General features: G+C 66.6%; 49 protein-coding genes and 1 pseudogene (1 of these 50 cut by a window edge). 19 read left to right on the forward strand and 31 right to left on the reverse strand.

All coding sequences use genetic code 11. The features are described from left to right. The 12 genes from OCW50_RS07360 to OCW50_RS07415 all read right to left on the reverse strand — a co-directional run. Nucleotides 1–328 carry the 5' portion of a branched-chain amino acid ABC transporter permease gene (locus tag OCW50_RS07360; protein WP_262296975.1) on the reverse strand. The gene continues 527 nt to the left of window position 1, outside the view, so the window shows 328 of its 855 coding nt (coding positions 1–328); its start codon is at nt 326–328; its stop codon lies beyond the left edge, outside the window. 58 nt (nt 329–386) lie between these two features. Further along, nucleotides 387–1,550, reverse strand: a complete 1,164-nt coding sequence (locus OCW50_RS07365; RefSeq protein WP_262296976.1) for an ABC transporter substrate-binding protein — start codon at nt 1,548–1,550, stop codon at nt 387–389. Nucleotides 1,551–1,581: 31 nt separating this feature from the next. Continuing rightward, complete coding sequence (locus OCW50_RS07370; protein ID WP_262296977.1) at nt 1,582–2,337, reverse strand: GntR family transcriptional regulator; 756 nt, start codon at nt 2,335–2,337, stop codon at nt 1,582–1,584. After that, nucleotides 2,337–3,311 carry a PDR/VanB family oxidoreductase gene (locus OCW50_RS07375; protein WP_262296978.1) on the reverse strand — a complete coding sequence of 325 codons (975 nt, stop codon included), beginning with the start codon at nt 3,309–3,311 and terminating at the stop codon, nt 2,337–2,339. Before OCW50_RS07375 ends, OCW50_RS07370 begins: the two co-directional genes overlap by 1 nt. Before the next feature lie 8 nt (nt 3,312–3,319). Further along, a complete protein-coding gene (locus OCW50_RS07380) occupies nt 3,320–4,402 on the reverse strand; it encodes an aromatic ring-hydroxylating dioxygenase subunit alpha (protein WP_262296979.1) in 1,083 nt (360 codons plus the stop codon). A 158-nt stretch (nt 4,403–4,560) separates the two neighbouring features. Continuing rightward, nucleotides 4,561–5,736: an ABC transporter substrate-binding protein gene (locus OCW50_RS07385; RefSeq protein WP_262296980.1), complete on the reverse strand. Its 1,176-nt coding sequence runs from the start codon at nt 5,734–5,736 to the stop codon at nt 4,561–4,563. A 97-nt stretch (nt 5,737–5,833) separates the two neighbouring features. After that, the gene (locus tag OCW50_RS07390; RefSeq protein WP_262296981.1) at nt 5,834–6,850 is read right to left on the reverse strand and encodes a Bug family tripartite tricarboxylate transporter substrate binding protein; all 1,017 of its coding nucleotides are present in this window, start codon (nt 6,848–6,850) and stop codon (nt 5,834–5,836) included. A 190-nt stretch (nt 6,851–7,040) separates the two neighbouring features. After that, the gene (locus OCW50_RS07395) at nt 7,041–7,385 is read right to left on the reverse strand and encodes a YciI family protein (RefSeq protein ID WP_262296982.1); all 345 of its coding nucleotides are present in this window, start codon (nt 7,383–7,385) and stop codon (nt 7,041–7,043) included. After that, complete coding sequence (locus OCW50_RS07400) at nt 7,360–8,226, reverse strand: class III extradiol dioxygenase family protein (protein WP_262296983.1); 867 nt, start codon at nt 8,224–8,226, stop codon at nt 7,360–7,362. The genes OCW50_RS07395 and OCW50_RS07400 overlap by 26 nt, the downstream gene beginning before the upstream one ends. A 2-nt stretch (nt 8,227–8,228) precedes the next feature. Further along, nucleotides 8,229–9,329, reverse strand: coding sequence for an alpha/beta fold hydrolase (locus OCW50_RS07405; protein ID WP_262296984.1), 1,101 nt, complete (start codon nt 9,327–9,329; stop codon nt 8,229–8,231). Nucleotides 9,330–9,432: 103 nt separating this feature from the next. After that, a complete protein-coding gene (locus tag OCW50_RS07410) occupies nt 9,433–10,410 on the reverse strand; it encodes a Bug family tripartite tricarboxylate transporter substrate binding protein (protein ID WP_262296985.1) in 978 nt (325 codons plus the stop codon). Between the two features lie 66 nt (nt 10,411–10,476). Beyond that, complete coding sequence (locus OCW50_RS07415; RefSeq protein WP_262296986.1) at nt 10,477–11,355, reverse strand: amidohydrolase family protein; 879 nt, start codon at nt 11,353–11,355, stop codon at nt 10,477–10,479. 152 nt (nt 11,356–11,507) lie between these two features. On the opposite strand from OCW50_RS07415, the gene OCW50_RS07420 reads away from it, so the two are divergent. The 5 genes from OCW50_RS07420 to OCW50_RS07440 all read left to right on the forward strand — a co-directional run bounded on the left by OCW50_RS07420 (nt 11,508) and on the right by OCW50_RS07440 (nt 15,944). Beyond that, complete coding sequence (locus OCW50_RS07420; protein ID WP_262273258.1) at nt 11,508–12,461, forward strand: LysR family transcriptional regulator; 954 nt, start codon at nt 11,508–11,510, stop codon at nt 12,459–12,461. A 106-nt stretch (nt 12,462–12,567) separates the two neighbouring features. Continuing rightward, the gene (locus tag OCW50_RS07425) at nt 12,568–13,656 is read left to right on the forward strand and encodes a 4-oxalomesaconate tautomerase (protein WP_373371323.1); all 1,089 of its coding nucleotides are present in this window, start codon (nt 12,568–12,570) and stop codon (nt 13,654–13,656) included. A gap of 25 nt (nt 13,657–13,681) precedes the next feature. Beyond that, nucleotides 13,682–14,404: a PIG-L deacetylase family protein gene (locus OCW50_RS07430; RefSeq protein ID WP_262296987.1), complete on the forward strand. Its 723-nt coding sequence runs from the start codon at nt 13,682–13,684 to the stop codon at nt 14,402–14,404. Further along, nucleotides 14,401–15,093, forward strand: coding sequence for a 4-carboxy-4-hydroxy-2-oxoadipate aldolase/oxaloacetate decarboxylase (locus OCW50_RS07435; protein WP_262296988.1), 693 nt, complete (start codon nt 14,401–14,403; stop codon nt 15,091–15,093). Before OCW50_RS07430 ends, OCW50_RS07435 begins: the two co-directional genes overlap by 4 nt. Before the next feature lie 32 nt (nt 15,094–15,125). After that, entirely contained in the window at nt 15,126–15,944 is an 819-nt protein-coding gene (locus tag OCW50_RS07440; protein WP_262296989.1) for a DUF1932 domain-containing protein, read from the forward strand. Nucleotides 15,945–16,200: 256 nt separating this feature from the next. Here the strand turns inward: OCW50_RS07440 and pobA are convergent, their stop codons facing one another. Further along, the gene (gene pobA / locus OCW50_RS07445; RefSeq protein WP_262296990.1) at nt 16,201–17,370 is read right to left on the reverse strand and encodes a 4-hydroxybenzoate 3-monooxygenase; all 1,170 of its coding nucleotides are present in this window, start codon (nt 17,368–17,370) and stop codon (nt 16,201–16,203) included. A gap of 145 nt (nt 17,371–17,515) precedes the next feature. On the opposite strand from pobA, the gene OCW50_RS07450 reads away from it, so the two are divergent. Then, nucleotides 17,516–18,409: a helix-turn-helix domain-containing protein gene (locus OCW50_RS07450; RefSeq protein WP_262296991.1), complete on the forward strand. Its 894-nt coding sequence runs from the start codon at nt 17,516–17,518 to the stop codon at nt 18,407–18,409. Between the two features lie 55 nt (nt 18,410–18,464). Then, the gene (locus OCW50_RS07455) at nt 18,465–18,632 is read left to right on the forward strand and encodes a hypothetical protein (RefSeq protein ID WP_262273252.1); all 168 of its coding nucleotides are present in this window, start codon (nt 18,465–18,467) and stop codon (nt 18,630–18,632) included. A gap of 123 nt (nt 18,633–18,755) precedes the next feature. Here the strand turns inward: OCW50_RS07455 and OCW50_RS07460 are convergent, their stop codons facing one another. The 13 genes from OCW50_RS07460 to OCW50_RS07520 all read right to left on the reverse strand — a co-directional run bounded on the left by OCW50_RS07460 (nt 18,756) and on the right by OCW50_RS07520 (nt 29,869). Further along, the gene (locus tag OCW50_RS07460) at nt 18,756–19,814 is read right to left on the reverse strand and encodes a 3-carboxy-cis,cis-muconate cycloisomerase (RefSeq protein ID WP_262296992.1); all 1,059 of its coding nucleotides are present in this window, start codon (nt 19,812–19,814) and stop codon (nt 18,756–18,758) included. Between the two features lie 16 nt (nt 19,815–19,830). Beyond that, the gene (gene pcaF, locus OCW50_RS07465; protein ID WP_262296993.1) at nt 19,831–21,036 is read right to left on the reverse strand and encodes a 3-oxoadipyl-CoA thiolase; all 1,206 of its coding nucleotides are present in this window, start codon (nt 21,034–21,036) and stop codon (nt 19,831–19,833) included. Between the two features lies 1 nt (nt 21,037). Beyond that, nucleotides 21,038–21,826 carry a CoA-transferase subunit beta gene (locus OCW50_RS07470; RefSeq protein WP_262296994.1) on the reverse strand — a complete coding sequence of 263 codons (789 nt, stop codon included), beginning with the start codon at nt 21,824–21,826 and terminating at the stop codon, nt 21,038–21,040. After that, complete coding sequence (locus OCW50_RS07475) at nt 21,823–22,674, reverse strand: CoA transferase subunit A (RefSeq protein ID WP_262296995.1); 852 nt, start codon at nt 22,672–22,674, stop codon at nt 21,823–21,825. The genes OCW50_RS07470 and OCW50_RS07475 overlap by 4 nt, the downstream gene beginning before the upstream one ends. A gap of 21 nt (nt 22,675–22,695) precedes the next feature. Beyond that, nucleotides 22,696–23,322 (reverse strand): protocatechuate 3,4-dioxygenase subunit alpha, encoded by a 627-nt coding sequence (pcaG, locus tag OCW50_RS07480; protein WP_262296996.1) that lies wholly within the window; start codon nt 23,320–23,322, stop codon nt 22,696–22,698. Then, a complete protein-coding gene (gene pcaH, locus OCW50_RS07485; RefSeq protein WP_262296997.1) occupies nt 23,322–24,047 on the reverse strand; it encodes a protocatechuate 3,4-dioxygenase subunit beta in 726 nt (241 codons plus the stop codon). The genes pcaG and pcaH overlap by 1 nt, the downstream gene beginning before the upstream one ends. Further along, the gene (gene pcaC, locus OCW50_RS07490) at nt 24,040–24,438 is read right to left on the reverse strand and encodes a 4-carboxymuconolactone decarboxylase (protein WP_262272492.1); all 399 of its coding nucleotides are present in this window, start codon (nt 24,436–24,438) and stop codon (nt 24,040–24,042) included. Before pcaC ends, pcaH begins: the two co-directional genes overlap by 8 nt. A 31-nt stretch (nt 24,439–24,469) precedes the next feature. Continuing rightward, entirely contained in the window at nt 24,470–25,264 is a 795-nt protein-coding gene (gene pcaD, locus OCW50_RS07495; RefSeq protein ID WP_262296998.1) for a 3-oxoadipate enol-lactonase, read from the reverse strand. 8 nt (nt 25,265–25,272) lie between these two features. After that, entirely contained in the window at nt 25,273–25,989 is a 717-nt protein-coding gene (locus OCW50_RS07500) for an ABC transporter ATP-binding protein (RefSeq protein WP_262272484.1), read from the reverse strand. After that, entirely contained in the window at nt 25,970–26,734 is a 765-nt protein-coding gene (locus OCW50_RS07505) for an ABC transporter ATP-binding protein (protein ID WP_262296999.1), read from the reverse strand. Before OCW50_RS07505 ends, OCW50_RS07500 begins: the two co-directional genes overlap by 20 nt. Beyond that, nucleotides 26,731–27,744 (reverse strand): branched-chain amino acid ABC transporter permease, encoded by a 1,014-nt coding sequence (locus OCW50_RS07510; protein WP_373371324.1) that lies wholly within the window; start codon nt 27,742–27,744, stop codon nt 26,731–26,733. Before OCW50_RS07510 ends, OCW50_RS07505 begins: the two co-directional genes overlap by 4 nt. A gap of 1 nt (nt 27,745) precedes the next feature. Further along, the gene (locus tag OCW50_RS07515) at nt 27,746–28,609 is read right to left on the reverse strand and encodes a branched-chain amino acid ABC transporter permease (protein ID WP_262297000.1); all 864 of its coding nucleotides are present in this window, start codon (nt 28,607–28,609) and stop codon (nt 27,746–27,748) included. Between the two features lie 84 nt (nt 28,610–28,693). Then, nucleotides 28,694–29,869, reverse strand: coding sequence for an ABC transporter substrate-binding protein (locus tag OCW50_RS07520; RefSeq protein WP_262297001.1), 1,176 nt, complete (start codon nt 29,867–29,869; stop codon nt 28,694–28,696). Between the two features lie 175 nt (nt 29,870–30,044). Between OCW50_RS07520 and OCW50_RS07525 the strand changes: the two genes are divergently transcribed. After that, entirely contained in the window at nt 30,045–30,824 is a 780-nt protein-coding gene (locus tag OCW50_RS07525; protein WP_262297002.1) for an IclR family transcriptional regulator, read from the forward strand. Here OCW50_RS07525 and OCW50_RS07530 read toward each other — a convergent pair. After that, nucleotides 30,821–31,660: a 3-oxoadipate:acetyl-CoA acetyltransferase gene (locus tag OCW50_RS07530; protein WP_262297003.1), complete on the reverse strand. Its 840-nt coding sequence runs from the start codon at nt 31,658–31,660 to the stop codon at nt 30,821–30,823. The genes OCW50_RS07525 and OCW50_RS07530 overlap by 4 nt on opposite strands. Nucleotides 31,661–31,782: 122 nt before the next feature. Then, a pseudogene (locus OCW50_RS07535) lies at nt 31,783–31,929 on the reverse strand (aldehyde dehydrogenase family protein); the annotation flags it as partial. 253 nt (nt 31,930–32,182) lie between these two features. Between OCW50_RS07535 and hemN the strand changes: the two are divergent. From hemN to OCW50_RS07590, 11 genes are all read left to right on the forward strand, one after another. Continuing rightward, complete coding sequence (gene hemN, locus OCW50_RS07540) at nt 32,183–33,532, forward strand: oxygen-independent coproporphyrinogen III oxidase (protein WP_262297029.1); 1,350 nt, start codon at nt 32,183–32,185, stop codon at nt 33,530–33,532. A 114-nt stretch (nt 33,533–33,646) separates the two neighbouring features. Further along, on the forward strand, nt 33,647–35,311 hold the full coding sequence (gene ccoN, locus OCW50_RS07545) for a cytochrome-c oxidase, cbb3-type subunit I (protein ID WP_262297004.1): 1,665 nt from the start codon (nt 33,647–33,649) through the stop codon (nt 35,309–35,311). A gap of 11 nt (nt 35,312–35,322) precedes the next feature. Next, nucleotides 35,323–36,057, forward strand: coding sequence for a cytochrome-c oxidase, cbb3-type subunit II (ccoO, locus tag OCW50_RS07550; protein ID WP_262272477.1), 735 nt, complete (start codon nt 35,323–35,325; stop codon nt 36,055–36,057). An 11-nt stretch (nt 36,058–36,068) separates the two neighbouring features. Continuing rightward, nucleotides 36,069–36,224 (forward strand): cbb3-type cytochrome c oxidase subunit 3, encoded by a 156-nt coding sequence (locus tag OCW50_RS07555; protein WP_262272476.1) that lies wholly within the window; start codon nt 36,069–36,071, stop codon nt 36,222–36,224. A gap of 4 nt (nt 36,225–36,228) precedes the next feature. Beyond that, nucleotides 36,229–37,113 carry a cytochrome-c oxidase, cbb3-type subunit III gene (gene ccoP, locus OCW50_RS07560; protein ID WP_262297005.1) on the forward strand — a complete coding sequence of 295 codons (885 nt, stop codon included), beginning with the start codon at nt 36,229–36,231 and terminating at the stop codon, nt 37,111–37,113. A 239-nt stretch (nt 37,114–37,352) separates the two neighbouring features. Continuing rightward, on the forward strand, nt 37,353–38,810 hold the full coding sequence (gene ccoG / locus OCW50_RS07565) for a cytochrome c oxidase accessory protein CcoG (protein WP_262297006.1): 1,458 nt from the start codon (nt 37,353–37,355) through the stop codon (nt 38,808–38,810). Between the two features lie 11 nt (nt 38,811–38,821). Continuing rightward, nucleotides 38,822–39,322: a FixH family protein gene (locus tag OCW50_RS07570; RefSeq protein WP_262297007.1), complete on the forward strand. Its 501-nt coding sequence runs from the start codon at nt 38,822–38,824 to the stop codon at nt 39,320–39,322. 12 nt (nt 39,323–39,334) lie between these two features. Next, nucleotides 39,335–41,572 carry a heavy metal translocating P-type ATPase gene (locus OCW50_RS07575; RefSeq protein ID WP_262297008.1) on the forward strand — a complete coding sequence of 746 codons (2,238 nt, stop codon included), beginning with the start codon at nt 39,335–39,337 and terminating at the stop codon, nt 41,570–41,572. A gap of 3 nt (nt 41,573–41,575) precedes the next feature. Then, nucleotides 41,576–41,725, forward strand: coding sequence for a cbb3-type cytochrome oxidase assembly protein CcoS (gene ccoS / locus OCW50_RS07580; protein ID WP_262272471.1), 150 nt, complete (start codon nt 41,576–41,578; stop codon nt 41,723–41,725). Beyond that, nucleotides 41,722–42,837 (forward strand): hypothetical protein, encoded by a 1,116-nt coding sequence (locus OCW50_RS07585; RefSeq protein WP_262297009.1) that lies wholly within the window; start codon nt 41,722–41,724, stop codon nt 42,835–42,837. Before ccoS ends, OCW50_RS07585 begins: the two co-directional genes overlap by 4 nt. 145 nt (nt 42,838–42,982) lie before the next feature. After that, on the forward strand, nt 42,983–43,669 hold the full coding sequence (locus tag OCW50_RS07590; RefSeq protein ID WP_262297010.1) for a helix-turn-helix domain-containing protein: 687 nt from the start codon (nt 42,983–42,985) through the stop codon (nt 43,667–43,669). Nucleotides 43,670–44,007: 338 nt separating this feature from the next. On the opposite strand, the gene OCW50_RS07595 is transcribed toward OCW50_RS07590, so the two are convergent. From OCW50_RS07595 to OCW50_RS07605, 3 genes are all read right to left on the reverse strand, one after another. Next, complete coding sequence (locus OCW50_RS07595) at nt 44,008–44,376, reverse strand: response regulator (RefSeq protein WP_262272468.1); 369 nt, start codon at nt 44,374–44,376, stop codon at nt 44,008–44,010. Between the two features lie 111 nt (nt 44,377–44,487). After that, nucleotides 44,488–45,099, reverse strand: a complete 612-nt coding sequence (gene fixJ / locus OCW50_RS07600; RefSeq protein WP_262297011.1) for a response regulator FixJ — start codon at nt 45,097–45,099, stop codon at nt 44,488–44,490. Beyond that, complete coding sequence (locus OCW50_RS07605) at nt 45,089–46,627, reverse strand: PAS domain-containing sensor histidine kinase (RefSeq protein ID WP_373371325.1); 1,539 nt, start codon at nt 46,625–46,627, stop codon at nt 45,089–45,091. Before OCW50_RS07605 ends, fixJ begins: the two co-directional genes overlap by 11 nt. Between the last annotated feature and the right edge of the window lie 406 nt (nt 46,628–47,033).

Genomic DNA, 47,033 nt, shown 5'->3' on the forward strand with positions numbered 1-47,033 from the left:
CGTAATCGACCGCGGCCACCGCCATGAAGACGAGGCCGATGGAGAACAGGACCTGATCGAGATGGCTGCGCGTGTAGAGCTGCTTGTAGAGGGTCCGCTCGAGCACGAGGCCCGCGAGAGCCGGCACGAGGAAGGCCAGCGGCAGCGTCAGGAGGAACGGCACCCCGTAGCGGTTCATCAGGACGGCCGTGACGTAGCCGCCCGCCATGGCGAACGCCCCGTGCGCCAGGTTGACGAAGTTCATCAGCCCGAGGGTCACGGCGAGCCCGCAGGCCAGCACGAACAGCAGCATGCCGTAGGCGATACCGTCAAAGAGGATGGTCAGCACCGGTCTCTCCAGGGAACGTGAGGCAGGCGCCGCCGCGAGGAGGCGCCTGCCACGATGATCAGTTGGACTTGGCGGCCTTCACCGGGTCCTTGACGTTCGGGATCGTGGCGAACTCCACGTTGTAGAGCTCGCCATCCCGGCGCTCGACCTTGCGCACATAGATGTTCTGGACGATGTCGCGGGTCTGCGGGTCGATGGAGACCGGACCGCGCGGGCTCGTCCAGCTCATGCCCTTCATGGCGTCGATCAGTGCCTGGCCGCCCTGCCCGTTGGTCTTCTTCAGGCCCTCGTAGATCAGGTGCATGCCGTCATAGCCGCCCACCGCCATGAAGTTCGGCCGCATGCCGTTGTTGGCCTTCTTGAAAGCCTCGACGAAGGCCTTGTTCTCCGGGCTGTCGTGGGCGGCGGAATAATGCTGGGTCGTGATCGCGCCGAGCGCCACGTCGCCCATGTTGTTCAGCAGATCGTCGTCCGTCACGTCGCCGGGGCCGATCAGCTTGATGCCGCTCTTGTCGAGGCCGCGCTCGACGAACTGCTTCATGAACTGCGCGCCGATGCCGGAGGGCACGAACACGAAGAGCGCATCGGGTTTCGCGTCCGCCACCTTCTGCAGGAAGGGCGAGAAGTCCGGGTTGGCGAGCGGAACCCGCAGGTTCTCCACCTGTCCGCCCTTGGCCGTGAACGCCGAGGTGAAGGCCTTCTCGGCGTCGATGCCCGGCCCGTAGTCCGACACCAGGGTCGCGACCTTCTTGATGCCGTTCTGGGCGGCCCACTCGGCCATGGGCACCGTGGCCTGCGGCAGGGTGAAGCTCGTGCGCACGATATAGGGCGAGGCCTCGGTGATGGTCGCCGTGGCCGCCGCCATCACGACGGCCGGCACCTTCGCCTGGGTGGCGAGCGGCGCCGGCGCGAGGGCGAGCGGGGTCAGGCCGAAGCCCGCCATGACGGCGATCTTGTCGTTGACGATGAGCTCCTGCGCGAGCCGCTTGGTGACGTCGGCCGTGCCGGTGTCATCCTTGACGATGAGCTGGATCTTCTTGCCCGCCACCGTGTCGCCGTTCTGCTGCATGTAGAGCTTCGCGGCCGCCTCGATCTGCCGCCCCGTCGACGCGAAGGGCCCGGTCATCGGCAGGATCAGGCCGATCTTCAAGGGCTCCTGAGCCGATGCCGCCCCGGTCAGGGCCAGCATGGCGGCGGCCCCCAGGAATGTGCGTCTCAACATGTTTCCTCACTCCCTCTTCGGCTTTTTGCCGTTAGGCGCGGATGCGCCGTTTGATGAGCGCAGAACCCGGCACAAGGTCCATGTCCCTCTGGTTTGTCAGCGCTCGTTCCAGATTTCGGTGCGCGATGCGGGCGTGCTCGCGCATGATCGCCTCGGCCCGGCTGCCCTCGCGCCGCTCGATGGCCGTCAGGACGCAGCGATGCTGGTCCTGGGCGACGGTCAGGATGTGATGCAGCTCCGGCGATCGCGATTGAACGGGCACCAGGGCGCTCGCCGAGGCGAACGGCAGGGCGCTCGCCCGCTCGATCTGCCGCGCCAAGGGCGGAGAATCGGCCATGTCGATCAGGATCCGGTGAAACCGGGCGTTCAGTTCGACATATTGCGACAGGTCGATCTCGAGCATCTCGCGGCGGACGACCTCGTCGATCTCATCGAGGCATGCCGCGGCCTCCAGGAGTTCCGAGCGGCCGACGCCGCGCTCGGCGGCAAGCCGCGCCGCCAGACCTTCCAGCGTTCCGCGGATCTCGATGGAGATGAAGACCTCCTTCTCGGAGAAGGCCTTCACGGCGAAACCGCCGGACGGAATGGCTTCCAGCAGCCCCTCCTCCTCCAGGCGCACGAGGGCCATCCGGACCGGGGTGCGCGAGACGCCGAGCCGTTCGACCATTTGCAGCTCGGAGACCCGCTCGCCCGGGTTCAAAGCGCCGCGAAGAACCAGCTCGCGCAGGGCAAGCTGCGCCTTCACGGTCTGCGAGAGCGCGCGGTCGCTGGTCTTCTCGATGCTCATCAGGCCGCCCTGTCCGCCGTGTCGATGGTGATGGTGCCGCCTGCGACCCGCGACACGCAGGTGCAGAGCTTGGCGTTCGCGGCCTTCTCCTCGTCGCTGAAGAACACGTCGCGGTGATCGACGATGCCGTCCACCTCCAGGATGGAGAGCGCGCAGAGCCCGCATTCGCCGCGCCGGCAATCGGAAATCATGGCGACCCCGGCCGTCTCGAGCGCATCCAGCATGGTCTTGTTCTGCGGGACGTCGACCACGAGGTTCAGGCGCGGGATGTTGACCTTGAAGGGCTGCGAGGCGAAGCGCCCGCTGTTGCCGAAGGTCTCGAAGCGCAGCTGATCGACGGGACGTCCGCTCAGCTGCCAGGCGCGCTTGGCCGCCTCCAGCAGGCCGATGGGCCCGCAGACATAAAGCTCGCCGCCGGGTGCGAGCCGGGCAATCTCGGAATCGAGATCCACCCTGCCCCCGTCCGTATCGACGAACAGGTGCAGCCGGTCGCCGATCCGCGCGCGCAGCTCGTCGGCAAGCGCCGCGTCCTCCCGGCGCCGGCAGGCGTAGAGCACCCGGAAATTCGCATCGATGTCCGCGAGCGCCATCGCCATGGTGAAGATCGGCGTGATGCCGATGCCCCCGGCGAGAAGGAGGTATTCCGGCCGGCCCCGGCCGAGATCGAAGTGATTGCCCGGAGTCGAAATGGTGAGCCGGGCGCCAGGCTCGAGGCTCCACATATAGGCCGAGCCGCCCCGGCTGTCGCCGAGGAGTTTGACCGCGATCCGGTAGAGGCCGTCCGCGCACGGTCCTACGATCGAATAGGACCGCACGTCCGGACGCTCGCCGATCTGCACCGTCACGTTGATGTGGCTGCCGGGCGTCGGGGCGACGAAGTCTCCCGAGGGCTCGATCTCGAAGAGTCGGATGTCGGGGGAGAGATCCCGCGTCCGGAGCAGCTTCGCGGCGCGCCATTCGATTTGCTCGGCCATCGTCGGACCTACTCGGCCGCCTGGCTCGGCACATGCGGCTGCGGGCCGTATTCGTCGTCCAGCATCGCGTCGATGAGCTTGCGCGCCCACAGGGCACCCGCATCGATGTTGAGGTTGTAGAACGGCATCCTGGGGTTCCGGTCGATGGCGACCTGCTGCGCCTCGAGGACTACGTGGTCCTGGTCGTAGACGCCCTTGCCCTCGTTGACATGCGCCTTGTTGATGTCCCGGGTCAGCTGCTCGTCGTCCGTCCGGAAGGTTCGCACGAAATTCCAGAAATAGTGGCACGACTTGTCCGACTCGGGCGTGATCGCCGCCAGGAACGCGCCGTTGACGCCCTGCGAGCGATCCCCTTGCGGAGCGCCCGTTCCGGTGACGGCGACGCCCACGTCGCCGACCACGATGGACGGCGCCTGGAAATAGATGATCTGCCACCGGTCCACATGCTCGCCCGGCCGGCCGAGCTGCCGGGCCCAGAAGGGCGGCGGCTCGATGCCGATCATCCAGCGCGTCACCGTGGCGGTGCGGTCGGTATGGGTCACGTCGAACGGCGCGCTGGTGATCGCCTCGTCGCCGATGCTGCCCGCGTGCACATAGGTCTCGTGCGTCAGGTCCATCAGGTTGTCGATCACGAGGCGGTAGTCGCATTTCAGGCTGTAGAAGGTGCCGCCCTCGCCGACCCAGTCGGCGCCGTCGTTCCAGTGGAAGTCCGGGATCTTCGCAGGGTCCGCCAGCGCGGGATCGCCAGGCCAGATCCATACGAGGCGATGGCGCTCGGCCACGGGATAGGAGCGCACGCAGGCCGACGGGTTGATGGTCTTCTGCGCCGGCATGTAGGTGCACCGGCCGGCGGAGTTGAAGACGAGGCCGTGATAGCCGCAGATCACCTGATCGCCTTCGAGGCGCCCCATCGAAAGCGGCAGCAGGCGATGCCAGCATGCGTCCTCGAGGGCGACGACCTGGCCGTCCGTGCGGCGGTAGAGAACCACGTCCCTGTCGCAGATCGTCCGGGCCGCGAGTTCGTGCCTGATCTCGTGGCCCCAGGCTGCGGCGTACCACGCGTTGAGGGGATAAGCCTTGGCGTGCGTCATCCGTTTTCTCCCTGAGCAGACTGTATACAGTTAACGCGCTACAGCAACTATACTTGCGGCTAATACCGGCGGTTATGGCTGAAAACCGGCCGAGATGATCTGGACCTGTATACAGAAAAAAGCGCCATCTTGCGATGGCGCTTTCGGCCGGCGTGGTCTCAGTTGGACTTGGCGGCCTTCACCGGGTCCTTGACGTTCGGGATCGTGGCGAACTCCACGTTGTAGAGCTCGCCGTCCTTCCGCTCGACCTTGCGGATATAGACGTTCTGGACGATGTCGCGGGTCTGCGGGTCGATGGAGACCGGGCCGCGCGGGCTCGTCCAGCTCATCCCCTTCATGGCGTCGATCAGAGCCTGGCCGCCCTGCCCGTTGGTCTTCTTCAGGCCCTCGTAGATCAGGTGCATGCCGTCATAGCCGCCCACCGCCATGAAGTTCGGCCGCATGCCGTTGTTGGCCTTCTTGAAAGCCTCCACGAAGGCCTTGTTCTCCGGGCTGTCGTGGGCGGCGGAGTAGTGGTGCGCGGTGACGGCACCCAGGGCGACGTCGCCGATGTTGTTGAGAAGATCGTCGTCCGTGACGCTGCCTTCCGCCAGGAAACGGATCCCGCTCTTGTCGAGGCCGCGCTCCACGAACTGCTTCATGAACTGCGCGCCGACGCCGGAGGGCACGAAGGCCAGGAGGGCATCGGGCTTCGCGTCCGCCACCTTCTGCAGGAAGGGCGAGAAGTCCGGGTTGGCGAGCGGAACCCGCAGGTTCTCCACCTGCCCGCCGGCCTTGGTGAAGGTTTCCGTGAAGGCCTTTTCCACATCGATGCCGGGGCCGTAATCCGACACGATGGTGACCACCCGCTTGAGGCCCTCCTTCGCGGCCCATTCGGCGAGCGGCACGGTCACCTGCGCGGCCGTGAAGCTCGAGCGCACGATATAGGGCGACTGCTCGGGAATGATCGACGTGGCGGCGGCCATCACCACCTCGGGCACCTTCGCCTGGGTGGCGAGCGGCGCGGTCGCAAGCGCCAGCGGCGTCAGGCCGAACCCCGCGAGCACTGCCGCCTTGTCCTGCACGATGAGCTCCTGGGCGAGACGCTTGGTGACGTCGGCCGTGCCGGTGTCGTCCTTGACGATGAGCTGGATCTTCTTGCCCGCCACCGTGTCGCCGTTCTGCTGCATGTAGAGCTTGGCGGCCGCCTCGATCTGCCGCCCCGTCGACGCGAAGGGCCCGGTCATCGGCAGGATCAGGCCGATCTTCAGGGGCTCCTGGGCCGATGCCGCCCCGGTCAGGGCCAGCATGGCGGCCGCGATCCCTGCGGCGCTGATGAAAGTCCGTCGTAGCATGTGTCCTTCCTCCCGTTCGACCTTCCCTGGCTCGTCCGTCTGGCGCTTGGCGGCCTTTTTGGAACCGGAGAAGGTGATCTCTTCGATCGTTGAGCCTCTATTCGGGCTTGATCCCCGCACGCTTCACGAGGTCGCCCCACCGGGTCATCTCGGTGACGATATGGCGGCGGAACTCGTCCGGCGTCGTGGTCCAGACCTCGGCGCCTTCGAGCGACAGCCGCTCGGCGATCTCCGGCGCCCCCATGGCGGCCCTGATCTCGGCGTTGAGGCGGTCGACGACGGCCTTCGGCGTGCCGGCCGGAACCAGGATGCCGTACCACTGCGACGCTTCGAAGCCGGGAAAGCCCAGTTCCGCAACGGTCGGAACCGCCGGAGCGGCCTTGAGGCGCGACAGGCCCGAGACCGCGAGCGCCCGCATCGTGCCGCCCTCCACGTGCTGGACCAGGTTCGGCGCTCCGGTGAACATGACCTGCACCCGTCCGCCGAGCAGGTCCGTCACCGCCGGGGCCGTGCCGCGATAGGGCACGTGCGTCATCGAGATGCCGGTGCGGTCGCAGAGGGCGACGGTCGCGATGTGCGCGGCGCTGCCGATGCCGCCGGACGCGTAGTTGAGCTTGCCGGGGTTCTGCCTGGCGTAGGCGATCAGCTCCTGCAAGGTCTTGGCCGGCACGTCCGGGTGGACGACGAGCATGTTGTGCACGTTGGCGATGCCGCTCACCGGCTCGAAGCTCTTCATCGGGTCGTAGGGCAGCTTGGGATAGAGCGCCGGGTTCACCGCGAAGGTGCCGATATGGCCCATCACGATGGTATGTCCGTCCGCGGCCGCGCGGGCCACGGATCCGACGCCGACGGAGCCGCCGGCTCCCGGACGGGATTCGACGATCACCGGGTTCTTCAGCGCGGCCTCGAGCCGCTGGCCGAGCAGCCGCGCCAGGATGTCGGTCGATCCTCCCGGCGTGAAGGGGACGACCAGCAGGATGTTCTGGCTCGGCCAGGTCTGGGCCGCGGCCCGCGCCGAAGAGCCCGCGGAGAGCCCCAGGGCGGCCGCTCCCATCAGGATCTGGCGGCGGCTGACGGCGTGTCGCGAGCCGCTCACAGGTGGATCATCCTGCATCGATTGGTTCCTCCGGCTTGTTCTTGTGGCGTCGACTGTCACGGGTCTTATCGTCTAAAGCATCGGACCCAAAAGTGGACTTGCACTTTTGGGATCCATCCGATGCTTTCTTCTTGAATGAGAGCATCGGTCAGAACGGACCCGGCGGGCCGCGCCAGCGAAAACCGGATCCACTTTTCCGTCCGATGCTCTAGGGAGTCATCGGGTCGATCCGGTGCGCCTGGAAGCGCGACGCCAGGGCGGTGATCTCGATCGACTCGACGATGCCGGCGAGAGCGTAGGGATCGCTCTCGGCGAAGGCCCGGGCGGCCTCGCGCGAGGGCGCTTCCAGGACGCCGAAATTTCCGTGCGGCGTCTCGCCGTCGTCCTCGGTCAGGGCGGAGCCGATCAGCACACGGGCGAGCCCGCCTCCGCCCGTGGCGACATGCTGGCGGTGCGCCTCCCGGTGCTGCTCGCGCAAGGCCGCCGCATCGCCCCGATGGCGGCAGATCATGAGCCAGTACATGGCGTCACGCGGCCGCGGCGCGGGCGGCATCCGCCCGGTTCTCGAGGACGATCATGCCCGCCCCGGTCATGGAGGCCGGCACGAAGTAGTGCCTGTGCCGGACCACCACGTCCGGGTCCATGGCGCCGCGCATGACCAGCCACATCATGAGCTCGGCGCCCTCGCTGCCGAACATCTCCACATATTGCTCGCGCGACATGGCCGCGAGCCTATCGGGATCGGCCGCGATATCGTTCAGGAAGGCCTGGTCGGCCTGCGGATTGACGAAGCCCGCGCGGGCGCCCTGGAGCTGGTGGGACAGGCCGCCGGTTCCGACCACGACGAAGCGCTCGTCGCTGTCGTAGCTCTCGATCGCCCGGCGCAGGACGCGACCCATCTCGTAGCAGCGGCTCGGCAGCGGGATCGGGTACTGGATCACGTTGACGAAGATCGGCACGACCTTCACGGGCCATGCGTCCGGCTTGCCCCAGAACAGCTCCATCGGCACCTGGAGCCCGTGATCGACCTCGATCTCCTGGCAGATCATCGGGTCGAACCGGTTCTCGACCAGGGTGTCGATGAAATGCCACGAGAAGTCGACCGCCCCCTTGAACGGCGCGATCGCGCGCGGCCCCCAGCCTTCGTCGACCGGCCGGTATTCCTCCGCGCAGCCGACCGCGAAGGTCGGCACCTTGTCGAGGAAGAACGTGTTGCCGTGATCGTTGAAGATCACCACGGCCACGTCGGGCTTGTTCTCCCTCACCCAGTCCTGGCCAGGGATGTATCCGTCGAAGAACGGCTTCCAGTCCGGCGTATCCCGCAGACCCTTGTCGAGGGCCGCGCTGATCGAGGGAACATGGGACGTTCCGAGACCTCCGATGAGTTTTGCCATTCCTACTTCTTCCCCAAACGATCCCGCAGGAAATCCGCGTGCTCCATTCCCGCCTGATGGGCGCCGATCTCCGTGATGCGGACCGGATCGACGGCCGAAATCTTGAGAATGAAGAAGAGGTTGCCGCCCAGGCGCACCATCTCGCGCCAGTTGCGGGTCATCACCGCCTCTTTCTCCTCGGGCGTGAGACCGAAACGGTCGAGATAGGCGCTCTCGTTCTCCCGGAACGCCTCCCGGTTGGCCGGATTGCCGAGCCCCATGGCCATCTTGTTAATGCGGTAGCCCTGGAGCGACCGCTTGCGGTCGAACAGGGGCGTGTCCGGAATACGATCCGGCACGGCGTCATCGCCCATCGGCTTCACCTCCCCGAGCGCGGCGCGATCCGCGCCTGAATGGTCTTTTTCAAATCCCAGGAACCGCAGCAGGGCCCGGGACACCTGCTCGGGCTGCTCCAGCAGGGACATGTGTCCGCTGTCCTCGATCACCACGAGTTCCGCGTTCGGGATCAGGGACGCCATCTCCTCGTGCTGGGCCAGCGGGCTCCAGCGGTCTTGGCGCCCGACCATCACCAGGGTCGGGCAGGCGATGGCCTCGAGATGCGGCCGCACATTCGGCCTGTTCAGGAGCGCCTTGATCTGCCTGTGATGCTGCTCGGGCGTGGCGCGCATCACCATGGCCTTGAGCGGCGCCAGGAGCGCCTGGTCGCCCACCCTGCCCTCGTGCAGCATGGGCGGCAGCCACCTTTCGGCCAGGGCTTCCATGCCCTCCGCGAACGCGAGATCGATCAGGATCTGGCGCTTTTCCGCCTCGCCGTCCCGCCGGCTGTCGACGCCGGTGTCGATGAGGGCGAGCTTCTCGATGCGCCCGGGAGCCAGGCGGACCATCTCCATGGCCACCCGCGCGCCCATCGAATGCCCGATGGCGATGAGAGGCCCGTCGGCGAGACCGAGCGCGGAACGGGCCATCGCGTCGATGGAATCCAATTGGGAAAAGTCCGCGATCCGGATCTCGGCATGGGGCGCGAGAGTGGCCCTCTGCGCCTCCCAGATGCTGGCGTCGCAGAGGAGCCCGGGCAGCAGGACGATGGTCGGCCGTGTGCTCATGGGTCGTTATCGTTCCTCCCGCCGGCCAGGATGAGCCAGGGGCCAAAGATGAAGCAAATGGTTTGTTTTGAAGGATTGATGAAAGTCCTTCATGAGCCTGCACCTATTGCTTCGGGATGCCGGCCTTCTCGATCACGGCCCGCCACTTGTCGATGTCGGAGCGCAGCCGCGCGCTCAGCTCGGCCGGGGTTTCACCCCGTGCTTCGATCCCGAGATCGAGCAGGCGCGCCTTGACGTCGTCCTCCCTGAGGATGTCCTGCAGGGCCTTGTTGAGGGTGTCGACGATGGGCTGCGGCGTTCCCTTGGGGGCGAAGAGCGCGTTCCAGGACGTCACGTCGAATCCCTCGAACCCGGATTCCCGCACGGTCGGGACGTCCGGCATGGCGGGCGAGCGGCGTGGGCCGGAGGACGCGATCGCTCTCACCTGCTTGCCCTCGAGACCCGACTTCACGGCCGCCTGGCTGTCGATGAGCAATTGGGTGTCGTCCCTGAGCAGGGACACCAGGGCGTCGGGCGTGCTGCGGAACGGGACGTGGACCAGATCGGCCCCGGTCTCCTGCTTGAACAGGACCGAGGCGAGGTGCTGCGAGCTGCCGACCGCCACCGTGGCGACGTTCAGGCTTCCCGGCTTGTCCTTCGCCTGCTGCAGGAAATCCTTGAGGGTCTCGAACTTCGAAGCCGCGTTGACCACGAAGAGGAAGTCGAACGTGCCGAGGGTCGAGATCGGGACGAAATCGGCCTGAGGGTCGAACGGGAGCTTGGCGAACAGCGGCACGCTGATTGCGGTGCCGTTCGTCAGCATGGTCAAGGTGTAACCGTCCGCGCCCCCCGACAGGGCCGCCCGGGCGGCCGTGATGCCGCCTGCGCCGGGCATGTTCTCGACGATGAACCTCTGTCCGAGCTTCTCGCTCAGCTTTTCCGACACGATGCGGATCGTGATGTCGGCCACGCCGCCGGCCCCGAAGGGAACCACCACCTTGACGGGACGTGTCGGATAAGCGGGCTGCGCATGGGCGGCGGTTCCGAGGCCAGCCGCCATGGCGAGGGCCAGAAGGGAACGTCTCGTGACGGTACCAAGCATGATGATGTGTTTCTCCCTGTTTTTCGTGTCGCGCCGCCTGTCTGCGCAGGCTTGCCGGGATGCCCCTCAATCCGCGAAGCGGAAGAGGCGCGCGGGGTTCTGGACGAGAAGCTTGTGCCGGATGTCCGGATCCGGCGCGTAGAGAGGGACGAGATCGACGAGATCGCCGTCGTCGGGCATCACCGGCACGTTCGGATGCGGCCAGTCCGTGCCCCACAGCACCCGGTCGGGCGCCGCGTCGATCAGGGCCGTGCCGAAGGGCGCGACATCGTGGAAGGGCGGCCCCGCCCGCGAGAGGCGCTCCGGGCATGTGACCTTGACCCAGCACTTCTCGTCAGCGCGCACGAGGTCGAGCAGCGCCTGGAAGGCGGGCTGCTCGACGCCGAGGCTCGCATCGACGACGCCCATGTGGTCGAGCACGTAAGGGACCGGCAGCGCCGTCAGCCTGGGCCGGAACTCGCTCAGCAGGGTTGCGGGCAGGTACAGGTCCACGTGCCAGTCGAGGGCGGCGATTCGCTCGACGATCCTGTCGAAGGACGACATGTCCGGCAGCTTGCCGAGACGCGGCAGGAAGGTGAACCGGCATCCGGTGATGCCTGCCTCCGCGAGGCGGCGGAGATCCTGATCGCTGAACGTCTCGTCCACGTTCGCCACGCCCTTGTAGCGCCCGTTGCTCTGCGCGATGGCGTCGGTCACGACCCGGTTGTCGCGTCCGTGCGGGGTCGCGTTGACGATCACCGCCCGCTCGACCCCGAGGCGGTCGTGCAGCGCGCGAAACATCTCCAACGGGGCATCGGGCGGCGTGTAGGGGCGCTCCGGCACGTAGGGGTAGCGCTCGTTCGGCCCGAAGATGTGGCAATGGGTGTCGCACGTCTTGGGCGGCAGCTTGAAGGACGGAAGGTGCGGATCGGGATGCGGAGGCGGAATCGTCGGCGCTGACGTCATGCGAACGGACTGACCTTCATGGAGCGGTTTCGGCGCCCATGAGATGCTTCCAGGGTGAAATGAAGCAAATGGTTTGTTTTTGGGGATTGATGAAGATACTTCATATATCGCCAGCAACCCGAACCGTCGCTTTCCCCTAGCGAATGAACCCGATGCGCATCGACTTTCTTGGGCTTCACGCCTTCGTGGCCATCGCCGAGCGCGGCAGCTTCCAGCATGCGGCGGCGCATCTCAATCTCTCGCAGACGGCGCTCAGCCACCGGATCCGCAAGCTCGAGGAAGATCTCGGCGTGAAGCTCCTGTCGCGCACCACCCGCGAGGTGTCGTTGACCCAGGCGGGGCTCAACCTCCTGCCGAAGGTGAAGGAGACCATCGAGAACCTCGCGGGCTCCCTTGACGAGCTCCGCCAGGAGGGCCGCAGCCGCCAGGAGACCCTGTCGATCGGTTGCCTCCCCACCATCGCGTCCGGGCGCCTGCCAGGGGCCCTGCGCGGCTTCCAGGAGCGGCACCCAGACGTGGTGCTGCGGATCTACGACAACTCGGCCACCGAGATCAGCAACCTGGTTCAGGACGGCACGATCGCGTTCGGCATCACCCTGGTGGCGGCCCACCGGTGGGACTTCGACATCGAGATGCTGATCAAGGATCCGTTCACCCTGGTCTGTCCCGAGGATCATCCCCTGGCCTCCCAGTCCGATGTGAGCTGGTCCGATCTCGCCGAGGAGCCGCTGATCCGGATCAGCCCGCAGACGGGTAACCGGATCATCATCGACGACGCCCTCGGGAGCCGCCGGGAGACCCTGAGCTGGCGCTTCGAGGTCCAGCACATCCAGACCGCCGTCGCCCTTGTCCGGGCCGGCGTCGCCCTCACGGTCATCCCGAGCCTCGCCTTCGACACGGTCGACGAGCGCGGGCTCAGGCTGATCCCCCTGCGCAATCCCAGCGTCACCCGCCAGCTCGGCATCATCTCGAAGCGCGGCACGCCGCTCTCGCCCCTCGCGGACGAGCTGCGCAGGCTGATCGTGCAGACCTTCGGCGAACCCAAGCGGGCCTCCTCGGGAGGGCGCGGCAGGAAGCCCGTGCGGCGCAGTGAAAAAAATTCATGAAAGCCGATAAACAGATCATTTGATGCACCCATGGGGCTGATGCACCCTTCCGGCGATCCATTCACCTGATGGTGGGAGACGGACCATTCAGCCTCGCATCCCCTGCATGATTCTTCGGGGCGGAACCTCGAAAGGCGCCTATTTCCTCGCTGAGGATCTTCCGTCCGATCCCGGACGGCGTGACGCGCTCCTTCTGTCGATCATGGGATCCCCGGATCCGCGCCAGATCGACGGCATGGGCGGCGCCCATCCGCTCACGAGCAAGATCGCCATCGTGTCGAAGTCGCAGCGTCCCGACTGCGACGTGGACTTTCTGTTCGGCCAGGTCGTGGTCGACAAGCCCAAGGTGGACGTCACGCCCAATTGCGGGAACATCCTGGCCGGCATCGGGCCGTTCGCCATCGAGCGCGGCCTCGTTCCCGTGCGGGGTCCGGTGACGCGGGTGCGCGTCCATACGGTGAATACCGGCACCATCGCGGAGCTCAGCGTGCAGACGCCCGACGGCCGCGTGGCCTACGGGGGCGACGCTCGCATCGACGGCGTGCCCGGCACCGCGGCGCCGATCGCCGTCGAGTTCCTGGACGCCGCGGGATCCGTCTGCGGCTCGCTGCTGCCCACGGGCAACGCCGTCGACCGGGTCGCCGGGATCGACGCGACCCTGATCGACAACGGCATGCCCGTGGTGGTGCTCGAAGCCGCCGCCGTCGGCCGGACGGGATACGAGCTGCGCGACGTGCTCGACAAGGACACGGAGCTGAAGGCCCGCCTCGAGGAGATCCGCCTGGAAGCCGGCCGGCTCATGGGGCTGGGCGACGTCTCGTCCAAGGTCGTGCCCAAGATGGCCCTGGTGGCGCCGCCGGCTGCCGGCGGGCATGTGTGCACCCGCAGCTTCATCCCCCACGAGTGCCATGCCTCGATCGGGGTCTTCGCGGCCGTCACGGTCGCGACCGCCTGCGTGCTGCCCGGATCGCCCGCGGCCCGGGTCGCAAAAATCCCGCCCGGGCGCGAGAAGACGCTGTCGGTCGAGCACCCGACGGGCGAGTTCAGCGTCGTGATCGAGGTCGGCGGAACCGAAGACAGCCCGGTGGTCGAGAAGGCGGGCCTGCTGCGCACCGCGCGCCTGCTCTTCGAGGGCCATGCCTTCGCGCACGAGGCCCTGGCCGAGGCCCTCGACGCGGGCCGGGACGCCGCCTGAATCAACGCTTCTTCTCGAGGACATCATGAGCACTGGAAAGACCGGACTTGTCGTCACCGCCCATCCTGGCGACTTCGTATGGCGCGCGGGCGGCGCCATCGCGCTCCATGCGAAGAAGGGCTATCGCGTGAAGATCGTCTGCCTGTCCTTCGGCGAGCGCGGCGAGAGCCAGTGGGCCTGGAAGAAGGCCGACGTATCGCTCGCCGACGTGAAGGCGCAGCGCCGCGAGGAGGCGGAGCGCGCCGCCGAGACGCTCGGGGCCGAAATCGAGTTCTTCGACGCCGGTGACTACCCGCTCCACACCACGCCCGAGATGCTCGACCGGCTCGTGGACGTCTACCGCGAGCTCAAGCCTTCCTTCGTGCTCACGCATTCCCTGGAGGACCCGTACAACGTGGACCATCCCGAGGCGACCCGCTTCGCCCAGGAGGCCCGCATCATCGCGCAGGCGGCCGGCCACAAGCCGAGCCCGGACCTCGCCTACAACGCCCCGCCGGTGTTCCTGTTCGAGCCGCACCAGCCCGAGCAGTGCAACTACAAGCCCAACGTGATCCTCAACATCGACGAGGTCTGGGAGACGAAGCGCAGGGCCTTCGAGATCCTGGCGGCCCAGAAGCACCTCTGGGAATACTATACCCGCGTGGCCCTGAACCGCGGCATGCAGGGCGGCCGCAACTCGGGCCGGGCCATGACCTACGGCGAGGCCTACCAGCGCATCTTCCCCCAGATCGTCGAGGAACTGGCATGAAGCCCGTCGTCGTCACCAACATTCCGCGCGTCGACCAGACCGTGGTCGACCGGCTCGCCGAACTCGGCACCGCGACCACCCATGAGGCGATGGGCCGGGTCGGCCTGATGAAGCCCTACATGCGGCCGATCTGGGCCGGCGCCCAGGTGGCCGGCAGCGCCGTGACGGTGCTGGCGCAGCCCGGCGACAACTGGATGATCCATGTGGCGGTCGAGCAGTGCAGGCCGGGCGACATCCTGGTCGTCGGCGTGACCACGGACAACACGGACGGGATGTTCGGCGACCTGCTGGCGACCTCCCTGAAGGCCCGCGGCGTGGTCGGCCTCGTGATCGATGCCGGCGTGCGCGACGTGAAGACCCTGACCGAGATGGGCTTTCCCGTGTGGTCCCGCGCTATTTCCGCGAAGGGCACCGTGAAGGCGACCCTCGGATCGGTGAACGTTCCGGTGGTCTGCGCCGGCGCTCTGGTGAAGCCCGGCGACCTAATCGTGGCCGACGACGACGGCGTCGTGGTGGTGCCGCGCCGGGAGGCCGAGGCCGTCGCGGCGGCCGGCGAGGCCCGTGTCGCCAACGAGGGATCGAAGCGCGAGACCCTCGCGTCCGGCGTTCTCGGCCTCGACCTCTACAAGATGCGCGAGCCGCTGGCGAAGGCGGGTCTCACCTATGTGGAATACAAGGACGAGGACTGACGGTCCCTGTCCCCTTCATGAGCGGTACACACATGAGCCTCGAGATCGCCTTCATCGGCTATGGAGAAGTCGGACAGATCTTTTCCCGCCAGCTCGCGGGAAAACGGGGCGTCGGGATCAGGGTCTACGACATCCTGTTCGACGATCTTGCGAAAGGCCCGGAGCTGCGTCGGCGGGCCTCCGAGGCGGGCATTCACGCCGCCGACGGCCCGGCGGATGCATGCCGCGGAGCCGACATCGTGATCTCCGCCGTCACGGCGGATTCGGCCGTTGCGGCGGCCGAGCAGGTCGCGCCGCATCTTCATCCGTCGCAGATCTATGTCGACCTCAATTCCGTGTCGCCCGCCACCAAGGAGCGCGTGGCAAAGCCCGTGCGGGACCGGGGCGCGGCTTTCGTCGAGTTCGCCGTGATGGCACCCGTGAAGGAGCCGGGACTCGCCGTTCCGATCCTCAGCGGCGGCGAAAGAGCCGAGGAGGTTTCGGCCCGGCTCAACGATCTCGGCATGAGGATCACCCCGGTGAGCACCGGGATCGGAACGGCCTCGGCCACGAAACTGTGCCGTAGCATCGTGATCAAGGGCATGGAGGCCCTGATGGTCGACTTCACGCTGGCCTCCGAGAAGGCCGGCGTCATGCCGGCCGTCCTGGCCAGCCTGACGGCCTCCTATCCCGGCATGGACTGGGAGAGTCTCGCCAGGACCATGATGTCCCGCGTGCGCCAGCACGGGATCCGGCGCGCGGCGGAGATGCGCGAGGCGAGTCGCATGATCGACGAGCTCGGCCTCGACGGGTCCCTGGCGAGCGCCATCGCGGACCGTCACGAGAGCTTCGCCAAGGCCGGCAAGACGTAGGTCACACCCTCTCACGTCATGGCCGGCCGTGTGCCGGCCATCCCGATCCGGTGGGGCGCCGCGCTCTTCCGATCGGGATCACCGGGACAAGCCCGGTGATGACGTGGAGGGTGAACACCCGGTCCGGCATTGACACCCTCCACACGTCATGGCCGGCCCTGTGCCGGCCATCCCGATAAGGTGGAGCGCAGCGCCTCAAGGCATCGGGATCACCGGAACGAGTCCGGCGAGGGAAAGGACATTCCCGGCACGGATGCTAGAGCGGCAGCCCCGTGTAGTTCTCCGCCAGGGACCGGGCGGCCGCGTCCGAACTTCTGAGATAGTCGAACTCCGCGCGCTGGATCCGGCGGCTGAAGGCGTCGGTCTCGGGGAAGGTGTGCAGGATCGAGGTCATCCACCAGGAGAACCGCTCGGCCTTCCAGATCCGCGAGAGCACGCGCGCGGAATAGCCGTCGATCCCCGCGGCTGATCGCTCAGCGTAGAACTCGACGAGAGCCTCGGCCAGGGCCCCGACATCGCTCGCCGCGAGGTTCAGCCCCTTGGCCCCGGTGGGCGGCACGATATGGGCGGCGTCGCCGGCCAGGAAGAGACGGCCGAAGCGGAGCGGCTCGGCCACGAAGCTCCTCAGGGGAGCGACGGATTTCTCGATGGACGGACCGGTCACCAGATGGTCGGCGGTCTCCTGATCGACCCGGCGGCGCAACTCGTCCCAGAACCGGTCGTCCGACCATTCCTCCACCTTCTCGTCCGCCGGCACCTGGACGTAGTAGCGGCTGCGGCTGTGCGACCGCATGGAGCAGAGGGCGAAGCCCCTGGCGTGATGCGCATAGATCAGCTCCTCGGCGACCGGCGGCCTGTCGACCAGGATGCCGAGCCAGCCGAAGGGATAGACCCGCTCGAAGGTGCGGATCGCTCTCTCCGGCACGCTGGCCCGCGCCACTCCGTGATAGCCGTCGCACCCGGTGATGAAGTCGCAGGCGATCTCGTGCTCGACGCCGTCCTTGACGTAGCGCACGCTCGGACGGTCGCCGTCGAAGCCGTGGAGCGACACGTTCTCGGCTTCATAGATCGTGGTCGCGCCCGAGGCCTCGCGGGCCTGCATCAGGTCGCGGGTCACCTCCGTCTGCCCGTAGACGGTCACCGTCCTGCCGATCAGGGCGCGGAAGTCGAAGCGGTGCCTGTCGCCATCGAAGCAGAACTCCACGCCGTCATGGACGAGCCCGTCCGCATGCAGCCGCTCGCCGACGCCGGCCTTGTCCAGGAGTTCGACCGTGCCCTGTTCGAGGACGCCGGCGCGGATGCGCCCGAGCACGTAATCCTGGCTGCGTCGTTCCAGGATGACGGTGTCGACCCCGGCCTTCTCCAGAAGGCGTCCCAGCAGGAGCCCGGCGGGTCCCGCCCCGATGATGGCGACCTTGGTCTGCATGACCGAATTCCTCCGCGACGGCGGCCGTGGCCGCCTTGTTCATGGGGTCGAAGAATGAACTCCGACCGCCCAACGGCCAATAGACAAAGCGCGCATAGGATTGGACATTCCGAACATTCGACGACGCGGAACGGATCGACCAGACGTGGCCATTGCCGACATCCCAACCTATGCGCTCTATGGAGAAACCGGCGAGGACCCGGCGTCGGACTGGATCCATTGCGAGACCATTCAGGTCCGCAGCCGCTTGCACAATTATCGGATCCTGCCGCATCGGCACGAGCGGCTGTTCCAGATCCTTCACCTGGCTGCCGGCACGGCCGAGGTCGCGATCGACGGCCGGAGCACGGACATGACCGGTCCTGCCCTCGTGGCCCTGCCGCCGATGACCGTCCACGGCTACGCGTTCTCACCGGACGTGGAGGGAGCGGTTTTGACGCTGTTCGACACCCGCCTGTCCCAGATCCTCGCGGACATGCCCGGCATCCGGGAGACCTGCCGGTCCGTTCAGGCGGTCGACCTCGGCGGCCATGAGGAGATCGGCCGCGCGCTGAGCCACGACATCGCGGCTCTCGCGGGGGAGTTCGCCGGCCGCGCTCCGGGCCGCTCCGAGGCGATCCAGGCCCGGCTGATGCTGGTCCTGATCGCGCTCCATCGCCTGCAGGGCTCCGCGGCGGCTCCCGGCCGCCATGGGGCAGGGAGCCCCGCCCTTCGACACGCCCTGCGCTTCCGGGAACTCGTCGACCGGGATTTCCGCAGCCACCAGCCGATCGACGCCTATGCCCGCAGGCTCGGCCTGACGGCGCCCCATCTCAACCGCATCTGCCGGGAGCATCTCGGCGACACCGCGCTCGGCATCGTGCACCAGCGGATCATCCTCGAGGCGAAGCGATACCTGACCTTCACGGGCTTGAGCGCCATGGAGATCGCGCTGGCCCTCGCCTTCGACGACCCGGCCTATTTCGCGCGCTTCTTCAAGCAGAGGACCGGGCTTGCGCCCCTCGCCTTCCGGGCCCGGCAGCAGAGCGCCATGGCCTGACCTCCATCAAGAACCCGCGCAGGACCCCGGCGTTACTCACCGAAGGAGCCAGCTCATGTCGGATAATGATCGGAAGAATCCCGGGGACGAGGACGTGCCGGGCGCCAGGCAGACCGGAGAGAACATCTGCCCCACCTGCGACGGGTCCGGCAGCATCGGGCAGAAGCCGTGCCCGGATTGCGGCGGCTCCGGCCGGGTGACCGTGATCGTCGGCGACGCATGACGGAGGTCAGGTCTAGAGCATCGGAGGTGAAAAGTGGACCCGGTTTTCCGTCCGATGCTCTCATTCAAGAGGAAAGCATCGGATGGATCCCGAAAGTGCAAGTCCACTTTTGGGTCCGATGCTTTAGACGGCCTTGGAGGGAGCGATGGTCAGCCCCGCGATCATTTCCCGGGTCCTGCTCAGGGCTGCGGCCGTTGAGATCACCATGGGCGGCAGCACCATCCATTCGAGCGTCCAGGCCGCTCCCGAGCGCTCGCCCTCGTGGACCAGAGCCTGATGCAGGGTGCCGAGCATCCCGGCGTTGAAGCGGGCGAGCGTCACCAGCACCTCGGCGGGCACCGGATTCGACTTGTGGGCCATGGCCGACGAGCCTCCGCCCGTGGCGAGTTTCACTTCGCCGACCTCGTTCTGCGCCATCAGGGCCACGTCCTGCCCGAGCTTGCCGAGGGTGCCGGTCAGCAGGGACAGGAATGAGCCGAACTCGCCGATCCGGTCGCGCTGGGAATGCCAGGACGGGGCGAGGCCGAGGCACAGGATCCCGGCCATGGCGTCGGCGACGGCGTCGCCGTGCCCCTTCAGCTCGCCGCGGGTCCCGATCGGGCCGCCGAGCTGAACGACAAGGAGGCGCGGGGCGAGGTCCTGCAGGGCCTCCCTGTGACGCTCCAGGGGCTGGAGCCAGGTGTCGATCTTGTCGGCCGCCGTGAATGGAAGCGCCTGCTGCATCCGGGTATGCGCCATGAGGCGCACGGCGCCGTCCCGGCGCCTCAGGCCGTCGAGGGACTGGATCAGCGTGTCGAGGCGCTCTCCGAGGACCGCGATGACGGTCTTCAGGCGCAGGACCAGGGCGGTGTCGATGATGTCCTGGCTGGTCGCTCCCAGGTGAACGGCTTTCGCGTGCGGCTCACCCACCGCGGCCCGCAGCTGCTTGACGAACTCGGGAACGATCACGCCGTCGCGGGCGAGGCCCTCCGCGAGTTTGCCCCAGTCCGGCTGAAAGGCGCCGCAGACTTCGGCGATCCGGCGCGCCGCGTCGTTACCGATCAAGCCGACCTTCGCCTCGGCCTCAGCCAGGGCGGCTTCGACCCGCAGCATGGCCGCGAGCTCGGCTCCGTTGGAGAAGAACGCCTCCACCGCCTCGTCGCCGACGAGGGCCTGCAGGACGGGACGGGGGAGCGTCTGCATCGTCACGAACCTCGCGTCAGACCGCCTCGAGGGCGACGGCGATGCCCTGCCCGACGCCGATGCACATGGTGGCGAGCGCACGCCTCTTGCCCGTGAGCTTCAGCTCCAGGGCGGCCGTGCCGGTGATGCGGGCGCCGGACATGCCGAGCGGATGGCCGAGCGCGATGGCGCCGCCGTTCGGGTTCACATGCTCCGCATCCTCAGGGATGCCCAGCTCGCGCAGCACCGCGATGCCCTGGCTGGCGAAGGCTTCGTTCAGTTCCACCACGTCGAAATCGGTTGGCGCGAGGCCGAGGCGCGCGCAGAGTTTTTTCGTGGCTGGCGCCGGGCCGATCCCCATGATGCGCGGCGCGACGCCGGCCGTAGCGCCGCCGAGAACGCGGGCGATGGGCTCCAGCCCGAACTTGCGGACCGCGTCCTCCGAGGCAACGATCAGGGCCGCCGCGCCGTCATTGACGCCGGAGGCGTTGCCGGCCGTCACGGTGCCGTCCTTGCGGAACGGCGTCGGGAGCTTCGCCAGCTGCTCGAGGGTGGTGTCGCCGCGGGGATGCTCGTCCCGGTCGACCACGACCGGATCGCCCTTTCGCTTCGGGATCGTGACCGGGACGATCTCCAGGGCGAGGCGCCCGTTCTCCTGGGCGGCGGCCGCCTTCTTCTGCGAGCGCAGGGCGAAGGCGTCCTGATCCTGGCGCGAGACGTTGAAATCCGCCGCCACGTTCTCGCCGGTCTCCGGCATGGAATCGACGCCGTACTGGCTCTTGATCAGCGGGTTGATGAAGCGCCAACCGATAGTGGTGTCGTAGATCTCGGCGTTGCGCGAGAAGGCCGTATCGGCCTTCGGCATCACGAAGGGCGCGCGCGACATGGATTCGACCCCGCCCGCGATCATGATCTCGGCCTCGCCCGCCTTGATGGCGCGGGCCGCCGCGATGACCGCGTCCATGCCCGAGCCGCAGAGGCGGTTCATGGTGGTTCCGGGGATCACGCCGGGCAGTCCCGCCAGCAGCACGGCCATGCGGGCCACGTTGCGGTTGTCCTCGCCGGCCTGGTTGGCGCAGCCGTAGATCACGTCGTCCACGGCCTCGAAATCGAGGTTCGGCAGGCGCTCGCGCAGCGCCTTCAGGGGCACGGCCGCGAGGTCGTCGGCACGGACGCCGGACAGGGAGCCGCCATAGCGGCCGATGGGCGTGCGCACATAGGCGCAGATATAGGCTTCACGCATCTCAAGTCCCCTTCTTGCCGCCGTGAGCTCTCTCGGTCCGGGCCTGAAGCTCGCGCAGGGTGGTGAGTTCGAGGTCGGTCGGCGGAGGCGTCTCCTCGAGACGCTCGGAGAATCGCACCCTCCAGCCGCAGGTTTCCTGCACCATATCCCGGGTCACGCCGCGATGCATCGACACCACGGTGAATTCCTTGGTCTCCGGGTCGGGCTTCCAGAGCGCCAGATCCGTGATCAGGAGCGTCGGGCCCTTCGTGGTGATGCCGAGCCGCTCGCGGTGGTTGCCGCCCTCGCCGTGGCCGAACGAGGTATAGAAGTCGATTTTTTCCACCATGCCGCGGGTCGCCTGCTTCATGGTGATGAACACCTCCTTGCAGGAGGTGGCGATCTCCGGCGCGCCGCCGCCGCCGGGCAGGCGCACCTTGGGCTTGCGGTAGTCGCCGATCACCGTGGTGTTGATGTTGCCGAAGCGGTCGAGCTGGGCGGCCCCGAGGAACCCGATGGAGATGCGCCCGCCCTGGAGCCAGTAGCGGAACATCTCGGGCACCGAGACGGTCGTCACGGCGGTCTCGCACAACTCGCCGTCTCCGATGGAGAGCGGGAGCACGCTCGGCGCCGTGCCGATGGTGCCGCTCTCGTAGATGAGGGTGATGTCTGGCGCATGGGTGAGCCGCGCCACGTTGCATGCGGCGGACGGCGCGCCGATGCCCACGAAGCAGACGTCGTCGTTGGAGAGCGCCCGGGCCGCCGCGATGGTCATCATCTCGTTGGGCGTGAAATCCGACAGGCTGGTCATTCGTGCAATCCCTTCACGCGCTGGGCGAACACCTCGGGACCCCGGTCGAGCACGTTCTCCTTCATCCAGGCGGTGAAGAGATCGCGGTCGGCGGAGATCTTGTCCCATTCGAGATAGGCGGCGTTGTCGCGGTCGTAATAGCCGTGGGTATAGGACGGATGCGCCCCGCCCGGCACCTGCGCGATGGACGTGACGGTCCAGTGCGGCAGCACGCAGAGGTTCGGGTGAAGGTCGTCGAAATCCTCCACGATCTCCTCGACCGTCACGACGGAGCGCCTGGCCGCGAGCACGGCCTCCTTCTGCACGCCGGTGATGCCCTCCACCAGCACGTCCCCGCGCCGGCTCGCCTTCTGGGCATGGATGACGGCGACATCCGGGCGGTGCGCCGGCACGGCCGCAAGCTCCTCGCCGGTGAACGGGCACGTGATGCTCCGGATTGCGGGGTTGACCTCCTTCAGGCCCGCCCCGCGATAGCCGCGGAACACCGCGCAGGGAAGGCCCGCCGCGCCCGCCTCGTAGGCGTTGGCCATGGCGGCATGGCTGTGCTCCACGGTCTCGATGGCGCGCGGCCAGCCGTTCTCGATGGCGTCGCGCATGCGGCGCAGCAGGCCGACGCCGGGATTGCCCGCATAGGAGAAGATCACCTTCTTCACCAGACCCATGCCGATCATCTGGTCGTAGATGATGTCCGGGGTCATGCGGATGAGGGTGAGGTCCCCGATCCCCTGGCGGATCACCTCGTGGGCGGCCGCGTGGGGGATCAGGTGGGTGAACCCTTCGAAGGCGACCGTGTCGCCCTCGCGCAGGTTCTCGGCAACGGCCTCCTTGAGGCTCTGGAACTTGGCCATGCTATGCTCTCGGGTCGTCGGTCAGATGTCGAAGAACACGGTTTCCTTCTCACCCTGGAGATGGATGTCGAAGGTGTAGGCCGGCATTCCGTTCTCCTCGCCGCGGGTGGCGATCAGGGTGGGAATCCGGTTCCTGCGGGCGATCTGGGCGAGCACCGGGCATTCCGCGTTGGCCGCCTCCTCGTCGGAGAAGTACAGGCGCGTGTGCAGCCCGATATTGATGCCGCGCGCCACGATCCACACCGTGATGTGCGGCGCCATCATCCGCCCGTCCCGGAACGGCACGCGTCCCGGCTTGACCGTCTCGAAGCGGTATTCGCCCGTGGTGCCGTCGCAGGGCTGGCGGCCCCAGCCGACGAAGTTCGGATCGGCCTTGCCGCGGGTCTCCTCGGGGCTGTTGTAGAGCCCTTCGGCATCCGCCTGCCAGATCTCCACCAGGGCATCGCGCAGGACGTCGCCGGCGCCGTCGAAGATGCGGCCCTTGACGATGATGCGCTCGCCCTTGGTCTCGGGGCCCACCAGCACCAGCCCCAGATCCTCGTTCCAGACGCCGGTGATCTCGACCCAGTTCGGGTTCGTGCCGATATGCACGTAGGGCCCCGCCGTCTGCGAGGGCGATTCTTTCAGGAAATCGAGCTTCTGAACCATCAGTTCCCCTCCATCCGGTTCTCGAACATGGTCGAGCGGCGGCCGCGCAGGACGATGTCGAACTTGTAGGCGAGCGAGTCCATCGGCAGGGTGTTCTGCCGGTCGAGCGCCGCGATGAGCTGCTCGACGGCGGCCCTGTCGGGCACCGTCATGGCGATCGGATCCTGCCAGATCATCGGGTCGCCCTCGAAATACATCTGGGTGATCAGGCGCTGCGCAAAGGCATGGCCGAACACCGAGAAGTGAATGTGCGCCGGGCGCCAGTCGTTCACCCCGTTCGGCCACGGATAGGCACCGGGCTTGATGGTGCGGAACCAGTAGCGCCCCTCCTCGTCGGTGATCATGCGGCCGCAGCCGCCGAAGTTCGGGTCGATGGCCGCGAGATAGGTTTCCTTCTTGTGGCGGTAGCGCCCGCCGGCATTGGCCTGCCAGAACTCCACCAGGGCGCCGGGCACCGGACGGGCGTTCTCGTCGAGCACGCGGCCGTAGACCACGATGCGCTGCCCGATGGCCTCGCCGGTCTTGGCGTAGTTGCGGATGAGGTCGTTGTCCAAGGGGCCGATCTTGGAATGCCCGAACACCGGACCGGTCGATTCCGACAGGGTGTTCTCGAGCGAGATCAGCGGCTGCTGCGGCGAGCGCAGAACCGAGGTCTTGTAGGACGGCGTGAAGGCCGGCGGATGCCAGGTCCGGTCACGCTGGAAATACTGGCCGTTGTCACTCATGCTGGCTCCTCCCGGATCCGTCCTCTTGTGTGTTTCCCGAAGCGGCGTCCATGTCCGCGAAGGTCTTCTTGACGATCTTGATGGCGTGGTTCGCCGCCGGCACGCCGGCATAGACGGCCACGTGCAGCAGCGCCTCCTTGATGTCCTCCTTGGTGGCGCCCGTGTTGCGGGTGGCGCGCACATGCATGGCGACCTCGTCGTCCTGCCCGAGCGCCGCGAGCAGCGCGATGGTCACGATGGATCGCTCCCGCTTCGTGAAGCCGGGGCGCGACCACACCGTGCCCCAGGCGCCTTCGGTGATGAAGGTCTGGAAATCGGCGTCGAACTCCGTCATCTGCGCGCTCGCCCGGTCCACATGCGCGTCGCCGAGCACCTCGCGGCGCACCGCCATGCCGGCCTTGTAGCGCTCGCTCCGTTCCTGTTCAGACAAGTCCCGCCTCCTGAAGATGATGGCCGATGAGCCGCGACAGCGCGGCCGGCTGCTCGACGCAGGGGATGTGCCCTGCCCCGTCGATGAGCGCGAAGCGCGCGCCCGGAATGAGGTCCGCCGTGCCCTTGACCACGTCCGCCGGGGTCGACCCGTCCTGGTCGCCAGCGACGCAGAGCGTCGGCGCGGCGATCCGGCCCGCGTCGGGCCGCAGGTCCGCGTCGCGGATCGCCGCGCAGGTGCCCGCATAGCCGTGATCGGGCGTGCGGACCAGCATGTTGCGCCAGCCCGCGACCTCGTCCGCACGCGTCTCGCGGAACAAAGGCGTGAACCAGCGCTGGAGCACGGCGTCGGCGATGGGCTCGATGCCGCCGTCTTCGACCGCGGTGATGCGCTCGGCCCAGCTCTCCGGCGTGCCGATCTTCGCGGCCGTGCAGCAGAGCACGAGCGCCCGGACGCGCTCGGAAGCCCGCACGGCGATGCGCTGGCCGATCATGCCGCCGACCGAGAGGCCGACGAAGGCGGCCCGGTCGAGTCCCAGATGGTCGAGAAGCGCGATCAGGTCGTCCGTGTGATCGTCGATCGTGTAGGGCGCGGGCGGCGCGTCCGAGAGCCCGTGCCCGCGCTTGTCGTACAGGATGATCCGGTACCTGTCCGCGAAAGCCGGCACGACGTCCTGCCAGATGCGCACGTCGCTGCCGAGAGAGTTGACGAAGACGAGCGCCGGCCCGTCGGACCGCCCGAGTTCCTGGACGTGCAGAACGATTCCGTTGACGCGTGTGAAAGCCATTCCCAACCTCAATGCAGCGAGCCGACGCCGATATAGTGCTCGACCAGGTTCTGGTCGGCGCGCAGGGCCTCGCTCGTCCCCTGCCAGGCGATGCGACCGCGCTCCAGGATCAGGACCGATTCCGCGAAATCCAGCGCGCTCTCGAGCCGCTGCTCGACGAGCAGGATCGTCATCTCGCCGCTGGAAGCAAGCCGCGTGAAGGCCGCCATGAGCTCCTCGCAGATCACCGGCGCCAGCCCCTCCAGCGGCTCGTCGAGGAGCAGGACGGACGGGCGGCCCAGGATGGTGCGCGCGGTCGAGAGCATCTGCTGCTCGCCGCCCGACAGCTGCCAGCCCAGATTGTTGCGCCGCTCGTGCAGGCGCGGGAACATGTCGTAGGCTTCCTGGATGACGCTGCGCGGCCGGTCCTTGACCCCGACGATCAGGTTCTCCTCCACGGTGAGCGAGCGGAAGATGTCGCGGGTCTGCGGCACGAGGCCGATGCCCCGGCGCGCCCGCTCGGAACTCTTGAGCGACGACACGTCGGCGCCGCCGATCAGGATCTCGCCGCCGTAGCGGCGGTTCATGCCCATCAGGGTCGAGAGCAGCGTCGTCTTGCCCATGCCGTTGCGGCCGAGAATGGACAGTCGCGCCCCGGACGGTACGGAGAAGGAGACGTCCTCCAGGACGATCGTCGGGCCGTAGCCCGCGCTCAATCCGCGGACCTCAAGCGACGCTGCGGGCATGGGCATAGTTCCCCAGATAGGCTTCACGGACCCGGTCGTCGGCGGCGACCTCGGACGGCAGGCCCTCGAAGATGATCTCGCCCGCCGCCAGCACGACCACGCGCCGGGCGAAGCGGAAGACGAGATCCATGTCGTGCTCGATCATCAGCACGGCGAGGCTCGGCGGCAGGCGCTCCAGCGCCTGCTCGATCCTGGGCGTGTCGCTCGACGGGACGCCGGCGGCCGGCTCGTCGAGCAGCAGCACCTTCGGCCGAAGCGCCAGCGCGATGCCGATCTCCAGAAGCCGCTGCTGGCCGTAGGCGATCTCGCCGACCCTGCGGCGGGCCACGTCGAGCAGGCCGAGCGTCGAGAGAATGCCCTCCACCTCGCCGGCCACGTCGGAATGGCCCGTGAAGCGGCTCAGGATGCGGCGCGCCTTGCCTTCCCGCTGGAGCACGGTGAGCGTCACATGCTCCTCCGGGGTCAGCTCGGAGAAGAGGCGCGTCACCTGGAAGGTGCGCACCAGTCCCTTGCGCACCCGCCGCACGGCTCCGAGGCCGGTGACGTCCTCGCCCGCGAGGACGACGCGCCCGGCGCTCGGACGGATCTGCCCCGTCACCAGATTGACGAAGGTGGTCTTGCCGGCGCCGTTCGGGCCGATCAGGGCCAGCCGCTCGCCCGCCGGCATCGACAGCGAAATGTTGCGGCTGACCGCGAGGCCGCCGAAATTCTTGGTCAGTCCCTCGACGCGGAACAGGTCGCTCATGGGCGCCCTCCCTTGCTGCGCCTGGCCGATCGGGTGATCGTCTCGAGAACGCCGCTCAGCCCGCCGGGCGCCGCCAGCACCACGGCGATCAGCAGGGCTCCCACCATGGTCATCCAGTGGAACGGGTTGATGGCCGACACGATGTGCTCGAACCCCATGAAGATCACCGTGCCCACGAGAGCGCCGTAGAGCGAGCCGAGACCGCCGAGCACGAGCATGACCAGGGCATTGGCCGAGAGCTCGAAGCTGACGCTGTCGAGGCCGACCACCTGGGTGGAGATCGCCGCGAGAGCCCCGCCCATGCCGGCCACCGCGCCGGAGATCACGAACATCTTCAACAGCACCGGGAACACGAAGGACCCCATGGCGCGGATGCGGATTGGGTCCTGCTTGATGCCCCGGCAGAGCATGCCGAAGGGCGACGACACGATGAATTTCAGGACGACGAACACGACGACCAGCAGGGCGAGCCCGAAGAGATAGGCGGTCTGGCCCCAGAGGTCGAACTCGAACAGGCCGAAGAGCGGGCTCACCGTCAGGCCCGCGAGCCCGTCGCTGCCGCCCGTATAGGCCGAGGCCTTGTTGGCCGCTTCGTGGAAGAGCTGGACGATGGCGATGGACAGGACGAGCTGCGCCAGCCCGTGGGCGCGCAGCATGATCGTGCCCATGAGAAGGCCCGCCGCCGCCCCGGCGACCGCCCCGATGACGATCAGGGTCAGGGGCTCGGTGACGCCGTTCACGCAGGCGATTCCCGCCGCGTAGGCGCCCGCCCCGAAGAGCGAGGCCTGTCCCAGCGAGGCCACGCCGCAATAGCCCGTGATGAGGTCGAGCGAGAGGACGAGGAGCGCCACCGCGATGACCCGGGTCAGGAGGGCCAGGTTGTCGGGGAACAGCCAGTAGCCCGCGAGGCCCGCCGCGACGATCAGGGCGAGGCCGATCGCGTCCCGCAGCCACCGGTTTCCGACGGAAGACGGCGCTGGAACTCTCTGTGCTTGAGCGACGACCTGCACGTTACTGGGCCCTTCCGAAGAAGCCGCGCGGGAACACGCACACGATGGCGATCACGGCGGCATAGAAGAAGAAGTTGCCGAATTCGGGCATCAGGTAGCGCCCGGTCGTGTCCACCGCGCCGAGCAGAAGGCAGGCGGCGACCGCCCCGGGGATCGACCCGGCTCCGCCGACCGACACCACGACCAGGAAGGTCACCATGTAGCGCAGCGCGTAATAGGGCTCGATGGGCAGGAACTCCGCGCCCACCACGCCGCCGAGGGCCGCGAGCCCGATGGCGATGGCGAAGCTGACGGCATAGACCACCTGCGTGCGCACGCCCAGCGCGTCGGCCATGGCGGCGTTGTCCACGGTGGCCCGCAGCTTGATTCCGAAATCGGTCTTTTCGATCAGGTACCAGAGCCCGCCGGCCACGACGACGCCGCAGGCCATCACGAAGAGCCTGTGGGCGGCAATCGTCTTGAAGCCCACATCCACCGGCTGGCTCAGGCTGCCGGGGAGCGGGATGGTCTTCAGGGTCGGGCCGAAGAAGTAGTTGGTGATGCCGATGACGCAGAAGGTGATGCCGATGGTCATCAGCACCTGGGTCAGCTCGGGCCGGCCGTAGATCCGGCGGTAGAGCAGGCGCTCCAGGGGAATGGAGATGACGACCGTGCCGACGATCGCCAGGAAGATCGCGGCCGCGTAGCCGAGCCCGAGATCGCGCGCCGCGTATGAGGCGATGTAGCCGGCGATCATCGCGAAGGCGCCATGGGCCAGGTTCACCACCCGCATTAGCCCCATCGTGAGCGACAGGCCGATGCAGATGATGAAGAGGGCCATGCCGTAGGCAAAGGCGTCGATCGCGATGCTGAGGACGGTCTGCATGGATGATCCCGGGCGCGCGGCTGATCGGTTGAGCGGAAGACGCGGCATGGGGGCGCCGCGTCTTCGAGAGTGCGAGCCGCCCGATTACTGGGTGGCGAGGCCAGGATCCTTCTGGTTCGGGAAGGTCTGGATCTCCTTGTTATAGGTCTTGCCGTCCGGACCCTTCACGACCTCGCGGAGATAGATGTTCTCCGTGATGTGCCGGGTCTCGGCGTCGATGCTCACCGGGCCGCGGGGGCTCGTCCAGGACAAGCCCTTCACCGCGTCCACGGCCTTCTGGGCGTCCTGCTTGCCGTCCGTCGCCTCGATCATCTTGTAGATCACGTGCATGCCGTCATAGGCGCCGACCGACGGGAAAGAGAGCTGGTCGGCCCCGCCGACCGCCTTGGTGGCGGCCTCGACGAACTTCTTGTTCTCGGGACTGTCGTGCGACACCGCGTAATGGAACGTGGTGAGAAGGCCGACCGCACCGTCGCCGAGCGCGGGAAGATCCGATTCCTGCGTGAGGTCGCCCGGCGCGAAGAACTTGATGCCGGCCTGCTTCAGGCCGGTCTCGTTATAGGCCTTCACGAAGCCCAGCGTCGTGGGGCCGGACGGCAGGAAGGCGAACACTGCCTCGGCGCCGGAATCGCGCACGCGCTGCATGATCGGGCTGAAATCGGTGGTGTTGAGCGGCATCCGGATGGCTTCCACCACTTGGCCGCCGGCGGCTTCGAACGCCTTCTTGAAGGCCGCTTCCGCATCGACGCCGGGGCCATAATCGCTCACCGCCGAGATCACCTTCTTGACGCCGCGCTCGGTGGCGATCTTGCCCGAGGGCGAGGTCGTCTGGGCGGTCGTGAACGAGGTGCGCACCACCAGAGGAGACTGGGTCATGATGGCGGACGTCGCGGCGTTGAAGATCACGAGCGGCGTGTTCGCCTGCTTGAGTAGGGGCGTGATCGCCATGGCGTCGGGCGTGAAGTACACGCCGCCGAGATACTGCACCTTCTCCTTCACCACCAGCTCCTGCGCCAGGGCGCGGGACTGGGCGGGGTTCGCCGCCGGGAGATCGCGGTAGATCACCTCGATGTCGTGGCCTTTCACGGACTTGCCGTTGAGCGCCATGTAGGCCTCGACGCCGGCCTGGAAGTTCTTGCCCTGGAGCGCGAAGGGGCCCGAGAACGGGCCGATGATGCCGACCTTGATCGTGTCGGCCATGGCCGAACCTGTCAGCAGGGCCCCGATGGCGGCCCCGAGAATTGCCTTGGAAACCTTCATTCCGTTCCTCCCTCTGAGCCGCCCGATCTCGTTGTCCAGGATCGCGGTCCTCTCATCCTATCGTCTAGCCGCTTGTGCGCATTGCGAACATTGAAAGCTATATCGCACATGTAGTACGGTTTGCCCTGGGGGTGTCAAGGCTACCAAAGTTCACCATACCCCTTCGGAGAGAGCGATGCAGGGTGCGGACATCGAAGATCAGGGCAGCGACCGGGACTTCGTGGCCAGTCTCGAAAAGGGCCTCCTCGTGATCGAGGCCTTCGATGCCAGCCGGCCCCGCCTGACCCTGTCCGACGTGTCGAAGCTGACCGGGATCACCCGCGCGGCGGCGCGGCGCTACCTCCTCACGCTGACCCGGCTGAACTACGCGAATTTCGACGGGCGCTACTTCTCCCTGAGCCCCCGCATCCTGCGGCTCGGCTACGCCTATCTCTCGTCCGCGTCCCTCTCGACCCGGGTGCAGCCCTTTCTCGAGCAGATCTCCGAGGCGACGGGCGAATCCAGTTCCGCCGCGATCCTCGACGGCGACGACATCGTCTACATCGCCCGTTCGGCCACCCGCCGCATCATGTCCATCGGCCTGGGGGTCGGCAGCCGCCTCCCCGCCTATTGCACCTCCCTGGGCCGGGCGATCCTGGCCTACCAACCCGAGGCGGCGATCGACGCCTATCTCGGGCGCGTCCGCCTGGAGGCGAGGACGCCGAAGACCCTCACCGACAAGGCCGCGTTCCGGGCCGTCCTCGAGGCCACCCGCTCACAAGGCTACGCCCTCGTGAACGAGGAACTCGAATTCGGCCTGCGCTCCATCGCCGTGCCGGTGGTCCAGAAGAACGGCCAGGTGACGATCGCGCTCAACCTCAGCGCCCAGGCCGGGCGCGTCTCGGCGGACGAGATGCGCGAGCGCTTCCTACCGTCGCTGAGCGCCGCGAGCGAGACCCTGCGCTACATGCTTTAGGCCGCCGAGACGGGCCTGCACCCCAGCAGAGCCCGCGCCTCCTCGGGCGTCGCGACGCGGTGGCCGTGCCGCTCGACGGCGAGCACCGCGTGCTCGACGAGCTCGGCATTGCTGGAGGCGAGCCGCTCCCTCGTGATGCGGATGTTGTCCTCGAGGCCGGTCCGGACCGCGTCCGCGCCTCGCGCGAGCGCCCAGCCCATGACCGCGGCCTGATGGCGCCCGATGCCGGCTGCCGTCCAGGTGCAGTTCGGGAACAGGTGCTTGGCTTCCCTGAGCAGGATGTCGAGCAGGCGCTCCTCCGCCGGAAGCGCATTCTGGATTCCCATGACGAACTGGATATGCGGCTGATCGTCGACGAGCCCCTTGTCGGCGAGCCGCCTGGCCGCATGAAGATGGGACAGGTCGAAGACCTCGATCTCCGGGCGGATGCCGAGCGCCATCATCTTGCCCGCCATCTCCTCCACCAGAACCGTGTGGTTCTCGTACACGATGGTGGGAAAGTTCACCGAACCCGTCGACAGCGAGGCCATATCGGGACGAAGCCCGAGGGCGGAGCTGCGCTGGGCCGGATCGCGGCCCCGGCCGCCGGTCGAGAACTGGATGATCATGCCCGGGCAGTGCCGGACCACACCCGCTTGGACGGCCGCGAAGCGCTCCGGATCGGACGAGGGCGTCTCGTCGTCGTTGCGGACATGGATGTGCACGAGCGTGGCGCCCGCCTCGTAGGCCTGACGGGTCGACTCGATCTGCTCGTCCGGGGTGATCGGCACCGCCGGATTGTCCTTCCTGCGCGGGACCGATCCCGTGATCGCAACGGCAATGATGACCGGCCTCACGACTGCCCTCCTGACGGCGCCCGGGATGAAAGAGCCTCATGGCACTTAGGGCGCCGCGCAGGGCAAGCGAGCCGGGCAGGCGAAAGTTCCACGCGACGATCTGGGAAACGCCGCAGGCGTCCTCAGATCGGGAAATGCTTCGGACCGGTCTCGATGGTGATCCAGCCCAGCTCGGTGAACTCGGCGATGCCGGCCTTGCCGCCGAACCGGCCGCAGCCGCTCGCCTTCACGCCGCCGAACGGCATCTGGGCCTCGCCGCTTGAAGGTGGCGCCGTTGGAGGCGGCCAAGTCCCGGCCGTCGGTGAGAAGGTTGACGTCCGTCATGTCTGCTGCTCGGCCATCGGTCGATAGAACACCGAGATGGCGCGGACGGCTCCGCGTTCGAGACGCACCGCGGAGGCCCGGGGACGCCCGCTCCGGATGGGAGATCCATCGCATGCGCAATTGGTATCCCGTTCCAGGGACTTGCCAGCTTTGATCCAGGTCAAAGCGGATCGCGGAGCTTCCATGCAAGCTTCCACCATGACCCCTGATCTCATTGCCCGATACGACCAGCGCGTCCCGCGCTATACCAGCTATCCCACCGCACCCCACTTCAAGCCGGATATCACCGACCGTACCTATGGCTCCTGGCTCGCCGAGCTGGAGCAGAACCAGCCCCTGTCGCTGTACCTGCACGTGCCGTTCTGCGCGGAACTCTGCCTCTATTGCGGCTGCAACACCGCCGTGACCCGCAGCTACAAGGCCATCGCGGCCTATGTGGAGTGCCTGGAGCGGGAGATCGAGATCGTGGCGCGCTGCCTGCCCGGCCGCATGGCGGTATCCCACATCCATTGGGGCGGAGGAACGCCGACGATCCTTTCCCCGGGCGATCTGGAGCGCATTTCCCGGCGGCTGGGAAGTGCCTTCGACATCCGGCCCGAGGCCGAGATCGCCGTCGAGATCGACCCGAGAACTATCACGCCGGAGCACGTTCACGCCCTTGCGGCGGCCGGGCTTGGCCGCGCGAGCCTGGGCGTCCAGGATTTCGACCCCAAGGTGCAGGAGACCATCCGGCGGGTGCAGTCGTTCGAACAGACGGCGCAGGTTGCTGCGTGGCTGCGCCAGGCCGGCGTGAGCGGCCTGAACCTGGACCTGATGTATGGCCTGCCGTTCCAGAGCATCGCGAGCGTCAGGCGTTCCGTGGAGCTTGCACTGCGGCTCGATCCCGACCGCATCGCCTTGTTCGGATACGCCCATGTCCCCTGGATGAAGCGCCATCAGGCCCTCCTGCCCGAGGCGGCGCTCCCCGATGCGGTGGCGCGCGTCGAGCAGCGCGAGGCCGCGGCCGATGCCTTCATTCGCGCAGGCTATGTCCAGATCGGGATCGATCACTTCGCTCGGCCCGACGATCCCATGGCGATCCGTCACCGGGCCGGACGCCTCCACCGCAACTTCCAGGGCTACACCACCGACGAAGCGGAAGCCCTGATCGGCTTCGGCACCTCGGCGATCGGGTCGTTACCGCAGGGCTACGTCCAGAATGCGCCGACGACGGTCGCGTACCGGGAGGCGATCCTGGCCGGCAGGCTTCCCATCGTGCGCGGGGCGGCGTTGTCCGAGGATGACCGCCTGCGCCGGACGATTATCGAGCGCCTGATGTGCGATTTCTCCGTGGATCTGCATGGACTTGCATCGGAGTTTCACCGCAACGCCGCGGATTTCCGCCATGAGATCGCAACCATCGACGAACTGGCCGCGGATGGGCTCGTTGTCCGCGACGGACTGACGCTGACGATCCCGGACGAGGGCCGGGCGCTCGTCCGGACCGTCTGCGCCGTGTTCGATCGATATCTCGAGAACGGCGCCCAACGTCACTCCCGGGCTCTGTAAGGCACCGTCCGGGCCTTTGATCTGCATCAATGCCCCTTCCCGGCCCTCCCCGTAAACGACTCTCCTGACGGCGAAGCTCACGGCCTCGCCGATACTCTCAAAAGGTCGAAGCCTATGGCTCAAGCGGCAGCACCCTCAAAAGGAATGACCTTCGGCGAGATGGGCTCTGCCCTTGCCTTCGCCGGCCTGGCACTCCTCAGCATCATCATCGCGGCGAAGGCCTATACGCCGGAATACGCCTTTCATGCCTATCTTTTCGCAGCGGCCAGCGTTGCCGCCGTGTTCGCCATCGTGAACCGCTTTTACGAGCGGCCCGCCGAACGGCCGCCGCTGACCTTCGGCGGCAAGCCGAACTACAACATGGGCCCGGTCAAATTCGCCACGATCGCTTCCGTGTTCTGGGGCATTGCGGGTTTCACCATCGGGTTGCTGATCGCCCTTCAGCTCGCCTTTCCGGCGCTCAACTTCGACACGGCCTGGCTGTCCTTCGGCCGGATGCGGCCGCTGCACACCTCGGCGGTGATCTTCGCGTTCGGAGGCAACGTCCTGATCGCCAGCTCGTTCTATGTCGTGCAGCGCACCTGCCGGGCCCGGATGGTCGGCGACATCGCTCCCTGGTTCGTGGTGCTGGGCTACAATTTCTTCATCGTTATCGCCGGAACGGGATACCTGCTCGGCATCACCCAGGGCAAGGAATATGCCGAGCCCGAATGGTACGCGGACCTCTTCCTCACGGTCGTGTGGGTGACCTATTTCCTGGTGTTCCTCGGCACGGTCATGCGCCGGAAGGAGCCCCACATCTATGTGGCGAACTGGTTCTATCTCGCCTTCATCCTGACCATTGCGGTCCTGCATCTGGGCAACAACGCCGCCATCCCCGTCTCCCTCTTCTCGCCCAAGAGCTATATCGTATGGTCGGGCGTGCAGGATGCTCTGGTGCAGTGGTGGTACGGCCATAACGCGGTCGGCTTCTTCCTCACTGCCGGCTTCCTTGCCATCATGTACTACTTCATCCCGAAGCGGGCCGAGCGGCCGGTCTATTCCTACCGCCTTTCGATCATTCACTTCTGGTCGCTGATCTTCATGTACATCTGGGCAGGTCCCCATCACCTGCACTACACCGCCCTTCCCGACTGGGCGCAGACCCTGGGCATGGTCTTCTCGGTCATGCTGTGGATGCCCTCCTGGGGTGGCATGATCAACGGTCTGATGACGCTCTCGGGCGCCTGGGACAAGCTGCGCACCGATCCGGTCCTGCGTCTCATGGTGGTGTCGGTGGCCTTCTACGGCATGGCGACGTTCGAGGGACCGCTCATGTCCGTGAAAGCCGTGAACTCCCTGTCCCACTACACCGACTGGACCATCGGCCATGTCCATGCCGGAGCGCTCGGCTGGGTCGCCTACATCTCCTTCGGGGCGATCTACTGCCTCGTTCCCTGGCTGTGGAACAAGAAGGCGCTCTACTCCATGAAGGCGGTGTCCTGGCACTTCTGGATCTCGACCCTCGGCATCGTCCTGTACATCTCGTCGATGTGGGTGGCAGGCATCCTCCAGGGCCTGATGTGGCGTGCCTACACCAGCCTCGGCTTCCTCGAATACTCCTTCATCGAGACGGTGGAAGCGATGAACCCCTTCTATGTCATCCGTGCGCTCGGCGGTGCCTTCTTCGTGGCCGGCAGCCTGATCATGGCCTGGAACGTCTGGAAGACGATCTCGGTCGGAGAGGCGGTCGAGGAAGCCCCTCGGGCCATGCAGCCCGCGCTCATTGCCGCGGAATAAAGGAAACGGTCATGTCATTCTGGTCCCGCCACAAGATTTTCGAGACAAACTCGATCATCCTCATCATCGGCGTGCTGATCGTGATCTCCATCGGCGGCCTCGTGGAGATCGTGCCGCTCTTCTACCTGAAGAGCACCATCGAGAAGGTGGAGGGCGTCAGGCCCTACACCCCTCTCGAACTCGCCGGCCGCAACATCTACGTGCGTGAAGGCTGCTACAACTGCCACAGCCAGATGATCCGCCCGCTGCGCGACGAGGTCGAGCGCTACGGCCACTACTCGCTCGCCGCCGAGAGCATGTACGACCGGCCGTTCCAATGGGGATCCAAGCGCACCGGGCCGGATCTCGCCCGCCTCGGGAACAAGTACTCCGACGACTGGCACAAGGATCACCTCAAGGATCCGCGTGCGGTCGTTCCCGGCTCGATCATGCCCGGCTATCCCTGGCTCGAAACGACGGAACTCGACGCGTCGGCCATCGCGGAGGAGTTGAAGGTGCAGGCGACGCTCGGCGTCCCCTACACGGACGAGATGCTGAAGCATGCCGAGAGCGACGTCCGGATCCAGGCCAATGCCGACGACCCGAATGCCATCGACCTCGCCAAGCGCTACCCGAAAGCGCAGTCCAGGGCCTTCGACGGCAATCCGCAGAAGGTCACCGAAGCCGACGCCCTGATCGCGTATCTGCAGATGCTGGGCACGCAAGTCGACTTCAAGCTCTACGACAACAAGGCCAACGTGCGCTGAGGATCAAGACCATGCCGGCCGCATACAAGTTCTTTGCTGAATTCGCCCAGACCTGGGGGCTCGTCTACTTCGTCGCCGTCTTTCTGACGGTGCTGATCTATGCCCTCGCTCCCTCACGGAAGGACCGCTTCGACGCGGCCTCCCGCATGCCTCTCCAGGAGGATTGATCCCATGGCTCACGACAAGCACGAACAGGTCGACGCCATATCCGGCGTGACGACCACCGGGCATAGCTGGGACGACATTCAGGAGCTCAACAATCCGTTGCCGCGCTGGTGGCTGTGGACCTTCTACGCCTCCATCGCCTGGGCGATCGCTTATTGCATCGCCTACCCGGCTTGGCCACTGGTCTCCTCCTATACCAAGGGCGCCCTCGGCTGGCAGTCGCGGGATGCGGTGGTGGCGGAGCTCGACGCTCTCAAAGAGCAGCGTTCCGGCATGACGGCGAAGCTCGCCGCAAGCTCTCTGGACGAGATCCGACAGAACCCTGAACTGTTCGCCTTCGCCCGCGCGCAGGGCAAGGCCGCCTTCGGGGACAACTGCGCCCCCTGCCATGGTGCCGGCGGCGCCGGCGCCAAGGGATACCCGAACCTGAACGACGACGACTGGCTCTGGGGTGGCTCGCTCGCCCAGATCGAGCAGACGATCCGCCATGGCGCCCGCTCCACGAGCGATCAGGGCCATTCCGGCTCCATGCCGGCCTTCGGGCGCGACGGGATGCTCAAGCGGGAGGAGATTTCGCAGGCGGCGGACTATGTCCGCTCCCTGTCGGGCCTGCCGACCGGCAACGGCGCCGATCTGGTTGCCGGCGCCAAGGTCTTCGCCGACAACTGCGCGGCCTGCCATGGCGAGAAGGGCCTGGGCAATCAGGACCTCGGCGCCCCCAACCTGTCCGACAAGATCTGGCTGTTCGGCGCCGACAAGGCCACCATCGTCGAGGGCCTGACGAATGGACGCGGCGGCGTCATGCCGACCTGGCATGGGCGTCTCGACGACACGACCATCAAGGTACTGACCCTCTACGTGCATTCCCTGGGCGGCGATCAGGCTCGCTAGCGCATCGTTCAAGGATGTGAGCATGTTCCGGTGAAGTGGATCCGGTTCACCGTCAAAAATCCAGCCAGGCAGACAAGAGAGATGGCACCACGTGAGGGGAAGCAGCTCTCAGCTGTTGGAAACGCGAGAAACGAGCGACCGGAGCCTGCTCCGGTCGCTGCTTGATTTGAATCAAGGCGGCTCCGTCGTCCTCATCGTATCCCATCGTCATTCAGATCGAGACGATTGCGACGGATTCGATGGCTGACGCCCCTCTTCCCCACCCTCTCGGAGCCTCGGCCGACGATGCGCCGCTCTATGCGCCCCGAAAGCAGATCTACCCGCAGGCCGTGAAGGGCCGCTACCGCACGATCAAGTGGGTCGTGCTCGCGATCACGCTCGGGATCTATTACTTCCTGCCGTTCATCCGGTGGGAGCGCGGCCCCAACGCGCCCGATCAGGCCATTCTGGTCGACCTGGCCAACAGCCGGTTCTACTTTTTCTTCATCGAGATCTGGCCGCAGGAGGTCTACTACATCACCGGCCTTCTCGTGCTGGCGGCCCTGACCCTCTTCCTGATGAATGCGGTCGCGGGCCGGATCTGGTGCGGCTATCTCTGCCCTCAGACCGTCTGGACCGACCTGTTCTACGCGGTGGAGCGCTTCATCGAAGGGGACCGGCGGGAGCGGATGCGCCGGGACAAGGAGAGGCTCACTCTTCCCGTTCTTGGCAGAAAAGTCCTCAAGCACGGCATCTGGCTCATGATCGCCTGGTGGACCGGCGGCGCCTGGGTGCTTTACTTCGCCGATGCGCCGACCCTGGTGTCTGAGCTCGCGACCTTCCGGGCATCGTTCGTCGCCTACCTGTGGATCGGCATCCTGACCTTCACGACCTATACCCTGGCCGGGTTCATGCGCGAGCAGGTCTGCACCTATATGTGTCCCTGGCCGCGCATTCAGGCGGCGCTCACGGATGAATATGCGCTCAACGTCACCTACCGCTACGATCGCGGCGAGCCGCGCGGCTCCGTGAAGAAGAACGACGTCCTCAAGCTGCAGGGGCTGCCCGCGGGCGACTGCATCGACTGCAACCAATGCGTGGCCGTTTGCCCGACGGGGGTCGACATTCGCAAGGGCCTGCAGCTCGACTGCATCCAGTGCGGCCTGTGCATGGACGCCTGCGACACCGTGATGACCAAGATCGGGCGTCCGCAGGGCCTCATCGCCTACGACACGGACATGAACGTCCAGGCTCGGATCGAGGGTCGTCCGGAAGTACGCCGCATCGTGCGCCCCCGCACCCTCTTCTATGCGGGGCTGATGGCGGTCGTCGGCCTGGTGATGATCGGGTCGCTCGCCATGCGCCAGAGCCTCTACCTGAGCGTGATGCACGATCGCAACCCGCTCTACGTGCGCCTTTCGGACGGGTCGATCCGCAACGGGTTCACGATCCGGATCGCCAACAAGAACCTCGATGAGCGGCGCTACTCCCTCAGCCTCGACGGTCTGCCTGAGGCGAGGATCGACGTGGTGGGCGGAGATCTCGATCAGCAGGGCCGCCCCATCGTGACCGTCGGTCCGGACCAGACCCGCGAGACCCGCGTCCTGGTGACGGATACGGCTTCCCGCGCCGAGGACTCGATGCCGCTCCGGTTCGTGCTGACGGATCTCGCCACCGGCGACACGGCCAGCACGAGCGATCACTTCAAGGCTCCCTGAGGAGAATTCCCATGTCCACCACAGCCATCAAGCCGGGACGGGGGTCGCGACCGATCACCGGACGGACGGTTCTGCTCTATTTCGTGACGTTCTTCGGCGTCATCTTCGCCATGAACTTCTACATGGTCCGGGTCGCCATCTCCAGCTTCAGCGGGGTCGAGACGGAGAGCGCCTATAAGGCCGGCCTGTCGTTCAAGAACGACCTCGCGGCCGCTCGGGCCCAGGATTCGCGCCATTGGTCCGTCGAGGCGTCCCTCGAGCGCGTTGGTCCGGCCGGCGTGCTCGTTACGGCGAGGGATGCCCGAGGACAGGCGCTGGCGGGGCTCTCCCCCGAGATCCGGTTGGCCCATCCGACCGACAAGCGCCGGGACGTCCCGCTCGAGGTCGTCGAAGTGACCCCGGGTCGGTTCAGGAGCATCACCCCCATGCCGGAGGGCCGGTGGGACCTCGTCATCGAATTGAAGCGCGAGACCGAGACCCTGTTTCGCTCGAAGACCCGCATCTCGCTCTAGGAGCCTTCCCTGATGACCGAAGCGCTCGACCTGTCCATCTACGTGAAACACCAGGGCGATGGCACATCCCATCTCGACCTTGCCATCGAGGGGATCGACTGCGCCGCGTGCATCGACGAGATCGAAGGCGGCGTGTGCCGGCTTCCCGGCATCGTCGATGCACGGCTCAACTACACCAACCACCGGCTCGCCGTCGAATGGCGCGAGGGGGCGTTGTCCCCGACCCAGGTCGTCGACGAATTGGAGCGTCTCGGCTACCGGGCCCATCCCTTCCGGTCCGGGCTCATGGAGGAGGAAGAGGAACGCCGAGCCAAATGGCTCCTGAAATGCCTCGCCGTGGCCGGCTTCGCCTCCATGAACATCATGCTGCTGGCGGTATCGGTCTGGTCCGGAAACGTCACGGACATCACACCCGAAACCCGTGATTTCTTCCATTGGCTGGCGGCTCTCATCGCCCTCCCGGCGGTGGCCTATGCGGGCCAGCCCTTCTTTCAGAGCGCAATGAATGCCCTGCGCAACCGCCGCACCAACATGGACGTTCCGATCGTCATCGGTATCCTTCTGGCGCTCACCGTCTCCGTCGTCGAGACGATCAATTCCGCCGAGCATACCTATTTCGACTCGGTGGTCATGCTCCTCTTCTTCCTGCTCTGTGGTCGCTACCTTGATCAGGCCATGCGCCGCAGGACCCGCGCAGTGGCAGGCAACCTGGCATCGTTTCGCGCCGAAGTGGCTCACAGGATCGAAGAGAGCGGCGAAGTCGTTCTCGTGCCGACCGCTGCCTTGAAGACCGGCGACCGGGTCCTTGTGCGTCCCGGCGAGCGCATCGCGGTCGACGGGGTCGTCGTCGCCGGTCGGTCGGAGATCGACGAGAGCCTCGTCACCGGCGAGACCGCCCATCGCCCCGTCCAGGCCGACAGTCAGGTTTACGCGGGCAGCCTCAACGCCAATGGCACCCTGACGGTGACGGTCACCGCCGCCGGCAAGGGCACGCTCCTCGACGAGGTCGAGCGCCTTCTGGAGAACGCCGCGGCGGCCAAGTCCCGCTATGTGAGGCTGGCCGATCGCGTCGCGAAGGTCTACGCCCCGGTCGTTCATGCGGCTGCCGCCCTCACGGCCTTGACCTGGATCGCCACCGGGGCGTCCGTCCACGACGCCCTGATCACCGCGGTCGCGGTGCTCATCATCACCTGTCCCTGTGCTCTGGCGCTCGCCGTCCCGGTGGTCCAGGTGGTCGCCTCGGGAGCCCTCTTCCGTGCCGGAATCTTCCTCAACACGGGAGACGTGTTCGAGCGTCTGGCGACGGTCGACACCATCGTGTTCGACAAGACCGGAACCCTGACGATGCCGGGCATGCGTATCGTCAATGCAGGCGATATCGATCCCGCTTTGCTGGGAGCGGCCGGCCGTCTTGCCCTGTCGAGCCATCACCCGCTGGCCACCGCCATCGCTTCCATCGCTCAGGGAAGCCCCTACGACGGCGTGGTCGAAGAGCCCGGCCAGGGCGTTCGAGCCATGGTGGACGGACAGGAGATGCGGCTGGGCCGGCCGGCCTTCTGCGGGATAGACGATTGTGCCGCCCAGGTGGCCGCAAGCGATCCGGCGGCGTCCGCGATTGCATTCTCCTGGGGCGGCAGGAGAGCGGTCCTGCTCGTGCGGCAGGCGCTGCGCCCGGATGCCGTCGCGGTCGTCCGGAGCCTGCGCGACGACGGCTTCGACTGCCGCATCCTGTCGGGCGATCGACCGGAGGCGGTCGCGCCGGTCGCGGCGGCCCTCGGGATCGACTGGTGGCGCGGCGGCTGCAAGCCGACCGACAAGATCGATGCGCTCGAGGCTTTCAAGGCCGAAGGCCGTAAGGTGCTGATGGTCGGCGACGGCCTCAACGATGCGCCGGCTCTGGCCGCCTCGCACGTGTCGCTGTCGCCGATCGGCGCCGCCGATCTGACCCAGGCGCAGGCCGATGCCGTTTTCCTGGGCGAGATGTTGCGGCCCGTGCAGGACACCGTTGAAATTGCCCGGAGGGCGCACCGCCTGATGCGCCAGAATCTGTGCATCGCCCTCGTGTACAACCTGATTGCGGTTCCGCTCGCCTTTCTCGGCTATGTCACGCCGCTGGTTGCGGCTCTTGCGATGTCGGGCTCCTCGACCCTCGTGACCCTCAACGCCCTTCGGGCCCACGGGCGCGGGCCGGCCGTGCCGCAGGGTGAGCCGATCCCGTCGCCGCTCCGTCCGGCAGCCCAAGGAGCCTGAGCCATGGACGTTCTGATCTATCTCGTGCCGATGGCGCTGCTGCTCGGCCTGTGCGGCCTTGCCGCCTTCATGTGGTCGCTCAAGAGCGGTCAATACGACGACGTGCAGGGAGCCGCCGTGCGGGTCCTGTCCGACGACGATGTCCGGACATGACCGCTTCGGCCGCCATGCCCCGGGCGGGACAGCTCGAATGTGTCTGTGAACCGGGCGCGCTGGGCGGCCCAACAGCGGGCCGCTCCGGCACGGCGCCCCTGGCCGCGGGCTTCGCGTTCTCGGTTCTCGCCCAGATCCTGACACTCAGCATCCTGCCCCTGGCCGGGCTGTCCCTCGCCCCCGGCCACGGCCTGGTCACCCTCCCCTACACGGCCTTCTATATCGGGGCGGCTCTTGCGAGCCTGCCCGCGTCGCTCCTGCTCGACTCGTTCGGCCGGCGGGCCGCTTTCTCCCTCGGCGCCAGTCTCGGCGCCGCCGGCGGACTCGTTCTCGTCTGGGCTCTCGCGTCCATGAATTTCGGAGCTCTGGTGCTCGGCGCGTTCTGGCTCGGAATTGCCAGCGGCTTCAGCCTGTTCTATCGCCATGCCGCGATTCCGGTCGGTGGCAAGGGAGCCGGCACGGTTCTGATCGTGTTCGGCGCAGCCACCCTGGCGGGCCTCATCGCTCCGACCCTCGCCGGCGTCGCGGAGGGTCTGGCGTCTCCGCGGGTTTTTGCCGGCACCGCCGCTGCAGCCGCTCTGGCTCACGTAGCGTCTCTCCTGGCGACCGCCTCTCTGCCCTACCAAAGCCGTCGCGAGCGGGCAACCACAGCCGCCGGCGCGCCGGTATGGCGCTCCTTCCTTCCGCCGACCGTGACCGGCGCGGTCGGATGGTTCACGATGACAGCCCTGATGGGTGCGACGCCGATCGCGGTCGTCGGCTGCGCGCCGTCGGAAGCGGCTGTAGGGGCCGTGGCCTGGCATGTGATGGCCATGTACGCCCCGTCATTGCTCATGGCGTTCCTTCCCCGTCTGGCCCGCCCTGTTCATCTCTCCGTGATAGGAGGCCTGCTGCTGGCGGCCGGCGCGGCCGCATTCATGCTGTCCACGAATGCGGGCGGGTTTTCGTTGGGAGCCGCCTGCGTCGGGGGCGGATGGTCGCTGGTCGTCCTTGGCACCACGCTTTCGCTCCACAGGAGCGGCCCCGTCCCGCGATGGCTCCTCGGCCTGCACGACGGCATATCGCTCATAGGTGCAATCCTCGGCACTCTCGCGGCGAGCCTCGCGGCATAACACCTGCCGCGCGCCCCGGGCCGTCTCGGTGCGACCGGAGAGACGACCTAAGGAAAACCCCTTAGGTATCAGACCTGAATTTTTGACCCACCTCAGCGGCGGTACCCATGGAGCATCATCACGTTCACGAGTTCGCGAGGGTCCGATGCAGACAGCGCTCCTCACCAAGGCCTCCCCTTCGGCCCTTCCCTTGTTCAGCCTTGAGGTTCCGCCCCTGTGCAAGCCGGCGGAGCCAGCGGCTCCCGGCGTCGGCTCGGTCCAGTCCTACGCCAAGGATGAGGAGATCTTCGCCGAAGGGAACCGGGCCGCTTTCGTCTACAAGGTCCTGTCGGGCGTGGTGCGCACGTCCAAGCTCCTCAGCGACGGGCGGCGGCAGATCGATGCCTTTCATCTGGCCGGAGATATTTTCGGCCTCGAGGCTGGCGAGGAGTACCGGTTCAGCGCGGAATCCGTCGGCGACTGCATCGTCGTCGCCTACCGTCGCAGCCACCTTGCCGCCATGACCCGAAGCGATGCGCAACTCTCCCGCGACCTGACCATGGGGATGATGCGCTCTCTGGTCCGGGCACAGAACCATATGCTCCTGCTCGGCCGCAAGTCAGCCCTGGAGAAAATCGCGTCCTTCCTCCTCGACATGGCCGAGCGCACCGCCGATGACGACGCTCTGGATCTTCCCATGTCACGCACGGATATCGCCGACCACCTCGGGTTGACCATCGAAACCGTTTCGCGGTCCTTCACGCAGCTCGAGCGTCAGGGCATGATCGCGCTCCCCTCGGCCCGCCACGTGGTGCTGAGCGACAGGGCGGCGCTCGAGCGTCTGAACGCGTAAGGAAGGATCTCGGCAGGCCCGGCACCGTCTCCGACCTGTCCGGGCTCTTTCAGCCTTGCCGTCCCGAGCACGCAAGGCCGAACGGCTTCCAAAGGACGTCGGTCCAGGCCGGACGGAATGGGATATCCCTCGGCTTCGGGCGACGGGGCAGGCCCGGTCCTAAAGCATCGGACGTGAAAAGTGGACTTGCACTTTTGGGATCCATCCGATGCTTTCTTCTTGGATGAGAGCATCGGTCAGAACGGACCCAGCGGGCCGCGCCAGCGACCCGAAGGGCCACGCTAGTGAAAACCGGATCCACTTTTCGCTGACGCGGCCCTCTGGGTCCGTCCGATGCTCTAAGAGAGCGCCGCGTGAATGCTGTCGAGCAACTCGCTGTCGTGGAGCGGCTTCTCCAGAACGACCCGGAACCCCGATCGGGCTGCGCGACGATTGAGATCGTCGCTGATCTGGGATGCGATGAGGATCGCCCGGCAATCGATTTGACGTTGCCGCAAGTGTCCCACGAGCTCGATCCCGGTCATTCCCGGCATGTTGTAATCGATCACGTAGCAGCCGCCCGCCGGTAGATCAGACGCGGCCAGAAGCTCCGCGCCGCCCTTGAACAGCCGCACGGTCAGACCCTCAAGCTCCAGAGCGAACTTCAATGAGTTTCTGACCGCGTCGTCGTCGTCCACGACGAAGACCGGCCCCGTGGGGTAAGACATCAAGCGCCCGCGCAATCATCGGTTCCGGCCAAAGGGCAATGACATTTGGCCAACATGGCGGATTATGCACGAAAGGAGCCGCCCCCCTACTCAGGAATATTCCTTAAGGGGTTAGTGGGTCTCGATCAGAAGGGCCAGACGGACCAGTTCCGACAGGCTCTTGGCCTGCATTTTGGCCATGACGTTGGCCCGGTAGATCTCCACCGTCCGCGGGCTGATCCCGAGATCGTAGGCGATCACCTTGTTGGCCTTCCCGGCGACCAGACCGTCGAGAACCTGCCGCTCGCGTTCGGACAAGGCATCGAAACGCCGCTCGACTTCGGCCACCTGAGTTCCATGGTGGCTGCTTTTTTCCTGACGGGCCAGGGCCGAACGGACGGCTGCCAGGAACACCTCGTCCCCGAAAGGCTTCTCCAGGAAATCGACCGCTCCCTCCTTCATGGCTTCGACGGCCATCGGCACATCCGCGTGGCCGGTCATCACGATGACCGGCAGGAGAACGCCGCGGGACTTGAGCCGGCGGATCAGTTCGATTCCGTCGATCCCCGGCATGCGGACATCCGTCACGATGCATCCCGTCTCGACGGCCGGCGCATCGTCGAGGAAGGCTAAGGCCGATTCATGCAGGCGGACCGGGAGGCCCTCCGAGGCGAGCAGAAACGCCAGGGACTTCCGGACGGCCACGTCATCATCGACCACATGCACCGCAACATCACTCTGCATGCGACATCTCCTCCCTGCCGACCAATCTCAACGTGAATCTGAACGCGGTTCCCGCCCCGGGGGTCGATTCGGCCCAGATCTTTCCGCCATGGGCTTCCACGATCGTCCGACAGATCGACAGCCCCACGCCCATTCCGTGCTTCTTGGTCGTGACGAAGGGCTGGAAGAGCTGAGCTGCGACCTCGGGCGCAAGTCCCGGCCCCGTATCCTCCACGCTCAGTTCCACATGCCCGGCATCGACCGTGTGGGTGGCGACCCGGAGCTCCCGCCGCTGCGTCTCCTGCATGGCTTCGATGGCATTTCGGATCAGGTTCAGCAGAACCTGCTGGATCTGGATCCGGTCGGCAAGCACGTAGGGAGCATCCGGATCGAAATCGTAGACGACCCTAACCCCCTGCTCCTTTGCTCCCACAAGAGAGAGAGCGCTCGCCTCCTCGATGAGCTTTGGCAGGTTTTCGAGATGGCGTTCGCTCTCGCCCCGGGCCACGAATTCGCGCAGATGGCGGATCACCTGCCCGGCCCTCAAGGCCTGCTCGCCCGCCTCGTTGACCGCATCACGCAGCATGGGAACGGCATCTCCCTCCATCCGCTCCAGGATTCTCCTGCAGCCCTTGAGGTAGTTGGTGATGGCGGTGAGCGGCTGGTTGATTTCATGCGCCAGCGTCGAGGCCATCTCGCCGAGAGCCGTGAAGCGCGACATGTGAACCAGTTCGGATTGAAGTTCCTGCAGGCGGGTCTCCGTCCTTTGTCGCTCCGTCAGATCGCGGATGAAACCCGTGAAATAGCGGATCCCTCCCGAATGCATCTCGCCGACCGCCAGTTCCATGGGAAAGGTCGAACCATCCTTGCGCTGCCCGACGACGACGCGTCCAACTCCAATGATCCTCCTTTCGCCCGTGGTGCGATAACGCAGCATGTAGCCGTCATGCTGCTCGCGGTACGGCGGCGGCATGAGGATCTTGACGTTCTCTCCGATCACCTCGGTGGGCTCGTAGCCGAAGAGACGCACCGCTGTGGCGCTGAACGACTGAATACGGGCTTGCTCATCGATGACCACCATGGCGTCCGGAACGGTCTCCAGGATCGACCGCAGATGCGCTTCCCGCGTTCTCAGTGCCTCCTCGGCGACAACCGACGCAGTGATGTCCCGGGTGATCATCGCAATGCCGCACCCTTCGCCCTCGGCGAGCGGCGTCAGGGTGGCCAGGGCCATGAAGACGGATCCGTCCTTGCGTGGCCGGAGGGCTTGGCTCCTGTGACGCCCGGTTGATCGAGCAGCATCGATGTCATGACGAAGCGCCTCGGAACCATCCGCTGCACTGTACAGGACGGATGCCGAGCGCCCGATCACCTCGTCGCGGCTCCATCCGTAGATGTGCTCCGCTCCGCGGCTCCAGCTCGCGACCGTTCCGTCGGGATCGAGCACGACGAAGGCCGTATCGGTGACGGCCTCGATCAGAAGCTCGGCGGTTGTCTTGGGGTCGGGTTGTTGATCTGACAATATGACGTCTCTCCAGGGCGGCAGCATAACAATTTCACGTCCTGTTCTGCCAGCGGCCAATCACCACCGGGCGCCCCGCTATGCACTGCCTTTGACGCCCGTTAGCCCCTTGCGGGCCGACCGGTCATAACTATATTACCGTGAGGCACCCCTCCTGTTGACGCTTGAGACGATCCTATGAAGATGTCTCTTGCAAAGTGTCCGGGAGGGTTTATATGAGCGCCTCCCTGGTGATTTGCGTGAGCGGTCGGCGGGGTCATTTCCCGAACAGGGTTGGTGCGTGCGGGCTGCGGCAGGGATGCCGGGCTCTGGCGCGCTGCGTTCGGGACGGGCTGGTGATCTGGTCTGGGCTATGAGCGGCACGGGTTCGAAGGGTCTTCGGGCGGGTGTGCGGCTCCTCTGGCGGTTTTTTCCGGCATGGGCCGGGGGGTTT

It is taken from the genome of Microvirga sesbaniae (assembly GCF_025460805.1).
GTDB lineage: Bacteria > Pseudomonadota > Alphaproteobacteria > Rhizobiales > Beijerinckiaceae > Microvirga > Microvirga sesbaniae.

Excerpts from the sequence above, each read along its gene's own strand:
- OCW50_RS07365 (WP_262296976.1), bottom strand. The coding sequence starts at position 1,550 with ATGTTGAGACGCACATTCCTGGGGGCCGCCGCCATGCTGGCCCTGACC.
- OCW50_RS07370 (WP_262296977.1), bottom strand. The coding sequence starts at position 2,337 with ATGAGCATCGAGAAGACCAGCGACCGCGCGCTCTCGCAGACCGTGAAG.
- OCW50_RS07375 (WP_262296978.1), bottom strand. The coding sequence starts at position 3,311 with ATGGCCGAGCAAATCGAATGGCGCGCCGCGAAGCTGCTCCGGACGCGG.
- OCW50_RS07380 (WP_262296979.1), bottom strand. The coding sequence starts at position 4,402 with ATGACGCACGCCAAGGCTTATCCCCTCAACGCGTGGTACGCCGCAGCC.
- OCW50_RS07385 (WP_262296980.1), bottom strand. The coding sequence starts at position 5,736 with ATGCTACGACGGACTTTCATCAGCGCCGCAGGGATCGCGGCCGCCATG.
- OCW50_RS07390 (WP_262296981.1), bottom strand. The coding sequence starts at position 6,850 with ATGCAGGATGATCCACCTGTGAGCGGCTCGCGACACGCCGTCAGCCGC.
- OCW50_RS07395 (WP_262296982.1), bottom strand. The coding sequence starts at position 7,385 with ATGCCGCCCGCGCCGCGGCCGCGTGACGCCATGTACTGGCTCATGATC.
- OCW50_RS07400 (WP_262296983.1), bottom strand. The coding sequence starts at position 8,226 with ATGGCAAAACTCATCGGAGGTCTCGGAACGTCCCATGTTCCCTCGATC.
- OCW50_RS07405 (WP_262296984.1), bottom strand. The coding sequence starts at position 9,329 with ATGAGCACACGGCCGACCATCGTCCTGCTGCCCGGGCTCCTCTGCGAC.
- OCW50_RS07410 (WP_262296985.1), bottom strand. The coding sequence starts at position 10,410 with ATGCTTGGTACCGTCACGAGACGTTCCCTTCTGGCCCTCGCCATGGCG.
- OCW50_RS07415 (WP_262296986.1), bottom strand. The coding sequence starts at position 11,355 with ATGACGTCAGCGCCGACGATTCCGCCTCCGCATCCCGATCCGCACCTT.
- OCW50_RS07420 (WP_262273258.1), top strand. The coding sequence starts at position 11,508 with ATGCGCATCGACTTTCTTGGGCTTCACGCCTTCGTGGCCATCGCCGAG.
- OCW50_RS07425 (WP_373371323.1), top strand. The coding sequence starts at position 12,568 with ATGATTCTTCGGGGCGGAACCTCGAAAGGCGCCTATTTCCTCGCTGAG.
- OCW50_RS07430 (WP_262296987.1), top strand. The coding sequence starts at position 13,682 with ATGAGCACTGGAAAGACCGGACTTGTCGTCACCGCCCATCCTGGCGAC.
- OCW50_RS07435 (WP_262296988.1), top strand. The coding sequence starts at position 14,401 with ATGAAGCCCGTCGTCGTCACCAACATTCCGCGCGTCGACCAGACCGTG.
- OCW50_RS07440 (WP_262296989.1), top strand. The coding sequence starts at position 15,126 with ATGAGCCTCGAGATCGCCTTCATCGGCTATGGAGAAGTCGGACAGATC.
- pobA (WP_262296990.1), bottom strand. The coding sequence starts at position 17,370 with ATGCAGACCAAGGTCGCCATCATCGGGGCGGGACCCGCCGGGCTCCTG.
- OCW50_RS07455 (WP_262273252.1), top strand. The coding sequence starts at position 18,465 with ATGTCGGATAATGATCGGAAGAATCCCGGGGACGAGGACGTGCCGGGC.
- OCW50_RS07460 (WP_262296992.1), bottom strand. The coding sequence starts at position 19,814 with ATGCAGACGCTCCCCCGTCCCGTCCTGCAGGCCCTCGTCGGCGACGAG.
- pcaF (WP_262296993.1), bottom strand. The coding sequence starts at position 21,036 with ATGCGTGAAGCCTATATCTGCGCCTATGTGCGCACGCCCATCGGCCGC.
- OCW50_RS07470 (WP_262296994.1), bottom strand. The coding sequence starts at position 21,826 with ATGACCAGCCTGTCGGATTTCACGCCCAACGAGATGATGACCATCGCG.
- OCW50_RS07475 (WP_262296995.1), bottom strand. The coding sequence starts at position 22,674 with ATGGCCAAGTTCCAGAGCCTCAAGGAGGCCGTTGCCGAGAACCTGCGC.
- pcaG (WP_262296996.1), bottom strand. The coding sequence starts at position 23,322 with ATGGTTCAGAAGCTCGATTTCCTGAAAGAATCGCCCTCGCAGACGGCG.
- pcaH (WP_262296997.1), bottom strand. The coding sequence starts at position 24,047 with ATGAGTGACAACGGCCAGTATTTCCAGCGTGACCGGACCTGGCATCCG.
- pcaC (WP_262272492.1), bottom strand. The coding sequence starts at position 24,438 with ATGGCGGTGCGCCGCGAGGTGCTCGGCGACGCGCATGTGGACCGGGCG.
- pcaD (WP_262296998.1), bottom strand. The coding sequence starts at position 25,264 with ATGGCTTTCACACGCGTCAACGGAATCGTTCTGCACGTCCAGGAACTC.
- OCW50_RS07500 (WP_262272484.1), bottom strand. The coding sequence starts at position 25,989 with ATGCCCGCAGCGTCGCTTGAGGTCCGCGGATTGAGCGCGGGCTACGGC.
- OCW50_RS07505 (WP_262296999.1), bottom strand. The coding sequence starts at position 26,734 with ATGAGCGACCTGTTCCGCGTCGAGGGACTGACCAAGAATTTCGGCGGC.
- OCW50_RS07515 (WP_262297000.1), bottom strand. The coding sequence starts at position 28,609 with ATGCAGACCGTCCTCAGCATCGCGATCGACGCCTTTGCCTACGGCATG.
- OCW50_RS07520 (WP_262297001.1), bottom strand. The coding sequence starts at position 29,869 with ATGAAGGTTTCCAAGGCAATTCTCGGGGCCGCCATCGGGGCCCTGCTG.
- OCW50_RS07525 (WP_262297002.1), top strand. The coding sequence starts at position 30,045 with ATGCAGGGTGCGGACATCGAAGATCAGGGCAGCGACCGGGACTTCGTG.
- hemN (WP_262297029.1), top strand. The coding sequence starts at position 32,183 with ATGACCCCTGATCTCATTGCCCGATACGACCAGCGCGTCCCGCGCTAT.
- ccoN (WP_262297004.1), top strand. The coding sequence starts at position 33,647 with ATGGCTCAAGCGGCAGCACCCTCAAAAGGAATGACCTTCGGCGAGATG.
- ccoO (WP_262272477.1), top strand. The coding sequence starts at position 35,323 with ATGTCATTCTGGTCCCGCCACAAGATTTTCGAGACAAACTCGATCATC.
- OCW50_RS07555 (WP_262272476.1), top strand. The coding sequence starts at position 36,069 with ATGCCGGCCGCATACAAGTTCTTTGCTGAATTCGCCCAGACCTGGGGG.
- ccoP (WP_262297005.1), top strand. The coding sequence starts at position 36,229 with ATGGCTCACGACAAGCACGAACAGGTCGACGCCATATCCGGCGTGACG.
- ccoG (WP_262297006.1), top strand. The coding sequence starts at position 37,353 with ATGGCTGACGCCCCTCTTCCCCACCCTCTCGGAGCCTCGGCCGACGAT.
- OCW50_RS07570 (WP_262297007.1), top strand. The coding sequence starts at position 38,822 with ATGTCCACCACAGCCATCAAGCCGGGACGGGGGTCGCGACCGATCACC.
- OCW50_RS07575 (WP_262297008.1), top strand. The coding sequence starts at position 39,335 with ATGACCGAAGCGCTCGACCTGTCCATCTACGTGAAACACCAGGGCGAT.
- ccoS (WP_262272471.1), top strand. The coding sequence starts at position 41,576 with ATGGACGTTCTGATCTATCTCGTGCCGATGGCGCTGCTGCTCGGCCTG.
- OCW50_RS07585 (WP_262297009.1), top strand. The coding sequence starts at position 41,722 with ATGACCGCTTCGGCCGCCATGCCCCGGGCGGGACAGCTCGAATGTGTC.
- OCW50_RS07590 (WP_262297010.1), top strand. The coding sequence starts at position 42,983 with ATGCAGACAGCGCTCCTCACCAAGGCCTCCCCTTCGGCCCTTCCCTTG.
- OCW50_RS07595 (WP_262272468.1), bottom strand. The coding sequence starts at position 44,376 with ATGTCTTACCCCACGGGGCCGGTCTTCGTCGTGGACGACGACGACGCG.
- fixJ (WP_262297011.1), bottom strand. The coding sequence starts at position 45,099 with ATGCAGAGTGATGTTGCGGTGCATGTGGTCGATGATGACGTGGCCGTC.
- OCW50_RS07605 (WP_373371325.1), bottom strand. The coding sequence starts at position 46,627 with ATGCTGCCGCCCTGGAGAGACGTCATATTGTCAGATCAACAACCCGAC.